The following is a 56,024-nucleotide window of genomic DNA, read 5'->3' on the forward strand; positions in this document are numbered from 1 at the left end:
TCAAAGAAAATCAATGTCCTGCTGGACAACCATCATAGGAGACAGAAATGATCAACCCGATGTCATTGGAAAATCAGGTAGTAATCGTCACCGGCGCCGGACAGGGGATCGGCCGCGGCGTGGCGGAACTGGCGGCCGATCTGGGTGCCAGGGTCGTCGTGAACGATCTCAACGAAGACGGCGTCAAGGAAACCGCCGAGAAAATCGGCGGCAATGCCCGCGCCCTCGTCGGGAACGTGGCCGACCCGGACTTTCCCGAGAAACTGGTGAAGTTCAGCCTTGACGAATTCGGGGACATCAACGGTCTGGTGAACAACGCCGGAATCGTGCGCGCCGCGATGATCCACAAGATGGACCGCGCCACATGGCAGCAGGTCATCGACGTCAATCTCACCGGTGTCTTCGCCTGCCTTCAGGCCGTGGGCACCTACTACAGGGATCAGGCCCAGAAGGACCCGGACAGCTCTGCACGCCGCGCCATCGTCAACGTCTCCTCCGATGCTGGCCGCCGCGGTACCATCGGGCAGATCAACTATGGCGCCGCCAAGTCCGGCGTGCTCGGCTTGACGATGAGCGCCGCGCGCGAATGGGGCCGCTACGGGATCAACGTCAACTCGGTCTGTTTCGGAATGGTCGAAACACCGATGACTGAAACGATCCGATCGGACAAGTTTGCCGACAAATACATGGCACAGATCCCGATGGGCCGTATGAGCACCCCTGAAGAAGTGGCGCAGCCGGTCTGTTTCCTGTTGTCCAACGCGGCATCCTACATCACCGGCCAGCACCTGAGCGTGAACGGCGGCTACCACATCGGGTTCTGAGGTGACAGGCATGGAAAAGGAACCGGGGCCCGACGCCGTCTTTGCCGCCAAGCTGGCCGAGGGCGTCTTCGAGATTCAGAAATGCGGCAGCTGCGGCACGCATGTCTTTCATCCGCGTGTGATCTGCCCAGCCTGCGGCAGCGCAAACCTTGAATGGGTTACGCCCTCGGGCAAGGCTACGGTCTATGCGCGGACAGTTGTGCGCCGAAAGCCCGAACGCGGCGGCGATTATAACGTGGTGCTGGTGGACCTCGAAGAAGGTGTTCGAATGATGTCGCGCGTGGACGGCGTCGCGCATGACGAAATTGCCGCCGGGCTGAAGGTGATCGCGTCGATCGGCGAAGGCGCGGACGGTCAATCCGCTGTCGTGTTCCGGCCCGAAGGAGGTGCAGGTTGAGTTTGCGGGGAAAAGCCGCCATTGTCGGAGCGGCGCTGGCCGGTTGTGGCGAGGCCCATGGCAAGAGCGCGATGGAGATCACCGTCGAAGCCGTACAGGGCGCGCTGGCCGATGCCGGGGTCTCGCTTTGCGACGTCGACGCCATCGCAACATGCCAGCCGCTGGACATGCTGTCGGGGCTGACGCTGGCGCAGGAACTGGGGCTGAACCCCAGGTTCGCCATGAACAACCGCATGGGCGGCTCGTCGTTTCTGTCGCACACGCTCTGGGCCGCGACGCTGCTGGAGTTGCGGCTCGCCGACACGGTGCTGATCGCCTACGGGTCGAACCAGCGCACCGCCTCGGGCAAGCTGATGACAGCGCTCGGCCTGCCAACCTACGAGGCCCCCTACCGGCCGATGTTCCCGCTGTCGTCCTACGCGCTTGCCGCGGACCGTCACATGACTCAGTTCGGCACCACGCGGGAACAACTGGCCGACGTGGCGGTGGCCGCCCGTGCCTGGGCGCAAAAGAACCCCGAAGCGTTCGTTCGCAACCCGCTGACGCGCGAGGATGTCATTGCCTCTCGGCGGGTCTCGGATCCGCTGCGGCTACGCGACTGCTGCCTTGTCACCGACGGTGGCGGCGCGCTGGTGATGCGGCGGGCCGAGACGGCGAAGGATCACCCCAGGCCACCGGTTTATCTGCTGGGGGGCGGCGAAGGCACCACCCACCGCGACATTTCCGAAATGCCGGACCTGACCGTGACCGGGGCCGTGCAATCGGGTGCGGCGGCCATGGAAATGGCCGGCGTGCGCCCGTCGGATATCGACGTGGTGGAGCTTTACGATGCCTTCACCATCAACGTGATCCTGTTCCTTGAGGATCTGGGCTTTTGCAGGAAAGGCGAGGGTGGCGCCTTCGTCGAAAGTGGCGGCATCGCGCCCGGCGGTCATCTGCCGGTCAACACCAACGGCGGCGGACTGTCCTGCGTGCATCCCGGCATGTACGGCATCTTCACGCTGGTCGAAGCGGTGCGGCAGCTGCGCGGCGAAGCCGGAGACCGCCAGATCGACAGCGCAGAGCTGGCCCTGGCCCACGGCAACGGCGGTGTCCTGTCCAGCCAGGTGACGAACATCCTGGGCACCGAAGCCACCCTCTGACCAGGCCATCGGGCAAGACGACAGCGGCCCTCCATACAGAGGGCCGCTTTGCGTTTCTGCCTGAGGTGACTCAGTTCGGGTAGGTATCCATGTCGATCTTGGAGTAGATTTCCTGGCGCAGAAGATCGGCAAAGGGCTTCGGATTGTCGCGGATCGGATGCAGCGGCTTCACCAGACCATGCCATTTCTCGATCAGCTCGCGGTAGGTCGCGATCAGCGGTTCGGGATCTTCGATGCCGCGCTCTTCGCGGGAGATGCGGGCAATCTCTTCAAGGTCAGCGGTGCGAAAATCAACCAGATCCTGAAGGAACTCGGGCGAAGGTTTGTGAACCGTCAGTCCAAGGTCAGCGGCCTCTTTCAGCACATCCAGATCATCGGTTTCGTAATTCACCTCGGTCTGCGCCACGGCGTCGGGGATATTCTTGGTGAATTGTGTCCGTTGCTCACTTGAGAGGGACTTCCAGAACTTCGGGCTGAGGGCAAAGATCGACCCGGAATGATAGGTGCCCAGCGGCAGCTCCGTCAGGTGCTTGGCAACTTCAATCAGGCTATGCCCCTTGAGCGCCCCGACCGGTTGCACCGCGGCGGTGACGACGCCGTGGCTCATCGTATCATACATCTCGCTCGTTGGCACGTTGACAGGCTCGGCCCCAAGGCGGGTTGCCCAGCGATCCCAGACCGAGCCGCCTGTGCGCAGCTTGACGCCCTGCATATCTTCGATGGTCACAATCGGCTGGGTCGTCAGCAACACGTAGGGCGCTGTGCTGATCCCGCTAAGGGCCACCATGCCGTTCTTGGCGAATTCGTCCTGGCACGGCTGGCAGTTAAGCATCACGAACTCGCTGGTCGCGCCGAGCATCGCGTAATGATCCTCGCCCAGAAGCGCCATATCGGCGACGAGCTGCGCATAGGGCATTTCCGAACGGAAATAGGTCAGCGCAAGCAGGCCCACATCGGCCACACCGTCGCGCAGACCGGACAACGTCGGCTTGGCACCGAGCAGCGCGCCACCGGTAAACTGCTTGAAGTCGAAGGCGTCGGGAAATTCGGCTTCTGTCATCTCGACAAAGGCGGCATGGCCGCGCGATGTCGCGTGATTGGGCGAGGTCCAGTTGCTTACCGTCACCCGTTTTTCGGCCAGGGCGGGCGTGGCCGAGAGTACGGCACCCGTCGCCAGTATTGTCAGGATTTTCGTCAGTCTCATGTGGTCTCCTCCTCTTTGTAAAAGTCCCGCTGTCGCGCGGGTTTCATCACGGCAGTTTCAACTTCCAAGCTCCGGCAGGAACATGATCAGTTCGGGGAACGCGACCATGATGATCAGGACCACCACATCGGCGGCCAGGAACCACATGACGCCTTTAAAAATTAGCGAAATCGGAACCGCGTCTCCGACGATTCCCTTTATCACGAAGACGTTGAGCCCCACCGGCGGCGTAATCAGCGCCATCTCGACCAGCTTGGTTGCAAGGACGCCGAACCAGATCAGGCTGATATGGTTAGCCTCAAAAATCGGCAGAAGAACGGGTAGCGTCAGCAGCAGGATGCCCAGCGGATCTAGGATCATGCCCAGCAGGCAAAAGAGCACCGCTGTGCCGAAAGCCAGCATTACATAGCTCACCCCCAGCTCGATCACCAAGTCTGACATCGCTTCGGGGATACCGCTGATTGCCAGAAACCGGGAAAACAGATTGGCACCAACCGCAATGATAAAAATCGCCGCTGTCATTTTTGCAGTGTCCATCAGCGCGATTTTCGAAACTTTCCAGTTCAAAGTGCCGCGCGCCGCCGCAATCACGAAGGACAAGGCCGCCCCGACAGCGCCAGCCTGTGTCGGTGTGAATATCCCGGTGAACAGACCGCCAAAAACACCCAGCACCAGCAAGATTACAGGCCATGTTTCGCTCAGAGCCTCCAGCCGTTCGGACCAGATGGCACTTTCGTCCAGTGGCGGCGCAAGTGCGGGGTTGATCCGCGCACGAATGATGATCACGGCCCAGTACCCCAGCATTGTCAGCACGCCCGGCACGATCGCAGCCAAAAACAGCTTGCTGATCGCGACCTCGGCAAAAACGCCGTAGATGATCAGAAGGATGCTCGGCGGGATGAGTGAGCCCATGGTGCCGGCCGCGGCAACCACGGCGGTACTCAGCCCGGGATCGTAGTCGCGCTTCAGCATTTCCGGCACCGCGATACGCCCCATCGCCGCGGCGCAGGCCAAGCTGGAACCCGCCGCGGCCGAAAACAGCGCTGCGCCGCCCACGCTGGCGACTGCCAGCCCCCCGGGCAGGAACGACAGCCAGACCCGGGCGGCCTTGAAGATCCCGCGCGTGATGTCGGTCTGGTAACAGACGTAGCCCATCAACAGAAACATCGGGATCGAACTCAGCGTCCAGTGCGCGGCGAAGTCATATGGCACGGCGGTTAGCAGGCCGAAGGCCGCGCCGCTGCCCAGCATGGCCCAGAACCCGAAGAAGGACACGATGCCCAAGGCCACCGCGATCGGAATGCGCAGCAAAACCAGCAGGATGACGGAAACGATGCCACAAAGGCCGATCTGAAAAAAGCTCACCGTCGTGCTCCTATTCGGACATGTCGTGATTGGGGCTGGCCATGAACGCATCAGTGAAGGGGCGTTGGATCAGCTTTGCCAGCAAAAGAAGAACCATCAGACCTGCGCCGATTGGCAGAAAGAAGCGGCCGGGCCAGACGATCACCGCCGCCATGCCCATGGATTTCTCCCCGACAAGGTATTTCTCGACAGCGTCTATCCAGGTTTGCCAGGTGAGCAGCCCGTAGAACACCGCAGACAGTGCCAAAGCCAGCATGTCCAAAGCGGTCCTCGCCCCTGTCGGGAGCATATCGTGGATCAGGTCGACCTTGATGTGCTCGTTGGTATATTCGACGAAGGGAAGCGGCAGAAAGACCAACCCGACCATGTAATAGTAGGACACGTAATCCACCGTTCCCGGCAGTGGCTCGGCGATGAACTGGCTCAGGATGACGTCGAGCGTGACATGGGCCATCATCAAGGCCGCCAGAGCCGTCGCGGCGTTGGTGATGATCCGCGACACCCATCCAAGTCGGGCAATTACTGATTCCATCGCTGTTTCTTTCCTGTCATGGTCAGGTCGCTGGCCCTACGGCTATGCCCCTTGAAATACCGGTTGTCTCTTGCTCAGGAAGGCGTCGATGCCTTCGGAGTGGTCTGCGCTCTTGATGATTTGTCCCTGGATGATGGCTTCGGTTTCAAGAAAGCTCTCAAGCGAAGGTTGCAGCGCGGCGCGCATCAGCCGCTTGGCTCCGGCCAGCGCAAAAGTCGGGCCTGCCGCTAGGTCTGCCGCATAGTCCGCCGCGGCGTCATCGAGCGCGTCGTCCGGATGCACCTGGCTCGCCAGCCCCAGACTCAGCGCCTCTTGCGCCGGCACCAGCCGGGCAGAGAAGGCAAGATCTGTCGCCCGCTGTCGCCCAATCAGATTCTGAAGAAAAAACGCCGCGCCGCCATCCGGGGCCAAGCCAATCTTGCGAAAGACCTGACCAAGTTTCGCTGTCTCGGAAAGCAGCAGGACGTCGCAGGCCAGGGCCATGCTCAGCCCGATCCCCACCGCGGGACCGCGCACCGCCGCCACCACCGGCTTTTCACAGTTGTAGATCGACAGGATCATCTGGTGCGCCCGGTGCAGACGCGCACGGTCGCCCCAGACATCGTCCTTGCCCATGGTCGAAATGTCCGCGCCCGCACAAAAGGCACGGCCCTCGGCTCTCAGCAGTACCGCCCGGATCTCGGGGTCGGTGTGGATCTGGCGGAAGCTCTCCATGAGCTCGACCCGCATTTCAAGGGTCAGCGCGTTCAGCTTGTCCGGCCGGTTCAGCGACACGACGGCCAGACCGCATTTGCGTTCAACTGTGATGTCACTTTCCATGACGGTCCCTCCCCTCAGCAATAATCTGTCAGTCGGCAAAGAGCGCCCGTGCGATCCCGTTCTTGTGGATCTGGGTCGTGCCTCCGGTGATCGTCAGCATCCGCACGTCCCGCACCATCCGCTCCAGCGGCAACGAGCCGAAATAACCGTAGCCGCCGAACATCTGCATCGCGTCGTGGGTCACGCGCTGTGCCATCTCGGTGGCCTGGACCTTGGCAATCGATGACAGGGTCGGATCGGGCTGGCCCCGGTCGATCAGCGACAGCGCGGTGTAGCACAGCGACCGGGCAGCCTCGATCTGCACTTTCATGTCCGACATCATCCACTGCAGGCCCTGCATGTCGGACAGCGCCTTGCCGAACTGGCGGCGCGTTTTCATGTAGTCGCAGGCCAGGTCGAACGCACCTTCGGCCACGCCAAGTGCCAGAACCCCCATGCCGACGCGGGTGCCGTTATAGACACCCAGCGGACGGACAAAGCCGCTAGAATTCTCGGCCAGACCCTCGGTCACGATGTTCTCCGCCGGCACTCGCACGTCGTCAAAGTGGATCTCGCATTCGTTGCAGCCGCGCGCCCCCATCTTCTGTTCGAGGATGTGCACCGTCACGCCGGGGCTGTCACGTTCGACCAGAACCGTGCCAATGCCCCGCGCCCCCTTGCTGTCGCAGAACCGCGCATAGACCAGAAGGTAATCGGCCCGGTCGCCGAAGGTGGTAAATATCTTGCCGCCGTTCAGCACAAAGTCATTGCCGTCCCGCCGCAACGAGGTCGTCACTGCCGTGGCGTCCGAGCCTGCCTCGGGCTCGGTCCAGGAAATCGCGCATTCGATCTCGCCCGCCGCGAAGCGCGGCAGGAAGGCGCGCTTCAGCTCTTCGCTGCCGCAGGTGGCGATGATCCGGGGCGAGACGTTCTGATCATGGACAATCAGCGCGGTGTTGAAATCCACCTTCGCCAGTTCCTCGATCACCAGATAGCAATCGACCAGCGAGGCATCCCCCCCCCCATATTCGCCGGGGATGGTCATGCCCAGATAGCCAAGTTCGCTCAGGCGATGGTGGTTTTCATCGGGATAGATGCCCTCCCGGTCCCAGCGCGCGGCCCGATCGCGAAATTCACTCAGCGCTAGCTTGCGCGCCGCGTCCTTCAGCGCGATCTGCTCCTCGGTCAGCATTGAAGGATGCATGCGCTCTACCCTCCCCGCCGTTGGTTGAAGCTGTGGCCATAGACCATGGCGGCAATTGTGTTGCGCAGGATCTCAACGGTGCCACCGCCAAGCGCGAAGCCGCGCGCGTCACGCACCATGCGTTCCAGCGGGTATTCACGCGTATAGCCATTGTGGCCGTGGATCTGCAGCGCCTCGTTCGTGACCCGTTGCGCCATTTCGTTGGAGTAGAGCTTGGCCATGGTTGCATCCATCGGGTCGGGAAAGCCGTTCGGCGCGGGGTTGGTGGCGGCGCGATAGACCATCAGCCGTGCCGCATGGATCTGTGTCGCCATGTCGGCGATCTTCCATTGGAGGCCCTGAAATTCTTTGATCGGGCGGCCAAACTGATGGCGGATCTCCGAATATTCCTTAGCCGCCTCGAAGGCGCCTTGCGCCAGCCCCACGCACATCGCCGCATTGCCCACACGCTCGGGGCCGAAACTGCTCATCAGCAGCGCGAAGGAGCGCGAGCTTTCGGGATCGCCCTCAACCAGCACGTCCTCGGGACCGGCCTTGTAATTTTCAAGGATGATCTCGGCCTCGGTCAGACCCCGACCGCCCATTTTCCGTGATATGTGGCCGATCCGCGCGCCGGGTTTCTTCAAATCGACGACGAAGGCGCCAATCCCCTTTGCCCCGCTAGCCTTGCCGAAACGACAAAAGACCAGCGCGTAATCGGCCACATGCGCGCCGGTGGACCAGCACTTGTTGCCGTTCAGCACCCAGCCGTCGCCATCCTTGGTGGCCGTGGTGCGCAGATCGGTGACCGCGGACCCCGCCTCGGGTTCACTGATGGCGATGGCGATGAATTTCCTGCCCGCCGCCATGTCCGGCAGAAACCGCTCTTTCTGTTCATCGTTGCCCAGAATGCTGATCGCCCGCGACGGACCGTTCAGGTAAAGCTGCGAGACCAGCGCGGTGTTGAAACAGACCCGCGCCATTTCCTCCAGAAAGACGGTGCCCTGCACCACCGGCGCGCCGGAGCCGCCGTATTCCTCGGGGATGAACATGCCCAGATAGCCAAGCTCGGCCAGCTTGTCGCGGTTGGCGGCGGGAAATTCCTCTTTGTCGTCCCAATAGGCGGCCTTTGGGGCGAATTCCCGTTCGGCCAGCTTGCGGGCCTCCGAGCGAAAATCTTCCAGTTCCGGATCGAGCTTGAACATGTCAGTTTTTGTCCTCTGAGCGCGTGGAAAGCCCGGATTGGCGCAATGCGCCCAATACGCGTGCCGTATCGGCACCCGCTGCCGGGGCGGGTATGGGGGGCACGCGGTTATGACGTGCAAATTGCATTGGCAGCCCTGGAACAGGGACCGTGCCCAGATCTGGATGCGGAAGGTCATGGATCATGCCGCGTGCGCGCATGTCTTCGTCCGACACTACTTCAGCGAGCGTGCGCACCGCAGCGCCCGGCACATGTGCGCTGTTCAGGGCCGCGAAAATCTCGGCGCGGGTATGACGTGAGGTCCACGCTGTCACCCAGCCATCGACTCGGGCACGTTGCGCGCAGCGCGCGGGCCCTTCGGCAAGCTCGGCATCTTCGGCCAGATCAGGGCGGCCCATGGCACGGGTCAGGTGCTGCCAGTGGCGATCGTTCAGGCACATAATAGCCACCTGTCCGTCTTGCGCCGGAAACAGGTCGTAGGGTGCGACCTTGAGCACGGCCTGACTGTTGCCGGCCCGGTCAGCGAACCCGTCGGGCGCCAGCAAAAAGCTTGCGATATTCGATGCCAGCGCGTGGTGTGTGACGTCCTGCATTGCGATTTGGACAAAGTCCCCGCGCCCTGTCGTGCCGCGCGCATGCAAGGCTGCCATAATGCCACCAAAAAGGTGGATACCGCCAAGAAAATCGGCGATCGCTGCACCGCATTTCACCGGTGGACCATCTGGAAACCCGGTCACCGACATCAGCCCTGTCAGCGCCTGAATGGGGAAATCCATTGCCGGTGCATCGCGGTAAACGGAATCGGCGGCGTAGCCCTTGCCCGACCCCATGACCAAGCGCGGATTGCGAGCCGAGAGCGTCTCCCACCCGATACCCAGTTTTTCCATCGTACCAGGCCGGGAATTCTCGATCAACACGTCGGCGTTATCCGCCAGCGCCAGCAGCGCGGAGCGCCCTTCCTCCGACTGGAGATCAAGCACCACGCTTTGTTTGCTGGAATTCAGCATCATCGCCGCCGGGTTTTCGCGCCCGCCCGCGATGCCGCGAATGGTGTCACCGCCGGGCGGCTCAACCTTGATGACCTCGGCGCCCATGAGAGCGAACATCAGCCCGCAATAGGGCCCGAGATAAACCTGACCCAGATCCACCACTTTGAGCCCAGTCAGGGGGCCACCCGCTGCCGCCGCGGTCATGTGCCGCTAAAGCACGGTTTGCGCTTTTCCCTGAAGGCAGCCACGGCTTCGCGATGATCCTCGGTCTGCATGATAAAGGCCTCGGCGGTGGCCTCGATCTCAAGATAGGTGGCAAAGTCGCAATCCATGCCGCGGTTCAGCATCGCCTTGCCCAGCCCGAAAGCACGGGTCGGCCCGTCGGCCAGACGCGTGGCAAGTGCAATGGCTTCCGCCTCCAGCGCGTCTTCGTCGTGAATTGCATGGACTATCCCCAGATCGCGCGCCTCCTGCGCGCCGATCACCTGGGCGGTCATGAACATGGCCTTGGCGCGCTGCGTGCCAACCACCCGCGACAGCAGGTAAAGCCCGCCTCCATCGGGCACGATCGCCACCCGCGCATAGGCCTGGCAGAACTGGGCCGAGGGTGCGGCGAGGATCACATCGGCCAGAAGCGCGATATTGAACCCCACACCAAATGCAGGCCCCGCAACCGCCGCAATCACCGGCTTTTCAAGATCATAGAGCATCCGGGTGACGCGGTGTTGTTGCTTCATGCGGTCGCGCATTGCGGTTGGCGACGCGCCTGCAAAGGTGTTGATGTCACCGCCCGCGCAAAATGCGCCACCGGTTCCGGCGATTAGCAGCGCGCGGACACGGTCGTCATCGCGCACTTCCGTGACGATGCGCTCCATCTCCTTGCGCGCGGCCTGGTCGAGCGCATTCTTCTTCGCGGGGAAGTCGAACGTCATCCGACCGACACCCTCTGAGCATTTGTACAGCAGGGTCACCGCTTCCTCCTCCCGGAAATGGATCTCTTGGGAACACGCTAGAGGCGGGTTGTGCCAACAAGCTATAGGTCAGCGCCGGAAAACAGATTTGTGTTAAATAGATGCCGCCCGTTTTTTCCGTTGCGGTCTCAAGGCCGCGGTGTTTCGGTCTGGCCAGAGATGCGCTGACGGCGGCTCCGCGCAACGTCCTGATGAAACAGCAAAGAGACCGAAACCATGTATTCCGAAACTCTTCTCGGCCATCTGCGCCTGCCCGTGATCTGCTCGCCAATGTTCCTGGTATCCGGTCCCGACCTTGTCATCGCCCAGTGCAAAGCCGGCGTGATCGGCAGTTTTCCCGCCTTGAACGCACGCGAAAAAGACGGCGAGCCCCCCCTGCTTGAAGCCTGGCTCAAACGCATCACCGAAGAGCTCGATGCACATAATCAGGCCAATCCCGACCGGCCCGCCGCGCCCTTTGCGGTCAACCAGATCGTGCACCGCTCGAATGATCGGGTCGAACGCGACGTCGAGATATGTGCCCGTTGGAAGGTGCCAGTCTGGATCACTTCGATGGGTGCACGCGAAGACGTGAACCAGGCGGCACATGATTGCGGCGGCATCGTGCTGCATGACGTGATCAACAACAAATACGCCCGGAAAGCGATCGATAAGGGCGCCGACGGCCTGATCGCGGTCTGCGCGGGCGCCGGCGGCCACGCCGGGGCCTTGTCACCCTTTGCGCTGGTTCAGGAAATCCGGGCATGGTTCGACGGTCCGCTGGCGCTGTCGGGTTCTATCGCCACCGGACAGGCTATATTAGCGGCGCAGGTCATGGGCGCCGATTTCGGATATATCGGATCGCCCTTCATCGCTACGACCGAGGCTGTCGCTTCGGAGGAGTACAAGCAGATGATCGTCGACAGCTGTGCGGACGATATCGTCTACACCAATCATTTCAGCGGCGTGAACGCGAATTACCTGAAGCCGTCAGTCCGGGCGGTCGGCCTCGACCCGGACAACCTGACCGGCGTCGGCAACAAGCTCAATCTGTCGACGGGCGACATTCGGCCCAAGGCCTGGCGTGACATCTGGGGCAGTGGTCAGGGGATCGGTGCGGTCGGCGCGGTGACGACGACAGCGGACTATGTTGACCGTCTCGTCCGAGAATACCATGCCGCCAAAGATGCGCTCTGCGCCTGACGAAAAAGGGCGGCAAGTTGCCCAGCCGCCCATCTGATCCTGCCACTATCGCAGATGCCTGAGGAGCGATCTCAGCGGTCTTTTTGGTTGATGATCAGTTCTGCATTCTCGGGCAGTTCCGCAACAATGCTCACCGCGTCGGCACGGATCCTGGCATGCAATTTAAAGGCCTCAGCTGCGGCCGCTTCCGCAGCTGAGGCGTCGGCGCCGTCTTCCAGCACAAGCGAAAGCCGGATCATGTCACGGTCACTTTCGCGTGTCACCACGGCCTGCGCGGCTTTTGCGCCAGGCGTACCGATGACAACTTCTTCAACCACGCGCGGATAAACGAAAATCTCGCGCACTTTGACCGCTGCGCCGACCCTGCCCTGCAGCGCTGAAATCCGGCTGACGGTGCCATCCGCGTTGCTCTCAAGCGCCAAGGCACTGTCGCCGGTGCCGAACCGGATCATCGGCCACGTAGCATCGCGCGCGGTCACGACAACCTCGCCTGGTTCACCATGGGCGACCTGTTCCCCGCTGACCGGATCGCAGATCTGCACCACGCGGTCGGGATGAACCAGATAGCCGTCGCCGCCATCCTCATAGGCGACAAGGCCCAGATCGGCTGTGGCATAGGCGGCCCAGGTCGACACGCCGTAATCGGCCTCGATCCGGCGGCGTTTGGCCATCCAGTCGCCCATTTCCCCGCCCAGAAAGGCGGTTTTCACCTTCCATGCGTCGCGGCCATAGGTTTCGATCACCTTGTCCGCCAGCGTCAGGAAAAACGCAGTCGAAGCACAGATCGAAGTCACGCCGGTTTCGACGATGATTTGTGCCTGAAGCTCGGTGTTGCCGACGCCGCCCGGGATCACAGTGGCGCCTGCGGCCTGTGCCGCTTCGTCGAACAGCAGGCCAGCCGGTACCAGATGATACATCCAGGTGTTCAGGATGATATCTCCCGGCCCCACGCCTGCGGCCTTGAACAGAAGGTCAAGGCCGTGGCCGCCACCGCCCGAAAGGGCTGGTTCGAAAATCGGGCCGGGGGACACGTAGATTCGCCCGATATCCTTTAAATCCGAGGCGAGGAACCCGCCAAAAGGCGGGTTCTCGCGCTGAATTTTCAGAAGCTCTTCCTTCTTCATCACTGGAAGGCGCGAAAGGTCCGCCACCGATGTGACGGCTGCCGGATCGAATCCGGCAGCCGTGAATCGCGATTTCAGACCAGGAGCCTTTTCGGCCGCAGCGGCATAGGCTTGCGCTATATCTCGGTAGATATCATCAGACATTTCCATGCCTCCTCGTCCAATCGGGCGTTAAAGCGGGCAGTCCTTACGGAAGTTCGGCGTGCGCTTCTCGCGGTGCGACAACACACCCTCCTTGACGTCCTCGCTCATGAAGCCAAGCATCTCCAGCGCGGTCGACGCATCAAAGATCGGCCCGGCCTGGCGCAGCCAGTTGTTCAGCGAATACTTGGTCCAGCGAATCGCGCTTTGCGAGCCGTTGGCTAGTTCGACGGCTGTATCCAGCGCGATCTGCTGCAGCTCGTCATCCTCGACGCACATTGATACCAGACCGATACGCTCGGCCTCTTCGCCCGACACCGGCTTGCAGGTCATCAGATAGTATTTCGCCTTGGCCATCGAGGTCAGCAGCGGCCAGATAATCGCCGCGACGTCACCGGCGGCAACACCAAGGCGGGGATGACCATCGACAATCTTGGCCCGTTTTCCGGCGATCGAGATGTCGGCCAGGATGGCAACCACAAGGCCCGCGCCGGCCGCAGGGCCATTGATCGCGGAAATGATCGGCTTGTTGCAGTTGATGATGTTGTAGACGAGATCCTTGGCTTCTTTCCACGTCTTCATGATCTCGTGCGAGTCCCCGATCATCTTTTCAATCAGGCTGAAATCGCCACCGGCGGAAAACGCCTTGCCCGCACCGGTCACGATAACCGAATTGATGTCTGGGTCACGGTCGATATCGATCCACATGTCCGTCATCTGGGTGTGAGTTTCGGCATCGACCGAGTTAAACGTCTCGGGCCGGTCGAACGTGATGCGCAGCACGCGATCCGCCGGGTAGTCAAATTTCAGTTTATCGTATTTTGCATAACGATCCGACATAGTTCTATTTCCTCCGTGGGGTATTGAGTCAGCCAGGCAGTCCCAGGACGGCCTTGGACAGGATGTTTCTTTGGATTTCGTTCGATCCACCGTAGATCGTGGTAGGTCTGGCCTTGTAGAAACTCGCCAGAACATCGACACTTACGTTGCCGACTTGGAGCGGCCCGATGGAGCCGCCATCGGGTCCGGCTGCTTCGATCATCAGCTCGGTGATGCGCTGGAAGCATTCAGTCACCCAAATCTTCAGCATGGAGACATCCGCACCCAGCGTCTCGCCACGTTTGAGCTGATCTGCAAAACGGGCATAAAGCGCGGCATGATCTTCCACATCCAGTGCCGCCTGGGCAAATCGATCGCGAAACACCGGATCATCAAACGCGCCACGGCCCCGTGCAAAGCTTTCCAATTGCCCCAGTGCGTTCTGGGCCAGGCTTGGCGAACCGATGAAGATGCGCTCGAAGCTCAGGAGAGCCTTGGCCATCGTCCAACCCTTGTTCAGCTCGCCCACAAGGTTCTCGCGGGGCGTCCGGGCATCGTCAAAGAAGACCTCACAAAACTCAGTTTCACCCGAGAGGGTCTTGATCGTGCGAACATCGACTCCGGGCTGATCCATCGGAGCAAGCAGGAAACTGATGCCCTGTTGTTTCTTGGGTGCATCCGGATCGGTGCGCACCAGCATGAAAATGTGCGTAGCGTCATGCGCCATCGTGGTCCAGATCTTCTGTCCGTTGATGACAAAGTCGTCCCCGTCAATTTCTGCACGCGTGCGCAGGTTCGCCAGATCGGACCCAGCGCCCGGCTCTGAGTAGCCTTGGCACCAGATGTCATCGCAACTCAGGATACGCGGCAGCCAGTAATCTTTTTGGTCCTGGGTGCCGAACTTGATGATCAGAGGGCCGACCATCTGCACGCCCATATCGCGGCCACGATTGACGCCCCAGCGTTGCTGCTCTTCGTAGAAAATCAGCAGCTTGGCGGCGTTCAGGCCCATGCCACCATATTCTGTGGGCCATGCTGGCGCGACCCAGCCCTTCGCGTGCAGCTTGCGGTGCCAGTGTTCGATCTCGGCGAACTTTGGACGGTGCGGCAGATGGCGCAGCTCTTCGGGGTATTCGGCCTCGAAGAACTGGCGCACCTCCTTGCGGAACTCTGCATCGGTCATTGCGTTCCAGTCGGTCATTGTGCGGCCCCCTCTGCTTCGCGTGCCTCGAACCATATCCGCCTGTGATAGGCATCGTCGCCCAACCAGGCCGACAGCACCAACGCCCGGTTCAGATAGAGCCCGATATCGAATTCGTCGGTATAGCCGACCGCGCCATGAAGCTGGATCGCATCACGAGTGATTTTTTTGGCCGCGGTCACCGCACGTGACTTGGCCCGGCTGGCCAACCGGGCGCGGATCTTCGGATCCGTTTCGCCGTCCATCTGCGCCAGAGCTTCGCCGACGCCTGCCTGCGCGACCTCGCACATCACGTGAAGGTCGACAGCACGGTGCTGGATGACCTGGAATGACCCGATCGGCTTGTCGAACTGCTCCCGCGTCTTGATGTAATCGAGCGTGATCTCGAAGGCGCGCTCGCTCAGGCCGACAAGCTCGGCGGCGGCAAGCGCCGTTGCATCGACGACAGCCTCGGCCAGCGCGTCCTGAACCGCTCTTCCGCTGGCCAGTTCGGCGGCCGGGGTTCCCGAAAACGAAAGCTCGCCCAAGGAACTGCCATCGGCTTGCGCACGCTTGTTGATGACGAACCCGTCCGCGTTTGCCTCGACCAATACCAGAACCTGACCATCGTCTCCCTGGGTCACAACAAGGAACCCTTGCGATCCGGCCGCGCCGGCCACCCAAGCCTTGGCGCCGGTCAGCTTTCCGTCTGCGTATCGGCAGGTCGCATCGGCGGGCGCTCCGCCCGGGCCGCGTTCCTGCCAGGCAACCGCCAGCACAGTTTCGCCGCTGATGAGTTGTGGCACCTTCGGATGATCCGGGCAAAGGCGGCGCAGAAGACCGAGGCTCAGACCGATCGTCAACACGACCGGTTCCGGGGCAATCACGCGACCGACCTCTTCGGCGATGATGCCGGCAGCGGCCAGGCCCATGCCAAGCCCGCCCTGATCTTCGGGCACCGCCACCCCGAAAACGCCGGCCTCGGCGAGTTCCCGGACCATCTCCGCATCGAAACCGCCCCCGGCATCACGAAGTTTTCGGGCTCTGTCACTTCCGCCCGCCCGTTCAAACAACGTGCGCGCGCTCTCGCGCAACAGGCGAAGGTCTTCTTGTTCGCTGGAAAGGATATCAGTCTGTGTCATTTTGTTTTCGCTGGATCATCACGGGGGTGTCGGTCGAAAAAACGACCTCGCCCGCAGGGTTTTTGGCGCTGAGCGTATAGTGCAAAACACCTCTGTCGGGCTTGCTTTTTGACGGCGTGACCGCGTTGACCGTCAGTTCGACATCAAGGGGTTCGTTCGGGCGCACCGGCCGCAGCCAGCGCAGATTGTCAAAGCCCATGCCACCGATATTGGCGACATCGACCATCATTTCAGACATGACCGGCCTAAACACTTCCAGCATCGTCTGAAAGCCCGAGGCGATCAGGCTGCCATGTATGGCGGTTGCATAGTTTTCGTCGGTGTGCAGCCGCTGCGGATCCCATTCCTCGGCAAACGCCTTTATCGAACCCGCGCTCATCGGAGCGCTGCGAAAGCGATAGACCTGGCCCGGCGAGAAGTCTTCCAGATACCTCAAGAGGCACCCTCCTTTGCGAAACCGTCATCGTATCCGCTCGCATCCTTGGATATCCGGATGCGGTTGAATTCTTCCAGCTTCGGATAGGTTTCCTTGAACGCCACCAGGAACTCACCCATCGGCGCGTCGAAATAGAGACCACGGTCGTTCACATATTCCATGTGTCGGTGATTCTGTTCGTCGAACTCATGAAAGAGCGCGTCGTGATAGCCGTCGAAGACCAGGGGTTTGACCCCGAATCTTTCACACAGTTCCATGTTGAATGCAGGTGTCACCTTGTAGGCCTCATTCCCCAACCACAGTTGAACGTAGCCGTGGTAGATAAAGAGATCGGTCCCCATCAACTCCTGCAACTTGGGTGTATTCAGGTGGTTGCGCACATCCGCGAACCCCAGTGCGGCTGGGATACCCACAGCACGCAGACAAGCCGCCAGCAGAATTGCCTTGGGAACGCAAAACGCCGCTTCCGCCCCAGCGATACGGCTGGCACGGTAAGAGTCCTCATCCAGCGCGAAACAATAGGGATCATAGCGAATATCGTCGCGCACCGCTTCGAACAGGCGGACCGCCTTGTCTCGATTGGTTGCGTCCAAAGGAAGATCACGCAAAGCCGATGTCACGAAACCCTGCACTTCCAAGCTATCGCTTTCCACAAAGCGCGATGGCATGACATAACGCTCAGCATCAGTCGGCAGGTCATCGTCAGACTTGTCCATTGGCCCCTCCCTTTTTCTAACAAGTGTTAGATTACCGATTCAAAACCTGCCCGTCAACGGGATTTACTCTGTCATCGGTTGGTCCACGCCATAACGCGCATTGTCTTTGCCCAAGGTGGCTGCAACTCCGACCGAATTTCCCGAAGAACGGAACTCCGGCGCAATTGGCAGCGGCAAAGCGGGCGTGTTCCGGTCAGAGATTTTTACGGTCCGCCCGAACACGTCACGCGCTTTGAAATGCGGGTCGCGCGCCGCCTCGGCGGGCGTTTTCACGACCGAACAGCAGCAATCGGCCGCAGCCAGCAGAGGCTCCCAATGGGTCGAGGGGTGTTTCCTCAGACGACGCGCAACCTCCGCGGCACTGGCATCGGGATCGGACCAGTCATCGCGAAGTGCCACCGGCAAACCAATGACATCGCAGAACGACTGCCAGAACTTTTCTTCCAACGCGCCGACGGCGATCTGACGCCCGTCCGCAGCCGTATAAAGCCTATACCGGGCCAGGCCACCCGTCAGGCGGCTGCTACCGTTTTTAATGTTCTGCCCGGCAATCACACCTTCGGCATGGGCCCAATAGGCAAAGGCGAACGCCCCCTCGGACATTGCGATATCCAGATGCGTCCCCTGCCCGCTTGCCTGCCGCGCAATCAGGGCCAGCAGGATATTCATCACTGCAGGATAGGTTCCGCCTCCGATATCGGCGACCAGTCCGAACGGTGCCGTTGGCTGGTCATCCGGTCCGCGACTGAGCGACAGGATACCCGTATCACCGACGTAGTTGAGGTCGTGGCCGGCTGCGCTGGCCTTTGGTCCGGTCTGGCCATAGCCGGTGATCGAACAATAGATGAGACCGGGATTGATCTCGCGCAGAGCATCATAACCAAGCCCGAGCCGGTCCATCACGCCGGGACGGAACTGCTCTACCAGAACATCGGCCTTCTCGATCAAGGGGCGCAGCCATTCCACTGCACCCCTCGACTTGAGGTCGATGGCAACCGATCGCTTGCCGTGGTTCAACACGGCAAATCCGATGCTCTCTCCGTCGATCTTGGGCTCCGTGTGGCGCGCGTCCTCGCCGACTCCGGGCCGTTCGAACTTGATTACTTCGGCCCCGACCTCGGACAGCATGAGCGTCGCCATCGGACCGGGAAGAAGTGTGCTGAAATCCAGCACCAGGATATCCTTGAGCGGTTGAGCCATCTTCACTACCTCAGGCGAAGCGTGCCGCGCCGTTGTTCAGAACAACCACATCGCGTGCCGGGATCGACGCCCGGAACCGGGCCTCGCCGTCCTCTTCCCAGATTTCGAACCGCACGGTTTCGCCGGGATAGACCGGCGCCGAGAACCGAACATCCAGACCGACAAGCCGGGCCGCATCATAGTCAAGCAACGTCTTGAGAATCGCTCGGGCCGCCAGCCCATAGGTCGCCAGACCATGCAGGATCGGGCGGTCAAACCCGACAGAACGGGCAACATCCGGGTCAGCATGAAGCGGATTGAAATCACCGCTGAGACGATAAATAAGGGCTTGGCGCGGCAGGGTATCGATATCACATACATGATCAGGCGCCCGATCAGGCAGCACTGCGGGTGCCGGACCCGCCTGGTTTTCACCGCCAAACCCCCCATCACCGCGACAGAAAGCCGACATCGCCACGCGTGCCAGTTTTTCACTGCTGTCCGCGTCGATAATATCACGGCTTTGGTAAATGACGGCTCCCTTGCCCTCGCCCTTGTCGGCGATGAAGTCGATCTTGCTGCGGCCGACAATCCGGCCATGTGTCGGCAGCGGCTTGTAGATGTCGAGCCACTGTTCTCCGTGCAGCACTTTTTGCCAGTTTACGCCGGTCTTGGGATCGCGCAGCCAGAAGCCGGGATACCCCAAAATGACCGCCATCGAGGGAACTGCCTTGAGCCCGTCCTCATAGACATAGGCCAGCTCCTTTTTGTCGGTCGGATCCTCGCCGAACCCAAGGCCGAGTGCATACAGGATGGTATCCCGCTCGGTCAGCGTCTGTTCGATTTCCTCAAAGTCCCAGTTCAACAGTGCATCGAAATCCAATGGCATTTACTTTCCTCCCTTAGTTGCCGTCAGAGCGTGTTTTGCGATCCAAGTATGGCCGTGACCTGACTGGACAGCACACCACCATTGCCATGCGCCAGCGCCAGGTCGACATCTTTCAATTGAATGCCCGGCGCGTCGCCACGGATCTGACGCGCAGCCTCAATCACTGTGAAGATTCCGTACATCCCGGGGTGCACGCAGGACAGGCCGCCGCCATTCGTGTTCACCGGCAAGACGCCGCCAGGCGCGATGCGTCCGCCCTCGACAAAGGCCCCTCCCTCGCCCTTCGCGCAGAACCCAAGATCTTCGAGAAACAAAATCGTGTTGATGGTGAAGGCATCATAGAGCTCGACCGCCTGTATGTCCGCAGGGGTCACTCCGGCCGCCGCAAAGGCGCGCGCGCCCGAGTCGCGGGCCGCGGTCACGGTGAAATCCTTCATCTGGGAAATCTGCCGGTGCGAGCTCTCCGCCGCACTGCCCAGCACATAGACAGGCGCCTTCGGGAAATCCCGGGCGCGGTCCGCGCGGACCATTACGATCGCGCCGCCACCGTCGGTGACAAGACAACAGTCGCGCACGGTCAATGGATCGCCCACCATGCGCGCACCCAGCACGTCCTCGCGGGTCAGCGGGCCGCGCTCGAACGCTTCGGGGTTGCGCTGCGCCCAGGCCCGCGCGGCGACGGCCACGTCGGCCAGCTGTTCGCGGGTGGTGCCATATTCATGCATGTGCCGCGCCGCCGCCATCGCATAGGCCGAGATCGGATAGCGCGGATTATACGGCGCCTCGTAGGCCGGCGGACGTGAAGCGGTCACCAGTCTGCCCGACGCGGTGCGCTGGTTGGAGCCATAAACAATCAGCGCGACATCACACAGACCGGCGTCCAGCGCCATGGTCGCGGACGTCAGGTAGTTTACGAAGGACGAACCGCCCGACATCGTGCCATCAATGAAACGGGGCTGGATGCCCAGATACTCCGCCGCCATAAGCGCCGGCATGCTGTCTTCCATCATGGTGCAAAACAGCCCGTCGACGTCGGACAGTTTCAGCCCGGCATCGCCAAGCGCCGCAAGCGCAGATTGCGCCATGACATCATAGGCCGTCAGGCCATGGGCTTCTCCGAAACCGGCATGACCAGTTCCCACGATGGCGGATTTCCCCCGAAGTTCAATGGTCATGGCTTATCTCTCCGACGGCTTGAAAAGCACGGCCGGAGCGCCCTCGGCCTCGCCCACGAAAGCGGTTACAGGCATGTCGATAGCGACCTCACCCGGGGCGATGCCCTCGACCCGGCTCATCATCCGGACACCCTCGTCCAGCTCGACGACACATACGTTGTAGTCACCGCCCCGTTCGGGTTTTCGGCGCACGACCGTTGTGGTGTGGACCCGTCCCTTGCCCCTCGCCTTCATCCAAGAAATCGCGCTGCCATGACAATGGGGACACAAGACTCTCGGGAAAAAGTGATAGGCCCCGCAGTCGTCGCACTTTGGCAGCAGGATCTCTCCCTCTGCCAGCGCGCGTTGGAAAAATTGGTCTGGTCCTATGGCGTCCTGCACCAGCGTTCTCCTTCAAGCGATCCAGTCTTCGTCCAACCGTATTGATTATGTTTCTAACAATTGTTAGATTTAGTCAACCATTCAAGATCATTTGCGAGAAACTCATGCCAGGTTCAGACTTAGCCCCCCTTTCCGGCAAACTCGTCGTTGCGTTGGAACAGGCAGTCGCCGCGCCTTTTTGCTCCTCGCGGCTGGCCGATGCCGGCGCGCGCGTGATCAAGATCGAACGCAAGGGAGCCGGCGATTTCGCCCGCGCCTACGATACCGCCGCCAACGGCGAAAGCGCCTATTTCACATGGCTTAACCGAGGAAAGGAATCGGTGGCGCTGGACATTAAAGCCGACGAGGACCGGGAAATCCTGCTCAGGATTCTGGAAAACGCGGATGTGTTTATTCAGAACCTCCTGCCGGGCGCGCTGGCCAAGCTCGGGCTCGATTCCACAAGTCTGCGAAAGAGGTTCCCGCGCCTGGTGACCTGCGACATCACCGGATATGGCGAAGACGGCCCGATGCGCAACGCCAAGGCCTACGACCTTCTTGTGCAATGCGAAAGCGGTCTGGCATCAGTGACCGGTACACCCGACGGACCAGGACGGGTGGGCGTGTCGGTCTGCGATATCGCCACCGGTATGACAGCCCATGCTGGAATCTGCGAAGCACTTGTCGGGCGTGATCGCACCGGCAAGGGCAGCGGCGTTTCCGTAGCAATGTTCGATGTGATGGCCGACTGGATGTCGGTACCGCTGCTGTATCACGATTACCTTGGCAAGCCTACACCGCGTGTCGGGCTGAACCACACGGTCATCTGTCCCTACGGGGCCTATCAGTGCAAAGACGGCCAGCTTGTCGTCATTACCGTGCAACACAACGGCGAATGGCAACGGTTCTGTGAACACATACTGGGCGACGCGGCGCTGGCAACCGACCCCCGTTTTCACGACAACACGTCACGAATTGAAAACAAACCCGCGCTCGAAGAGCTCATCAAGGCCGTGTTCGCCTCGCATGATCGCACCGAGATGCTGAAGCGCCTTGACGCTGCGGGCATTGCCTCCGGCGCGGTGAACGACGTGGCGTCCCTGTCCGATCACCCGCAGCTTGACCGATCCGTGATAGGCACACCCTCGGGCGAGATCAACGTCCCGACACCCCCGATCCGGCGCAGCCTCGGCGAAACGGCACTGGGCCCCTGCCCGGCCTTCGATGCGGAAGGTGAAGCCATACGCGCCGAATTCGGGCCCCTTTCATGAAAACGGTGGACAACTAAAACGGTGGACAACCAAATGACCGCTGAGAACAAACCGGCGATCCTTCAAGGCGTGAAGATCGTCGATCTGACTTCTGTAGTTTTCGGACCTTTGGCGACGCAGATGCTGGGCGATCTGGGGGCCGATGTGATCAAGGTGGAAGGCCCCGAGGGCGATCTTCTTCGCCAGGTCCAGCCATCGCGCAACAAGCTGATGGGGGCCGCTTTTCTGGGGACCAACCGTAACAAGCGCAGTGTCGTACTCGACCTCAAAACACAAACCGGTCGCGATCAGTTGCGCAAACTGCTCATCGATGCCGATGTGATGATTTCGAGCATCCGGCCTGCGGCGCTTGCCAGATTGGGTTTGGATCCCGAATCCCTACGCCAGAAAAACCCGAACCTGATCACGGTATCCGCCACCGGTTTCGGGCAGGACGGGCCCTATGCCGCCAAGCCTGCATTCGACGATTCCGTCCAGTCGGTGTCGGGATTGGCCAGCTTGGCTACCTTGCGCGACCCCGAGGCACCGCCCGCTTATGCCCCGACAATTCTCGCCGATAAGCTTGGCGGGGTCACTGCTGCCTATGCCGTGATGGGTGCTCTGTTCCACCGCGAGCGCACTGGAGAAGCCCAGCATGTCGAGGTTCCGATGTTTGAAACGCTGGCCGCCTTCCTGTTGATCGAACATATGGATGGTGCCACCTTTGAAGAGGCTCCGCAGGATTTCGGCTATGCCCGCATGCTGGTTCCGCACAGGCGTCCGGTTCAGACGGTAGATGGCTATATCACCATTCTGCCCTACACCAACGTGCAATGGGCGCGGTTCTTTCAGGCGGTCGGGCGCGACGACATGATCGACCATGTCTGGGTCACTGACATGGATGCCCGAAGCCGCAACATCGGCGCGGTATACGATATGGTGGCGCAGATTGCGCTGACCCGGACCACGGATGACTGGCTTGCCCTGATGGAGCAGGCAGACATACCCGCCATGCCGGTGCGCAACCTGTCAGATTTGCCGAACGATCCCCATCTTGCCGCGACCGGCTTCTTCCAACGGATTGATCACCCATCCGAAGGACCGATCTGGACGACACGCCCGCCGATACGATTCTCGGCAACACCGGCGCGGCATGATCATCGCCCGGCCCCGCGACTTGGGGAACACAGCGACGAGATTCTGGTGCCGGGTAGGGAATAGCCCCACCCGGCACCGGACGGATCAAACATCCAGCGAACGCGCGATCAGTTCCTTCATGATCTCGTTGGTGCCGCCATAGATCATCTGGACCCGGCTGTCGGCATAAAGACGCGCGATGGGGTATTCCATCATGAAACCGTAACCGCCGTGCAGTTGCAGGCATTCATGCATGACCTCGTTCTGCGTCTGGCTGCCCCACCACTTCGCCATCGAAGCCGTGGCCGCATCAAGTTCGCCCGCTTCAAGACGCGCGAGCCCGTCATTTACGAAGGAACGTAGCAATTCGGCCTTGGTTTTGCATTCCGCCAGTTTGAAGCGTGTATTCTGGAAGTCCATGATCCGGCTTCCAAATGCCTTGCGGTCCTGAACATATTTCACCGTTTCATCGATCGCAAAATCAATAAAACCGAGGGCGGTAATGCCGATCATCAGCCGCTCCCAAGGCAGCTGCTTCATCAGCTGGTAGAACCCCTGCCCCTCTTCCGGACCAAGCAGGTTCGCCGTAGGCACGCGCACATCCTCGAAGAACAGCTCAGCAGTATCCGAACCTTTCATACCCAGTTTCTTCAGGTTCCGTCCCCGGCGAAAGCCCTCGGCGCCCTCGGTTTCCAGAACGATCAACGAAACGCCCTTAGCGCCGGCGTTGCGGTCGGTCTTTGCCACGATAACAACGAGATCCGCCGTGTGCCCGTTTGTGATAAAGATCTTCGAACCGTTGATCTTGTAGTGGTTGCCATCCTTTTCCGCATAGGTTTGTACGTTCTGGAGGTCAGAGCCCGTTCCAGGCTCGGTCATGGCAATCGCCGCAACGCTGTCGCCGATGACCAGTTTCGGCAACCACTTTTTCTTCTGTTCCTCACTGCCATATGCGTTGAGATAATGGATTACGATGGACTGGATCCCATAGCCCCAACCCGTATCACCGGTGCGCCCCTGCTCGTAGACGGTAATCGCGTCGAACCCGATGCCGCCACCGAACCCACCATATTCTTCGGCAATCGAGCCACCCATGACACCCTGCTGACCGACTGTTTTCCAGAAGTCGCGGTCAACAATTCCCTGCTCCGCCCATTTTTCAATCTTCGGAGCCATCTCTGCATCGAAAAGCCTGCGTGTACTATCGGCGAACATCTTGTGTTCATCCACTGCCCAACTCGGGGAGTTCTTGATCAGAGACATGTTTTATTCCTATCGAGTCATGCTTGCATTGAAAAAATCTAACAAGTGTTTTTTTCTCACAATGAACCCGAGCCGTTCTGACGGGGCGTCACACGGCTTCGGACCGTGCGCATCCGGATTTATCCAATCAACGCGCCGCCCATTCGGCTCGTATAAAAAGGCCCGACAAAACAGGCGGGCCTTTTTATACTTTTTTGCAATGGCTTACAGCTTGTCGGTCAGTTCGGGCACGGCCTCGAACAGGTCGGCGACCAGACCGTAATCGGCAACCTGGAAGATCGGGGCCTCTTCGTCCTTGTTGATCGCGACGATGATCTTGCTGTCCTTCATGCCCGCAAGGTGCTGAATCGCACCCGAGATGCCGACGGCGATATACAGGTCAGGCGCGACCACCTTGCCGGTCTGGCCGACCTGCCAGTCGTTCGGTGCAAAGCCCGAGTCGACGGCGGCGCGGGATGCGCCAACGGCGGCGCCCAGCTTGTCGGCCAGTTTCTCGATCAGCGCAAAATCGTCTTCCGAGCCGACGCCACGGCCGCCCGAAACCACGATACCGGCCGAGGTCAGTTCGGGACGGTCGCTTTCGGCGACCTTGTCTTCGACCCATTCCGACAGGCCCGAAACGGATGCGCCGCCCACGGTTTCCACGGCGGCCGAGCCACCGGTGCCGGCCGCGTCGAAGCTGGCGGTGCGGAAGGACACGACCTTTTTTGCGTCGCCCGATTTCACCGTCTGGATCGCGTTACCTGCATAGATCGGGCGCTCGAACGTGTCGGCATCGACCACGCCGGAGACATCGGTCAGCATCATCACGTCCAGCAGCGCGGCCACGCGGGGCAGCACGTTCTTGGCGTCGGTGGTGGCGGGTGCCACGATGTGATCGTAGTCGCCTGCCAGCGACACGATCAGGTCGGCGGTCGATTCCGCCAGGCGATGACCCAGCGCGGGGTCTTCGGCGACCAGCACCTTGGCCGCGCCGTCGATTGTCGCGGCTTCTTTCGCGGCGTCGGCGGCAGACGCGCCGGCGCACAGAACCGTCACGTCGCCCAGGGCCTTGGACGCGGTGACCGCCTTTGCGGTCGCGTCCATCGATAGTTCACCATTGTTGACTTCGGCAAGAAGAAGAACAGCCATCACACCGCCCCCTTTTCCTTGAGTTTCGCAACCAGCTCGTCGACCGAGCCAACCATTTCACCGGCGGCGCGTTCGGGCGGCTCGGACGTCTTGACCACGGTCAGGCGCGGGGTGACGTCGACGCCATAGTCGGCGGCCGTCTTTTCATCCAGCGGCTTTTTCTTGGCCTTCATGATGTTGGGCAGCGACGCATAGCGCGGTTCGTTCAGGCGCAGGTCGACGGAAACGACGGTCGGCATCTTGACCTTGATGGTCTGCAGGCCGCCATCGACCTCGCGGGTGACGACGGCGCTGTCGCCATCGATGCCCACTTCCGAGGCAAAGGTCGCCTGGCTCCAACCGAGGATCGCCGACAGCATCTGGCCGGTGGCATTCATGTCGTTGTCGATCGCCTGCTTGCCGCAGAGAACCAGACCGGGCTGTTCCTCTTCCACGACCTTGGCAAGGATCTTGGCCACTGCCAGCGGCTCGATATCCTGGTGCACGTCATCCGCTGCGACGACCAGGATGGCGCGGTCGGCGCCCATGGCCAGTGCGGTGCGCAGGGTTTCCTGCGCCTGTTTGACGCCGATGGATACCGCGACGACCTCTTCGGCCTTGCCGGCCTCTTTTAGGCGGATCGCCTCTTCGACGGCGATTTCGTCGAACGGGTTCATCGACATCTTAACGTTGGCGAGATCGACACCGCTGCCATCCGCCTTGACGCTGACCTTCACGTTGTAGTCGATCACCCGTTTCACAGGCACGAGTACCTTCATTGGCGTGGTCTCCTTGAGTTTTGCGATAAGGTTTCAACCGAGCTAACGGTCTTTGAATTCTGGAGTTCTTTTTTCCGAAAACGCTTTCATCGCTTCGGGAAAGTCATGCGCGCACAGCAAAACGCTTTGGGCATCGCGCTCGATATCCAGCGCCTCGAGATAGCTGCACTCGGCTGCGGCGCGCATCACACGCTTGGCGGTCTGAACGCCAAACATCGGGTGCGTTGCAATCTCGCGGGCAATTTCCAACGCCCGTACTTCGACCTGGTTGGCCGGCACACATTCTTCGACAACGCGCAGGTCCCTAGCGGTGCGCCCGTCGATTTCACGGCCCGTGAGCACAAGCATCCGGGCCACGCCCGCACCGGCGCGCTGCTGAAGCAGCCAGCTTGATCCCGTGTCGGGACAACCGCCGACGCGTGCAAATACTTCGCACAGCCGGGCATCTTCGGCGGCAACGACAATGTCCGCCGACAAGGCCAGGCTGAGGCCCGCGCCAAAAGCCACGCCGCATACCGCAGAAATCAGAGGTTTGCGAAACAGATAGGCCGCGCGTCCGCCATCGTGAACCAGGTCCACCATTTCCGACGTCGCCCGCGCGCCTTTGGCGATCTCGGACTGAAACCCGACAAGATCGCCGCCGCTGCTGAAATGATCGCCGCCGGTCATGACAACGGCACGGATCGTAGCGTCCCGTTCGGCTTCGCGCAGGAGCGCCACCAGTTCTTCGACGAACCCGATGCTGTAAGGGTTGCGTTTTGTCGGCTGAAGAAAACGCAGGATTCCGACAGGGCCTTCCCTGTCCAGGCGAATAAGCTCAGTCATTCAAGTCTCCATCAGGTCCCGGTCCAGACGGGTGCTCGCTTTTCAGCAAAGGCCTTTGGGCCTTCAATCGCGTCGTTGCTGGCGTAAACCACCTCGTGCAGGCGCTTGCCCTCTTTCAGGCCACCCGCACAGCCCAGGTCCATGGTCGCGCGAACGCCGCCTTTGGCCGCAATCACCGAAAGCGGGGCCGCGCTGGCAATGCGTTTGGCAAGGTCGAAGGCCCGTGCGCGGACAGCATCGGGAGTGTCTTCGATATAGTTGGTGAACCCGTATTCGTGCAGGCGCTCGATCGGCATCAAATCGCCGGTCAGAACAATTTCCATAAGGATGGGCTGCGGCAGCATGGACAATGCTGGCGATGCCCAAGGCGATCCACGACCGATCTTTACTTCGGTAATGCCGACCTTGGTTCCCTTGAGACCGACCCTCAGATCGCAATTCAGCGTCAGCATCATTCCGCCCGCCATCAGCGACCCCGTCATCGCCGCGATGATCGGTTTTTTGCAGGCGCGCATGGTCTCGTGAAACGGGTCGCGCATCTTGGTCAGAATATCGACGCCCTCGTCGCGTGCGATTTGTGTGGCTTCCTTCAGATCCAATCCGGCGCTGAAAACGCCGCAATCGGCCGACGTCAGAATGGCCACGCGAACGCTGTCGTCCGCCTCGATCTTCTCCCAGGCGTCGGTCAGCCCGTTCGTCGCCGCCACAGAAAGCGCGTTCTTGCGTTCTGGCCGGTTGATACAGACGGTCGCAATGCCATCTTCAATCTTCACGTTAATGGGACTCATGATACCTGCTTCGTTTCTCTGAACAACTTGGGTGCGTAAAGCTTCCCCGCGATATGTTTACCGCGGGGAAGCTGTGTCCTACTCGACTTTGAAAGTCGCGGAGCTGTGCTTGATGACATCCCACACAACGTCGAGATAGTCGGCGCTCCAGTCGGTCTGCGGAACCCAGGTTTCGCCATTCCACTGCTCGACCCGAGTCTTGCCACCACCACCATGATCTTTGTCGGTCACTGTAACCGGGGCCATGGTGCCGTTTCCATCGAAGTTCTCGATCGATTCATAGGCATTCTTCATGCTTTCCGGTGTGATCGGCCAACCGTTTTCGGCAATCGCGATACGCGCGGCTTCAAAACCGACCGAATAAATCGCCATACCCATGTTATAGTACACGTCTCGCACCAGATTCTCGGGTCCGCTGCCCTTGCCATTGGCATAGTAGGTTTCCAGCATCGTCTTGACGATCGGAACTTCCTGGCCACCGGCCACGTTGGTTCCGCGCAAAATGCCTTTTGCCTCTTGTGCGCCAATGTTGGCGATATCGACCTCGTTGAGCCAGTTGACCGACAGGTAACGGTCGATCGGGAACCGGTTGCGGCGCATTTCCTTCGAGGCAACCACATGCCCGCCAGCCAGAAGCCAGCTGATCACGTAATCTGGCTTATCACGGCGGATATTGCTCCAGGCACCGGCCTGATCCGAACCGGGAAGCGGCACGGGATAAAGCTCCAGTTCGAACCCTTCCTTCTCGGAAAGCGTTTTCAGGATCTCGATTGGTTCCTGACCGAAGGGATAATCCAGATAGATGAACCCGATCTTCGCCTTGCTCAGGTCACCGCCCATCTGGCCCTTGATGAAGGCAACGTTATTTGCCGCCTGCTGCCAGTACGTCGGACCGACCGGGAAAACCCATTCGAACACTTCCCCGTCAACTGCATCGCCACGGCCAACGAAGGACTGCATCAGAACGTTGCCGTCCTTCATGGCACGCGGCAGAACCGCGTTCGTGACCGGCGTGGACAGAAAATTGAATAGGAACACACCTTCGCGCTTGAGCTGCTCATAGCATTCCACACCGCGCTGCGGTTCGTTGCCGTGATCGCGAACGATGATTTCTACCGGATGCCCTTCGATACCGCCATTTTCGTTGGTGTACATCGCCAGATCCTGGGCGGCCTGAGCCACCTGCGGCGAAATGAAAGTGTAGGATTTGCTAAGGTCGAAGCAGAGTCCGAAGCGGATCGGCTCCTTGTCCTGCGCTGCGGCCACAGTCGCGCTTGCTGCCAGCGCAGTAGCAAGGACTACTGCCTTAATGTGCTGTTTGACTTTCATGTTTTCTCTCTCCCGTTGGTTTGGTTTGGGGCGGTGATACCGTTTCGTAAACGCCGCTGCCGCCCCGCGTAGCGTCGCCCTTCCTGCTACCAGTCTTTCACTGCTCGTATTCTGAGGAACTTTCTTTCACCACTTCCCACACGACGTCCGTGTACTCAGAGATCCAGTCGGTTTGCGGCACCCAAGTCTCCCCGTCCCACATCTCGATCCGGGTCTTGCCACCGCCGCCATGATCTTCGACCGTCACCGTAATGGGGGCCATCAGCCCGTTCGCGTCGAATCCCTCAAGCGACTCCAGTCCCGCTTTGTAGGACTTTGCGGTAATCGGAAGGCCTTCGAGTTCTGCCGCCTTGCGCGCGGCTTCGAACATGATTGAATACATGGCCAGACCGGTGTTGTAGAAAACGTCCTGGGTCTTCTCAATCGGGCCCGAACCCTCGCCCTTGTCGTAGAGCTCGGTCATGATCTCCTGATACAGCGCGACGTCCTGACCGCCCACAACATTGGTACCGCGCTTGATACCCTTGGCGGCCTCGTCGCCAATATTGGCGATATCGACTTCGTTCAGCCAGTTGACGGAAATGTATTTGTCCATCGGGATGCGATTGCGCTGCATTTCCTTCGACGCAACCACATGCGCACCGCCAAGCATCCAGACAATCACATGATCTGGGTTGTCCCGGCGCACCTTGGACCACACACCGGCCTGGTCACTGCCAGGCAGTGGCACAGGGTAAAGCTCAAGCTTGAAACCCTCTTTTTCGGACAAGGTTTTGAGAATCTCGATCGGCTCCTGTCCGAAAGGATAATCGAAATACACAAACCCCACCTTCACGTCCGACAAGTCGCCATCATGCAATTGCTTTATGTAGGCAACATCATTGGCCGCCTGTCCCCAATAGGTCGGTCCGATCGGATAGACCCATTCGAAAACGGTGCCGTCGACGGCATCGCCTCGGCCGACAAGCGACTGCATCAGGATACGCCCGTCTTCCATGGCCCGCGGCAGGATAGCCAGAGAGACCGGAGTGGACAGGGTATCGAAAACAAAGACGCCCTCGCGGCTGAGTTTCGAGTAGCACTCGATTCCGCGCTGCGGTTCGTTCCCGTGGTCACGCACGATGACTTCGACCGGTTCCCCACCGATGCCGCCCTTCATGTTGATGAGCTTGGCAAGGTCCATCGCGGCCTGCGAAACCTGCGGCGTGGCAAAGGTATAGGCCTTGCTGAGATCGTAGCAGATGCCGATCTTGAATGGCTCGGCCAGCGCCTGGGTGCCGAACAGCGCCCCGCCAACCATTGAAAATACTGCCAGCGCTTTGGTAAGTTTCTTCATTTTTTCCTCCCTGAACAGTTTTCGAATAGTACGTTAGCTCAGCCAACGTTTGCGTCGGCTGTAGTGCTTGACGTTGTGAAAATCGGTCTCTCCGCCGCCTAGATAGAACTCCTGAATGTCGGAGTTGGATTTGAGCGCCTCGGCCGTGCCGTGCATAACGACGCGGCCGTTTTCGATAAGATACCCTTGCGAAACGATCTCCAGAGCTGCCAGGGCGTTCTGTTCCACCAGCAGGACGGACAGGCCCTCATCCTTATTGATCTTTTGCAGGATGCCGAAGATTTCCTCGACCAGGAACGGAGCAAGCCCGAGACTTGGTTCATCAAGCATCAAAAGCTTCGGCTGGGTCACGAGGGCCCGCCCAATGGCAAGCATCTGTTGCTCACCACCCGACAAATAGCCTGCTTGCGAATTTTTGCGTTCGGCAAGCCGTGGAAAATAGGCGTAAATCTTGTCCTTTTCCGCATTCAGCGTTGATCGGGACATTCCGCGCGGCGCGGCGGCGGTCAGGTTCTCGTCGGGGGTCAGGTGTTCGAAGACCCGTCGCCCTTCGATGACATGACATATGCCCATCTCGACGCGTTTTTGCGCGAGCGCTTCGGTAATGTCCGCTCCCTGGAACGTTATCTCACCTCGGCTGATGCGTCCGCGCTCAGCCTTCAAAAGACCGCTGATCGCTTTCAACGTGGTGCTTTTTCCCGCTCCGTTCGATCCCAAGAGTGCGATCATCTCGCCCTTTGGGACTTGGACCGAAACACCTTTGATCGCCAGTATTACATTGTCGTACAGTACTTCGACGCTGTTCATGGATAGAATGTTTTGGGCTTCAACTTTTTCTTGCATCGGCATTCCCCTATTTCTTGAACTGATCGAAGGGCCAGACCATCAGATAGTCCCTGATGTTGCCGTAGAGTTTTCCCAAACCGAGTGGTTCGATCAGAAGGATAGTGACGATCAGTGCGCCATAGACTGCGTTCGGGATGTGAGCGAGTGTTTCAACATCGATCTGTACGCCAATCCATTCACTCAGCGTGGCGACGAGACCATTCACCAGGCCGGGAACAATAAGGATCAGGGCAACCCCAAAATAGGATCCGATGATGCTGCCAAGACCGCCAACGATCACCATCGCAAGAACCTGAATCGAAACGGCAACCGAGAATTGCTCGGGTGCGGCGAGAAAGAAAAAGGTGGCAACAAGCATCGCACCGCTGACGCCCGCGATGAACGACGAAGTCGCGAATGCGAGAATTTTGTAGTAGAAACTGTTCACACCCAGGATCGCGGCGGCGAAATCTTTTTCACGGACAGCGACCAAGGCGCGACCGAGTCCAGTACGCTTGAGATTAAGCATGAAGATCGTCACCAAGACACACCAGCCGAAGGCGACATAGTAGAAGCCAGTATCAGTGGTAATCTCTTGCCCGAGCAGCGCCAATGTCGGTGACTGGAGCGACGCGTGTGAGCCCCCCGAGATCGCCGGAGAGTGGGTCAGAACCCAGTCCATCACGAATTGCATCGCAAGAGTGGTAAGGGCGAGATACAGTCCCTTGACCCGCAAAGCGGCAAAAGCAAACAGGCTGCCGATCACGGATGACGTCAACCCGCCGATGATCAGGGCGAATTCCCACGGCACCCCGAAACGCGCGGCATGGATCGCCGAATAGGCGCCGACAGCCATGACCGCGGCATAGCCCAGGTGAAGCTGCCCCGCCCAACCTGTCACCAGGTTCAGCCCCAAAGCGGCGGCCGTCCAGATCAGCCAGGGAAGCAAGTAGCTGTTCAGGTAAAGCGACGGAATGATGAACGGCGCGGCAAGACCGATCAGAAAGATGAATGCTGTCAGATTTCTGTCGGCAGGCACCTTGAAGATACGGCTGTCCGAAACGTAGTCGGCGTGATGGACGCCGGAAAGTCTGTAAAACATCCCTTACACCCTTTCGATGTCGTGACGACCGAATAGTCCGTGCGGACGGATCATGACCGTGAGAATGAGCACGGCGGCGACGATAAGCTCACGGCTTCCGCCTCCGACAAGCGGATCGAGGAAATCAGCGCCGACGTTTTCGACGACGCCCAGGATGATGCCTGCGATTACGGCGCCAAGGATACTGTCGAGACCACCGAGAACGGCAACCGTCAGACCTTTGAGAAGCAACAGCGACAGCGCCTGATCGACACCCTGAATCTCGCCCCATATAACGCCCGCGGCGACGGCAACAACGGATGCCAGCGCCCAAGACAAGCCAACGCCGCGTTCAACCGAGATGCCGACCGACCACGAAGCCATGTAATCATCCGCGATCGCCCGCAACTTGATCCCGGTCCGGGTTCGGAAAAACAGCATGAAGGCGACAAACAAGGCGAGCGCAACACCGGCACCAACCAGATGGATGCGGCTGATGAAGATGTCGCCCAAAAACAGTGGATCATAGCTGACGCCCAACTCCATCGAACGTGACGTCCCGCCCCAAATCGCAAGCGTTGTACCCCGCAGGAAAATGTCGAGGCCGAGTGTCAGCATCAAGATCATGACGACCGGCCGACCTGCGAGACGGCGCAGAGCAACACGCTCAATGCCGAACCCAAGGCCGAACATGACAACCGCAGCCAGAGGGATGGCCAGCCACAAGGGTAAACCCACATCGCGCGCCAGCGCCAAGACCACATAGGCCCCGACCATGGTCAACCCGCCCTGCGCCAGATTGGGCACCGAAGATGCCTTGTAAATCAGCACAAGGCCGATGGCGAATAGCGAATACAGCAGACCCGTCAAGGCTCCGTTGATCGCAAGCTCTGATAGAAAGACCCAGTCCATTTATACCTCCCTGATGGGAAGGCTTCTTTCGACCTTCCCTACTTCCCCGGTCTCGTAAGTCACCTGCGCGCTTACATGGACCTCTTTTGAACCGTCGTAGAGCGCCGCGATCACGTCGGCATAGCGTTCCTGAACGACCTTCCTCCGCAGTTTTCGTGTCCGTGTGATTTCACCATCGTCCGGGTCGAATTCTTTCGGCAGACTGACAAAGCGTTGCAGGCGCAATGGCTCGGTGACGGCCTTGTTGACCCGTTGGAACGCCTCGCGAAGCAACGTCGCGACCTCTTCACGCTGAGAAAGATCGGCATATGACACGTAAGGTACGCCGTTCACTTCGGCCCAGTGCCCCACGGCCTCGAAATCCACGCAGACCATCGCCGTCAGTTCCTTCAGCCCGGCGCCAATCACGGCCGCATCCTTGATATACGGGCTGAATTTCAACCGGTTCTCGATGTAGTTTGGAACGTAACGTTCACCGTCGGCGGTGTGCATGACCTCGGAGACACGGCCCAGAACAACCAGGTGTCCGTCGTCTTCCAGATAGCCGGCATCGCCGGTATGCAGCCACCCGCCCTCAAGCGCTTCGGCGGTCGCTTCGGGTTTGTTGAAATACCCTTCGAACACGCTGTCCGAGCGCACCAGGATCTCACCGTCTTCGGCAATGCTGACCTCGACGCCAGGCGCCGGTTTGCCAACCGTATGAAGACGGACCTCGCCCGGAGCCTGAATCGCGTTGATCGCGCTGTTCTCGGTCTGGCCGTAGAGCTGACGCAACTTGATCCCCAGGGCGCGGTAGAACACAAAGGTGTCTTCCCCGATCGCTTCACCGCCGGTGAACGCATTCTTTAGGCGGCTCATCCCGAACTGGTCCTTGATCGGTCCGAAAACCATCACCTCGCCCAGAAGCCGGCCCAATGGCTCAAGTACACCGCCGCTTTTGCCATTCAGCTTGTTCATTTCAGCTGCGATGGCCCGATCCATGAAGAAATGGTACAACCATTTCTTGACCGGGGTCGAATTCTCGATACCGACCTGGATCGTCGTCAGCATCTGGTCCCAGCTTCTTGGCGCCGCCAGATAGAATGTCGGAGCGATTTCGCGCATGTCGCGCACAACCGTTTCCTGACGTTCCGGCACGTTCACGGTGAACCGCCAAAGCAGGGCCGCCGCGACGGTAATGGCAAAATCGCCCACCCAGGCCATCGGCAGATAGGCCAGGATTTCCTCGTTTTCGTCGAATGCGCCCGCTGCATGCCCGTTCTTAGCGGCAGCAAGAACATTTTTCTGACTTAGAACGATACCTTTCGGCTCGCCCGTGGTCCCTGACGAATGCATGAAGATGGCCGGATCTTCGGGTTTTGCACGACCGTAAAGCTCTTCGCGCAGGCCGGGGGCTTCATTCAGATCGTGCTGACCGACTTCGATCAGGTGATCCCAGGACATCAGCCCTTCGACCTCATAGAAACCAAGGCCCCGCGCTTCGTCATAAATGATGTGGTCGATCCCCTCGGCGCCCGCGTCCTTCAGCTCCAGGATCTTGTCAACCTGTTCCTGATCTTCGGCGATGGCCGCGACGATTTCGACTTCGCCAAGAAAGTGCCGGAGTTCTTCGAGCGTCGCGCCGGGATAGGCAGGCATTGCATAGGCACCCAGCAACGAAATAGCCAGCATTCCGCCATACAGCCGCGCCCGGTTGTCGCCCAGGATAAGCACCGCCTTGCCCGGTGTTACGCCGATTTTCTCAAGCCCGGCCGCGCAGGCCAGCACCTCTTCGGCGTATTCCGCCCATGTGGTTTCCTTCCAGATCCCACGCTCTTTTTCGCGAAGCGCGATTTCCGAACCGTGTTTCGAGGCGTTCCGCGCCAGAATTGCGCCGATCGTGTCGCTGCCCGAAGACTGTTTCTTCGTCAAATCAGTCATGCGACCCTCCGATATATGCCTCGATGACCCGCGGGTCCTTCACAACCTCCTTGGGGATGCCACTGGCGATCATTTCACCATAATTCAGGGCCAGCATCCGATCACAAATGCCGGTGATGACATCCATATGATGTTCGATCAGCAGAACGCTGACGCCGCGTTCGGCACGGGCATCCAGAATGAAACGGGAAATATACCCTTTCTCTTCCTGGTTCATGCCGGCCATCGGTTCATCGAGAATCAGCATCTGTGGCTCGGCCACCAATGCCCGCGCCAGCTCGACCCGCTTTTTCAACCCGATCGGAAGACCATCGACCAACTCATGCCGAATGCTCTCGAGCTGTAGAAACTCGATCACCTCCTCGACGATTTTACGGTTCTCGATTTCTTCACGCTGTGCTGCCAACCAATATAGCGCCGTACGCAAAACGCCTGGGCTCATGTGGATGTGCCGCCCGAGCAGGATGTTGTCCAGAACGCTCATCCCGTTGAACAGAGCAAGATTTTGGAACGTTCTTGCAACGCCGAGCTTGGCAACCTTGTGAGGCGCCGTACCCGTAATGTCGTTTCCTGCCAGCCGGACCCTGCCCTCGTTTGGCGGGTAAAATCCGGTAATTGCGTTTGTTAGCGTTGTCTTGCCGCTGCCATTCGGACCGACAAGTCCAAAGATTTCCCCTTGTCGAATAACGAGGTCAACACCGGTGACAGCGACGATGCCGCCGAACCGTCGCTCGACCCCGCTGCACTCCAGTATCGCCCCATCATCGGCTCCGATTGCTGTTTTAATCTTTGTCGTCATCTAGATCTCATTGTCCCCCTAAGGTTCACGGCCAACATCAGGTAATCCGGAAGTAGTCCGGCCGCCCCGTTGGCCATGGATCCCCCCACAATTGCTGCCCACCGTCGATGTTCAGAACTTCACCGGTTACGAATTTCCCTGAATTGGCCGCCATATAGACAACCCCTTCAGCGACATCCCATTCGTCCCCGGCGTGCCGCATCGGGTTGGAGTCCTGAAATGTCGCAGAACCCTCCGGAGGGTAGTTCCCGAAACCGTTGCTTTCGCAGCAACCCGGCGCGACGCAGTTCACTCGGATATCGTGCGGGGCCCACTCCACCGCAACCGACTTGGACAGGTAAACTACCCCTGCCCGGGCCGCACAGGTATGCGCGATGCCGGGCATGCCGCGCCAGATATCGGCCACGATGTTGACGATGGAGCCTGGTTGCTTGTTGGCAACCCAGTGGCGCGCCGCGGATTGCATCATCCACCAGGTGCCGTTGAGGTTGGTGTCTATGACCGCATTCCAGCCCTTTGGACTGAACTCCAACGCAGCTTGCGGAAACTGACCCCCAGCATTGTTCACCAAAACGTCAATCGCCCCGAACTCCTGGTTCGTCTTGGCGACAAAATCCTCGACCTGCTCAGGCTCCCGGATGGTCATAGGCACAGCGAAAACTTCGCCCCCGAAACTTTCAAGGAACTCCTTGGCCAAAGCCAGTTTCTCTTCGTTGCGTCCATTGATCGCCAGATTGGCCCCGAGCCTTGCGAACAGGGTCGCAATTGCCAGCCCCAATCCGCCTCCAGCGCCGGTCACCACAACGATTTTGCCGGTGAATAAACCGCTTGCGTAAACGGTTGCACGTTTTGATAGGTCCTCCCTCGAAGACCCAAACTGCGTCTTATTCATGACGCCTCCTCCCATTCCCCATTAGGGGCAGTTGCCAGTAATCTAACGGGTGTTAGAAAAATGGTCAAGACACCTTTTCCCACCAGCCCCGCCCGTCATCTCCGATCAGTAAGACTTTGGAAGCCCAAGGGCTTTTTCTGCTATGAACGACAAAAGCATCTGCGGTGTCACCGGTACGATGCGGAACAGCAGAGCCTCCCGTACCAGTCGCTCCACGTGATATTCCTTGGCGTATCCGAATCCGCCAAATGTAATTTGCGCGGCTTCGGTCGCCTCGACCGCGGCGTCGGCGGCCAAAAGCTTGGCAGCGTTCGCCTCGACGCCGCAGGATTCTCCCGCATCGTAGAGGGCTGCAGCGTGCATCACCATGAGATTGGCAGATTCCACCCGCGCCCAGGCTTTGGCGAGCGGATGCTGAACACCCTGATTTTGGCCGATTGGGCGGTCAAAAATCACACGTTCGTTTGCATAATGCGCCGCGCGCGCCAGTGCGTTGCGCGCAATACCGATACATTCGCCGGCCACCAGGACGCGTTCGGGATTCAACCCGTGCAAAATTTGTCTAAAGCCTTTGCCTTCCTCCCCGATCAGGTCCTCAGCCGGAATCGGCAACCCATCGATGAAAACTTCATTCGAATCGACAGCTTTTCGACCCATCTTTTCGATCTCTCGCACGTCAACGAAATTTCGGTCGAGATCTGTATAGAACAGGCTCAGCCCTTCGGTCGGGCTGCTCACATCTTCAAGCCGCGTTGTCCTGGCCAGAAGCAGCATCTTGTGGGCCACCTGCGCGGTAGAAATCCAGACTTTTTGTCCGTGCACGACATATCTGTCCCCCTGCCGCACCGCCATGGTCTTCAGCTTTGTGGTATCCAGCCCCGTCGTCGGTTCGGTCACGGCGAAACACGCCTTTTCGTCACCCGCGATCAGAGGGCCAAGCATACGCGCGCGCTGCTCATCGGTCCCGAACTTCACCACCGGGTTGAGCCCGAAAATGTTCATGTGGATGGCCGAGGCTCCGCTCGCGCCGGCCCCCGACTCGGCGATTGCCTGCATCATTATGGTCGCCTCGGTGATCCCCAGACCCGCGCCGCCGACAGCTTCTGGCATGGCGATACCTAGCCAGCCGCCATCGGCCATTGCCCTGTGCAGTTCATGGGGAAAACCACCGTTGCGATCCCGATCCAGCCAATAGTCGTCGTCGAACCTTCCGCAAATCCGCAGAATCTGGTCGCGAATCTCTTGTTGGTCGGCGGTCAATCGAAATGTCATAGCGCGCGCCCTCCTTCCAATCTTACGAGCCCAGCCTCACATAGGGCCGTGATCCGCTCATCGTTAAAACCAAGATCACGCAGAATGCTTTGGCTGTCTGCGCCAGGCGGTCGTCCCAGCCAACGAAGCTGACCGGGCGTCGCGCTGAGATGAGGGACCGGGCCAATGACCTGAGTCTGTTCGCCAGCGACCGACACGATATCCCCGCGATGGCTTATCTGCTCGTTCGTCGTGATTTCCTCGACACTCAACACACGCGAGGCAACGGCATCATGGCGGGCGAATACCGCCTCCACTTCCTTAGCTGTGTGCTGCATGACAAAATCATTGATCGCATCGAAGACCACCGCCATGTGCTGCGACATCTCGCCAAGTGTCGCAAACCGCGGATCATCGGCAAGGGCGTCCCCGCCGACTGCCCGCAACAGTCGTTGCGCGGTTTCCGCGCTTCCTGCGGAAACGGTCAGCCACACCCCATCGGACGTTCGGAACATCCCCCCCGGAGCAAAGTCCATCGGCTGGCGCAGCCCATTGCGCCGCGGCGAGAGCTTCGCGCCCGTCAATGCGGGAACAGGATAGTCCATCAACCGAAGCAACGCCTCGAACACCGCAAGATCGACGACCTGACCGCGTGCAATGCCCTTTTCGCGAGCAAATAGCGCGATCATGACTCCCAAAGCGCCCATCAGCCCTGTCGTGCTGTCGGCTGCCGGAAACCCGGGGTGCATCGGCGGCCCGTCGGGAAAACCGGTCAGATGTGCTAAACCACTCATGGCCTCCGCAGCACGTCCAAACGCTGGCACGTCGCGCATCGGACCGTCCTGTCCGTAACCTGAAACCCGCAAGACAACCAAGTCCGGGTTCCAATCGTGCAGGACGTCTGGCCCAACACCAGCACGTTCTAGCACACCCGGACGGAAATTTTCGATCAGCACGTCGGCATCTTCAACCAACCTGCGCAGGATGTCCCGGCCCTCGTCGGACTTCCAGTCCAGGCCTAGTGTTTTCTTGTTGCGGCCCAAAGTCTTCCACCAGACGCCCACCCCATCCTCTGCCTTGGGTCCAAGGTCGCGCATCATATCCGTCCGGTTGGGGGCTTCGATCTTGATGACATCTGCACCAAAATCCGAGAGTAAAGCTGCCGCAAGTGGTCCGGCAATTACGTGACCAAGTTCTATAATCTTCAGTTGATCAAGGGGTCTAGACATCTGCACTTTCGACTCTGCTAATTTTCTAATGGTTGTTCGATTGCTAGCAAAGGCGAAGTCTGACCTCAAGATTCAAAGGTAATCACCTCCCCGAAAACGTAGCCGCCCGGTTGTTACCATGGATCAGTTCATTGGCGTCCAGTTCCATGGAAGCGGTTCGTTGAGCGGGTTGGTCATGTGATTGTGGATGCGGTCGAGGATTTCGGCCAGCCAGGCTTGCGGATCGTGGCCGTTCATCTTGGCTGTCTCGACAAGGGACATCGCCCGGGACAGCGTTTCGCCACCGCTGTCGGAGTGTGCGAAAAGCCAGTTCTTTCGCCCGATGCTGATCAGGTGATGGGATCCCCGAAAACTGGACCGGTTTGGCTTAGAGTTTTCCGCACGAATGAAGCGACACCCATCTTTGGACCAGCGGCGGGCAGAGTTTTCCGGCTATTGACCTGCTACCCGATGCTGGACCACCCGGGCGGGCGCTTCCGGTCATTCCGCGGTCAGTGAGGGCCATCTGCCACCGACCGATCCATGAGCTCTATCGGTGGCTTGTTGCCGATCGAGCTGTGTGGGCGAACTTCGTTGTAGTCTCTGCGCCAAGCCTCGCATTTTCGGGCCGCGTCGTCGAGGGTCATGAACCAGTGGGCACTCAAGCACTCCGCCCGGAACTTGCCGTTCAGGCTCTCGATGAAGGCATTGTCCGTCGGCTTCCCGGGACGCGAGAAGTCCAGGGTGACGTCCCGCTGGTAGGCCCAGAGATCAAGGTCGCGGGAGACGAACTCGCTGCCTTGGTCGACCCGGATCGTCCTCGGCAGGCCGATTTCGGCGCCGACCCGTTCGAGCACCTCAATCACGTCCGGGGCGCGGAAGCTGAACCGGGGCACGATTGCCGGGGCGTAGCGGCTGAAGGTGTCGACGATCGTCAGAACCCGGATCTTCGTGCCCGTCGCGAGTTGGTCGTGAACAAAGTCCATGGCCCAGGTCTCGTTGCTGCGAACTGCCGGGCAGCGGTCCTCGCGCAGGTTCGCCTTGACCCGTCGCTTCGGCGTCTTGTTCCTGAGCTGCAAGCCTAACGCCTTGTAAAGGCGATAAACCCTCTTCTGGTTTATGGCCCAGCCTTCGCGCCGCAGCAGGACATGGATGCGCCGGTAGCCGTAGCGTATCCGTGTCGCTGCGATCTCCTTGATCCGTTCCATCAGTGCGGCCTGCGAGCGGCGCCTGCCTTTGTAGTGGTAGCTCGATCGCTCGGCCCGCAGCACCTGGCAAGTCCGCCGGATGCTGACCTTCCAGGTCGCCCGAACCTCATCGACGAGCTGGCGCCGCCGCGCAGGCCCTACAGTTTTTTTGCCAGCACGTCCTGCAGCATCGCCTTGTCCAGGCTCAGGTCCGCCACCAGCTTCTTCAGCTTGCCATTCTCGTCCTCAAGCTGCCGCAGCCGGCGCATCTCCGACGGCATCAGCCCGGCATACTTCTTCCGCCAAGCATAGAACGTCGCCTCACTGATCCCGGCCTTCCGGCACACCTCGCCGATCACCGTGCCCTCTTCCGCCTGCTTCAGGACGAACGCGATCTGCGCCTCGCTGAACTTCGATCTCTTCATGTCAGCTCTCCGATTCCCGGCCCGATCCTAAACTGGAAAATCCCAGCTCGATCCGGTCCAGGAAGCGGGAAGCAGGTCACTATGATCGGGGTGACGGGCTGGTTGCGCCTCCCGATTTCGTCAGCAGGATCGGCGGTTTGTTCCCGATCGCGCTGTGTGGCCGTTCGTCATTGTAGTATCTCCGCCAAGCCTCCACTTTTTCGCAGGCATCCGCAAGGTTCATGAACCAATGTGTGTTCAGGCACTCCTGCCGGAACCGTCCGTTAAAGGCCTCGATGAAAGCGTTATCGGTCGGCTTACCGGGCCGTGAGAAGTCGAGGATCACGCCGCGCTGATAGGCTCAGAGGTCCATGTCGCGGGAGATGAACTCGCTACCCTGGTCGACCCGGATCGTCTTCGGATAGCCGATCCGGCGGCACACCCGATCCAGGGTGGCGACCACGTCTTCCCCGCGATAACTGAACCGAACATCCAGCACCGGCGAATAACGCGAGAACGTGTCCACGACCGTCAGGACGCGCAGCTTCTTGCCCATGGCAAGCTGGTCATGCGCATCTACCGCCTGCAGACTGAAGACGGGGAACGCGCTATCGGCCGTCTGGTCAGTCAGGAGCAGCTTCTCAATGTCTATGCGCGCTTGGGTCTCGATTGTCAGATCGAGATGACGCCGCAGGAGGTGTTCGGCGCGGTCATGGACGCGAAGACGACCCTGAGCCTCCTTGGCGGCTACCAGCTGCGCCGCTCGCTGGTCATGGGTCAGCCGAGGCTGGAATTGAACAGCGCGTCGGGCACGGCCCTGCCTGCACTGAAGGCGATGGGCTGTTTCACCGAGGTGATCCAGTGGAAGACGCGGGTGTTCATCCCGGTGGATGGCACCGAGGTGCTGGTGCGGGTTCTCGCGGAGTATCCTGTTGGCGGCAGTGCAGCGGATGCCGCAGCATGAGCGCGGGGCGCAGTATCGCGGACCTCTCGGCCGATCTGGCAGACCGGGCCGAGAGCTTCTGCCGCCAGTATTTCCCCGAGGGGCGCAAGCAGGGCAATTATTGGCAGGTTGGTGACACTTCGGGCGCAAAGGGGCAGAGCCTTGCCATCCGGCTCCAGGCCCAGGGTGGGCGCAAGGCCGGGTCCTGGACCGATTACGCGACGGGTGAATATGGCGACTTGATCGACCTGCTGCATGAACGGCTTGGGTCGATCACGCTCAAAGAGACGCTGTGGGAGGCCCGGTCTTTCCTTGGCGAGGCCCCCTGCCCGGCCGTGCCGCGAGACACCCAAACCCGTGAGCAACCAGATGCCGCCTCGAGCAAACGCATCGCGCGGACGCGCAAACTCTTTGCCGCTGGCAAGCCGGTCCTGGGCACCCTGGCCGCCACCTATCTGCAGGGGCGTGGCATCACACGGCTGGGTTCGGCCCTGCGCTATCACCCACGGGTCTTCCTGCGGCACGGCACGGACGACGCCGATCCGCCGCAAAGGGCTCCTGCCCTGCTCGCGAAGATCACCGATATTCGCGGCCAGATCACTGGATGCGCGCGGTTCTATCTAGACCCGTCCACCGGCGGTCTGGCCGGGATCGAGAGCCCGAAGCGGATCCTCGGGCAGCTTCACGGCCATGCCATCCGCTTCTGGTCCGGCACGGGCCGCTCTGATCTCATCGTCGGCGAAGGTCTCGAGAACACCCTTTCGGTGGGCACCGCTCTCCCCGAGTTCGATCTCGCCTCCTGTCTCACCGCCACCCATCTCGGGCTGTTCATCCCGCCGCCGGGGATCAAGCGTATCTGGATCGCGCGGGACAATGACGAAGCCGGACGTAACGCATGAAAGAGATTTCGTAACCAACTGGAATCTCGGGGAATTACCTGTGGTGATCTCGTGCCAAACATGGGCGATTTCAACGACGATTTGCAGGCACTTGGCAAGGATACGCTGCGCCGGTCGCTGATAGAGGCCATGAAAGCACAAGGTCTGGAGATCGAGGACGGGTGACCGCCACCATCCTCTTGGATGTCCAACAGGGCAAAGGTTCCGCGGGTTCGATCTGATCCCGTTTGGATATTGGGAGCGATGGACCGGCGGGTCGGGGCTGAGTGCCCCTCGCCCGGGCAGCAATGCGCCGCTACCCGGAAAATTCCCCTGAGCCTTCGGCTCATTCCTCGCGGGACCAATTTTCCGGCCCGCGGCGCATTCTCCGCTTCGCTCCGATCCTGACGGATGCGGCCCGGTCGCCGCCGGTCCTGGTATCGCCCCATCCAAATCGGGTCAGATCAAACAGAGGAACCAGACAATGCCCCATCAGACAGACGTCCAAGAGGAAACCGGCGTGACCTCCGCCATCCTCGACCACCTCGCACTTCACGGCGCAACGCCAGGGCCCGGCGAGACCGATCACCGCCCCCTGCCCCAGCCTGACGAGGTCGAGCTCGCCATGGCGGCGCTCTTTGACACCACCACCGGCCTCATCACCGGCAGCCAGTTGGAAGACAATCTCGAAGAGATGCTCTGGTCCCTGACCTCAATCTTCCATCGCCGGCTCACCCATATCCAGAAGCTGCTCGACGACAACGAATTCGAGGTCCGGGAAAGTCTGGCCATCCAGGACGGCTCAGAGGTCGCCTCGGTCGAACTAGAGCGCCTCCAAATGATCGGGCTCAAACTCTGGGACCATCGCGACGCTTTCGAGCAGATGCGCGATCTGGCCGTGGACCACTTTTCGGCCGCCACGGGTTCACCCTGGCTGCCCCGCACCGGATCCAAGGTCTCGCATCGCGGCCTGACTTCCGCCGTGGTGGACAGCCGGGCCTACCTCTCGGCCAAGCGACGCAAGGAGACAGAGGTACACTGCCCCGAAGGCACGCGGATCGCCTTCTCGGGCGGGGGCTATCACGCCTACGATCTGATCTGGTCCGTGCTCGACGCCACGCACGCCAAATTCCCCGACATGGTGCTGCTGCACGGCGGCACGCCGAAAGGTGCCGAGATGATCGCGGCCCGCTGGGCAGATACTCGGGGCGTCACCCAGGTAGTCTTCAAGCCCGACTGGGAGAGCCACGGCAAGGCGGCTCCCTTCAAGCGCAATGACAAGATGCTCGAGACCATGCCGCAGGGTCTGATCGCAACGCCCGGTTCGGGCATCACCGAGAACATCGTCGACAAGGCCCGCAAGCTCGGGATCCGCATCAAGAGGATCGGGGCTTAGGCCCCGGTTCTACCATGACATCAGTCAGAGCACACTGTGCGGTTCGCTCTATGAGTGCGCAGAGCTGCGCACTTCTGCGGGATTTGGTCTGTCAGACCGCCGTGAGTGTTAACACCATTTCTAACTGGCGGCTGTGGCGAGACCCTCTGAAGCCTCCTGACGCTCACGTCGTCCGGTCGTCAGCGGGATATTCGCCGAAAGGCAGCCCATGTCGGCCAGGAAACTGACCAATCCGACGATCGTCTTGAACTCGCGCAATTTGAAGACGCTACGGCTCGTGACAAGCATCTTCGCATCCTGGCCATCCTACGTCACCGCGTGCACGGCCCAGGCGCCATGCCAACTGTTGTGGCGCTTCCCGGCAGTCTGGTTGCAGATCACCTCGATGAGGTAGCCATCTGAGTGCAGATCGCGCAGGCCATCCTCGGTGACCACATTCGGTGTTGCGCCGTCCAACAGCTTATCCTCTTCACTTATGCCGACACGTATCGGGATTGGAGCGGGCCCGAGCTTCTACCCGATCTTCCGAGTCGCATGCGTCGTTTGCTCAGTTTCGCAATCCCATACGGGACATCTTCGAAGTTCGCAACGCGGCCGGGATTGAAGCCGTCGGGAACAGATGCGCGTGTCTTCGCCCTGGCATTTCATCTTCTCCTGCCTGTCAGAGCACTCTCTGCTTGAGGCCCCTAGTGACCCGACCGAGGAGCTGAATACGGGCCGGTGTCGCGTTGCGATAGGTCGTGGTGTGTATCGAAAGATCTGGCGAGCCTGTGCAAAGGACGCATCGGCGTTCCTGGCTGTCGGCAGTTCACCCAGTTTCCTTCGCGGCCGCCGCACTTCTCCCTTTGTCTGAGTTGCATGACATGCTGGTCGCAGCTGTCGTCCCGTCCAAAAGGTTGTCACCGATCTTTTTCCCCTGTCCCTGCGGGCCATTCCTCGCGAGGCAAAAAGACCGGCGCCTGCCCCTCTCCGCTGCGCTCCGCCTTCGGTGTGGCCGGGCCTTGCCCGCTGCAAGGTGACCATCATTGCAACGCAAACAAGGAGAAGAGCGATGACCACGAACTGCATCAAATTCACCAGCGCCGACATCGAAACCGCCAAGGGCGTCGGCTCCATCTTGACCCTGACCTTCGACCTCGACATCACGGTCGAACCCGTCGCAAGCGTGAACCCGATGGCCCCCACGCACCGCGGCCTCGGCCGCTCCCCGCGCGGCAAGCTGGTCGAGTGCGGCGGGATCTGGAGGAAGCAGAACAAGGAGACCGGCGCCGACTACTATACGCTGACCATCCGCGACCACGGCTTCAACGCCAACCTCGGCAAGGCCGCGAACCAGAACGATCTGTCCCTGCAGGCCGTCATCCCTTGGGGGCCGAAAGACGCTGCGTGACGTAAAGAATCGGCTGGGACAACCCAGCCGATTTCCTCTGTTTCCCTTCGCGCTGAAACGCATTCCCCACATTTTGGAGCCAGTGGTTGGTCCGCTTGGTGGAAGCAACCGATCACTGAATTGGCGCAAGGTGATGATGATGCAATCCGCTTCGGAGGAGACGGGTTCGTAGTTCCCCTAGCGCCATGAGGCTTCCAGCATCTTGCATTTTGACAGCCGTGCAGCGGTGAAAAAAGAAACAAAAACAGATAGTTGAATGTAACTGGCGCGAAGTTAAAGTTGACTACACATCCGAGCGAGTGACAGTTTCCCCAAGATATTGGGTAGCTACATTCCTCGATCGCTATACTTTGTCGAGGCATCTAGGCACGCTGGTAGATTGGGTAAGATCTAACCGCCGGGCGAAAATCGTTGTTAAGACTCAGTTTTCCGTGTAGATGACACTTTAATGAGCGAAATCGCTGAAAAAGCGATATTTAGAGGACAGGCGGATGCGAGAACGGTCTTTTGCGGCTGATACGAAGGATCAACCCTTCGACGAGATCATCCTACAGCAAGGAGAGTTGATTTCCGACCGCCTCAATATGTTGCGGCAGGAACAGTATCCTCCGGACGCCCAAAAAGGTCTACGTCAGTTTTCATTGGCCGAGGTTGCTTACTATCTCGGCGTGACGCAGTCGACCATCAAGAAGCTTCATCTCGAAGGCAAAGGTCCTGAACCTGAAACATCATCGTCCGGGAGGCGCAGCTACTCGGCCGAGCAGATGCTGGAACTGAGAGCTTATCTCGACAAGCATGGCCGCCCCGGAAAACGCCGTTATGTCCCCTATCGGCAGCCTGGTGAAGAACTGCACGTCGTGTCCGTCGTGAACTTCAAAGGAGGAAGTGGAAAGACCACTACCGCCGCCCACCTCGCGCAGCACTTGGCGTTGAAAGGGCATCGAGTTCTTGCGATCGACTTGGACCCTCAGGCCTCGCTCACAGCTTTGCATGGCATTCAGCCTGAACTCGACGACGTGCCTTCGCTCTACGAGACACTTCGCTATGATGACGAGCGTAAGCCGATCTCAGAGGTGATCCGGCCAACGAACTTTCCCAACCTTGATATCGTGCCGGCAAGTCTCGAGCTTCAAGAGTACGAATACGATACCCCGGTTGCTTTGACGAGCAGCGATCCCCACGAGGGCCGTACCTTCTTCACTCGCATATCGAAGGCGCTTAGCGAGGTTGATGACCGCTATGACGTGGTTGTGATCGATTGCCCTCCTCAACTGGGCTACCTCACGCTCACTGCTCTCACGGCTTCTTCCTCGGTCATTGTGACAGTCCATCCTCAGATGCTGGACGTCATGTCGATGAGCCAGTTTCTCCTGATGCTGGGCGGAATCATGAAGACGATCCGTGACGCTGGAGCGAACATGCGCCTGAAGTGGTTCCGTTACCTGGTAACGCGATTTGAACCAACGGACGGTCCCCAAAAGCAGATGGTTGGGTTCCTCCAGGCGATGTTCCCAAATCAGATGCTGTCGGCTCCTGTGCTGAAGTCTACGGCGATCTCCGACGCTGGGATTACGAAGCAGACGCTTTACGAAGTTGAACGGTCTCAATTCGTGCGGACTACTTATGACCGCGCAGTGACATCTTTGAATGACGTGAACGATGAAATCGCCGAACTGATCCACAAGGCTTGGGGGCGTGAATGACTAAGGTTTTGACAGCCGTGCAGAGAGCTAGTTTTGACAGCCGTGCAACTGTCGAAATGCGCGCGGCGCTTTGGTTGGATTTGGACGAAAAGGAGATGGCTTGATGGCTCGCAAAGACCTCCTGAAGAGCGTTATGGCGGGCTCGCCGGAGCAGCCCAAGGATTCCGGTCGCTCTGGATACGCAATGCGCGGTGCTTCGAAATCGATGAAGGTTTCGATTGATAGCCTTGCGGAAAACTCGAAGCGTCTCCTTGAAGGTGAAACCATTGTCGAGATCGATCCGCAATTGATCGATGTGTCATTCGTTTCGGATCGGCTTAGTGATGACGATGTTGCTTTCGACGAACTGAAAGCATCGATCGCAGCGGGTCGCCAGGACACGCCGGTACTGCTTAGACCGCATCCGGAAGCGGATGGCCGCTATATGATCGTCTTCGGGCATCGCCGTGTGCGCGTTGCATCGGCGCTCGGCCGTAAGGTTCGCGCAGTTGTAAAACCAATGGACGATGTGGCCCACATTCTTGCTCAAGGGCAGGAAAACACTGCGCGCGCAGACCTCTCTTTTATTGAGAAGGCCCTTTTTGCGAAGAGCCTCTTGGATATGGGACAAGCAAAGGACGTGATCCAGTCCGCACTTACCATCGATGGGACGTTGCTTTCACGGATGCTGTCAGTGGCGCAGAACGTCCCTAGGTACGTCATCGAACAGATTGGGCCGGCCAAGCAGATTGGGCGTGATCGCTGGGAAGACTTCAAAAAGTTGGCTTCGGAACCATCGAATGACAAGATCCTCGAGGGAGCTCTGGAGTTCGACGGGTTTCAGAACCTCGACAGTGATGCTCGCTTTGAGTTCCTGCATAGCAAGCTGGCAGAAGCGGGTAGGGTGCCGAAGCGCCGAAAAACGCGTGCCGCGCCCAAGAAACGAACCTGGACTGCCGGCAAAGGCCGCATCAAGGGAGTCATCGGTCGTTCCGGAAAGGCATTCAGCATTTCGCTTACGGCACAAGATTCAACCGAGTTCGGAGACTTTCTCTCGGGTCGGCTTGATCAGCTGTACAGCGAATTCCTCGCGACGAAAGAGGAGCAGTCAGAACAATGATCTAGGCAAAAGAAAAGCCCCCAAGCAGCGTGGCCTGAGAGCTAATCTGAAAAGTTTGGTCGCTTAGAAGATATCTCTCCCGCGAATCACTGTCAACAAGAACGCCACTTCGGCGAACGGCTTTCTTTTGCCTCCACATAACTGGAGGTGAGAAACAGGCATGAAGCATACAGGTTGGCGCAAGCCGACACCGGGTCTTGGCATTGCAGAGCAGCTTGCCCAAGCCGGTGAACAGGTAGCTGTACCCAAAACGCGGGCCTTCGTGGCCGTGAAGCGGGTCGGAGCCTACATTGGCCTCAAGGCGGGGGACATGATGCTCCTCGACACGCTCGGGGCGTTTACCCAGGCCCAGGACTGGGAGGAGGGTCAGCGCCCGATCGTCTGGGCATCGAACGCCTATCTGATAGAGCAGACGGGCTTCTCGCTTTCCGCGCTGAAACGCCATGCGCGGCGCCTGGCCGAGATCGGCGTGATCTCCTTCCAGGACAGCCCGAACGGCAAGCGTTGGGGCCGTAGGGACGCTGAGGGGCGCATCGTGGAGGCCTATGGCTTCGATCTGTCGCCGCTCGCAGCTCGCGTCGAGGAGTTCGAGGAACTGCATAGCGATTTGCAGGCCGAACGCGAGCTCTGCCAGCGCTTGAAGCGCCAGATCACCGTGGCACGCCGGATGATCCGCGCGCGGATCGAGACCGCCGTCAGCAGCGCGCTGCGCGGTCCTTGGACGCAATTCACAGGCCTCTTCGAGGAGCTTCTTGATCGGCTTCCGCGCCGTCATGAAGCCTCTGAGCAACTTGCGCGGTTGCTGACCTGGTTCAAGGAACTTCAGGAGCGCGTCGAAGCGGCCTATCTCAAGGCAACCGAGGTCGTTCAACCTGTGGAAAACGCGCCCGAAGCCAAGGAACAAGTTCCCGAGAAGACTCAAGAAATGAACCCCAGGGAGGTCATTTCTGACCCTCATATACTAATTACAAACCAACTTGATCCTGTAACTCGTAATTCCTCAGAAAATGAGGAAGTCGCGGCCGTGGTGCCCAATGCTCAGCCCGAAGATCAGGTTGACAGGGAGCTGGAAGAGTGGGTGGCTGAAGTCCGCAAGAAGCGCGCGGCACTGGATCTGCCCACAGTGATGCAGGCCTGTCCCGAATTCGCGTCCTGGGCGCGTAATATGGGCGGCTTCCTGAAGGATTGGGGCGATCTGCACCGGGTTGCCGGGCAGCTCAGGCCGATGATCGGGGTGTCCGAGCATGCGTGGAACGTGGCGCAAGACCGGCTGGGCAAACAGGTGGCGACAGCGGCGCTGGCGCTTGTCTTCGAGAAGCATTGCGCGGGCGAAGTTTCCTCGCCGGGCGGATATCTGCGCGGCATGGTCGAGAAGGCCGGGGCAGGGGAGCTGCATCTCGAGCGCAGCTTCTATGGCAGGCTCAGTGGGCAGGCGGCGTGATGGGGCAGGGGATCAGAGTCCGGCGGCCTTGGTTAGGTTCACGCGGAACCGGTCGCGCCGGCGCTGGTAGCGGCGGGTCATCTCGGCCGAGGCATGACCAAGCTGTTTTTGAACGTAGCGCTCGTCGACTTCGGCGGAGCTGGCGAGACCGGCGCGCAGCGAATGGCCGGAGAACAGCGCCAGGCGTTCCTTTTCGGGCAGCTCGGATCGGATGCCGGCGTCCAGGACCGTCCGCTTGATCAGGCGCGCAACATGCTTGTCATTCAGTCGCGTTTCAGTGGCGCGGTTGCCATCGCGCGAGGTGCCGACGAAGACCGGACCGAAGTCGATCTTCGCGAAGTGCAGCCATTGCTCCAGCGCGTGCACGGGGCAGGTCTGATCCTTGGAGCCGCGGCCGATCTCGACTTCGCGCCAACCGGTTTTGGCGTTGAGGGTCAGGAGGGCGCCTTTCTCGAAGATCTCGATCCAGCCGCCAGAATCCGGCGTGTCGTCCTTGTGGACGTCAAGGCTAACGATTTCCGAGCGGCGCAAGCCTCCTGCATATCCCACCAGCAGGATCGCCCGATCCCGCAGCCCGCGCAGATCATATGGCAGGGTGGCGACCATCGCGAGGATGTCCTCGGCCAGGATGGCCTCCTTCTGAACTGGTGGTCGCGCGTGCTTTCGCTTGATCCCGGCCAACACCGTGGCGATATGTCGGTTCTTGCGATCGAGGGAAAAGCCGCGCTGTGCGTAGTTCCAGGCGAGACCTGACAGACGGCGGTCGATGGTTGAGACGGACAGGGCAGGGGAGGGACGTGAGCCGGTCGCGAGATCCGCAAGGTAGAGGCCGATCATCTCCGGCGACGGAGGCAGCGGCTCGGTGCCCTTCAACCGGCACCAGCGCGCGAAGTGCGCCCAATCCTTCGCATAGGCCTTCAGCGTGTTGTCCGACGCTGCCGCGCGTGCATAGTCGCGAGCCGTATCGACCAGCTGATCGAGCGTGCCTGAGCCCGCGACAAAGGAAGGCAGGCTCAAGACCTCGCCGTCAGGATGATCTCTCTCGTTGTCCTCGTTGGACGAAGGCCCGATTGGCACGTCTGAGGTCGATTTCTCGGTGCTTTCTGACATGCCTCTGAGCATATCCTTTTGTGTCCGATAATGCAAACTTATTGGGCATAGCAAGGGGCTGCGAAGTGGGGCGGTTCCTACACTATATTGTAGGCAAAAGCGCCGTGAGAGATTAGTGTTGTGGCATGACATATCAGCCAACGGCCATCTCGAACGACCTAGATACCCTACCGCAGTTGCCGGGCTGGGTCACCACCGGCCGTGCGGAAACCCCTGAAACTGTGGCCTTTCGGTTCGGGGCGGTGCTCACGGTGCTCGATCAACTGATTGGCGATCCGAGGCATGGTGTGCCGCTGAAACTGCTCGCCAACCGGCTGGCGCTGAGTGCCGCAGTGGCAACCTCGAAACTGGAGGGTCGGCTGGCAAAGGAAGCAGATATCCGCGACGCCTACCACCTGACACCGCCGGGCGAAGCGCGGGGTCCGGATGGCGATCTGCTGGCGTTTTGGCGCGAGGCTGTGCGTATGAGGACAAGCGGTGCGGGCGAGATCGCTGACTTGGTTGGCTCGGACTTCGCTGGCGAGGTGGGTGTCTGGCTTGACGTGGGATTGGAACACGCACGGACCTATGGCCCTTTGTCGGGTTGCGTCGCCGTCCTGCGCGCCGTGCTCGAGGTCGACGACCGGGCGGAGCGGGTCGCCTGTCTGCTCTCGGACATCGCCCTGGCACAGGCGCTGAACTGGAAGCAGGTGCTGCCGGTGACTACGCAGCGGTTGACAAAGGCGGCTCTGCGCGACCTGACCGCAGAAGGGCAGGGGGCCGATCTGGCAGTCGAGGGGCGGATCCTCGAGTCCGTCGAAGAGTCGATCCGATTGGCGCGAGAACTGGCCCGTCGTGCCGACGCTCTTCGTTCCGTGGCGCCGAAACTGCGAGCCAAAGGATCGGACGCGGCCGTCGATCTGTTCCTGACCGAGGATGCCGTGGCTCCGGCGTCGATGCTGTCGCCGCGTATTCGTGGAACGTCGATCCCCATGACTGACCGCGCTGCGCGGCGGTTTTGCGACCGGCTTGTTGAGTTGGGCGTGGCACGGGAACTGACCGGGAGGTCGACCTTCCGGCTCTACGGGATCGCATCATGACGGTCGGGACAAGAAAACGGAAACCGGCGGAGGAGGGCGGCGGCTTCTTCGATCGGGAGCTTGACGATCTGCCACAGGCACTGCGCTGGCGCGAATGGATGGGGCGGATCGAGGCGGTGCTCTTCGCCTCCGCCTCGCCGGTCGGCCGTGAGGATCTGGCGCGCGTGGTAGGGCAGGGGGCCTCGATCGAGATGCTGATCGAGGACATCCAGGCCGAGTTGACCGACCGCCCCTACGAGTTGGCTCAGGTGGCCGGTGGCTGGATGTTCCGCACCAAGACGCAGTTTGCAGATGCCATCAAGGCCGCCGCTGATCTAGGGGACCAGTCCCTGGCTTTTACCGAGATGGAAATGGGGGTGCTCTGCGCGATCGCCTATCACCAACCGATCGACCGGGCGGGCCTCGCCGACATCTTCGGCAAAGAGGTCAGCCGCGACCTGCTGGCCCGGCTGCGGTACAAGGACCTGATTGCCAGTGGGCCGCGGTCGCCGCGATCCGGCGCGCCGCATACCTTCGTGACGACGGAGACATTCCTGGTGACGTTCGATCTCCAGAGCTTGCGCGATTTGCCGGATTTGGAACTGCACGGGGACCAACCATCATGACGTCGCTTCGCATTTTCGGCCGAGCAATTGGGTGCTCGTCCTACACGAACATGCGCGGGTCATTTGACCAGCGTTTTCCTCCGGAAGACGAGGTGCGATGTGTCGACCAACACTGAGATTGAAGCCCTCAAAAACAGCATCGTCACAAGCATGTTTGTTGATCCAGGCGACGAAAACTACGTCATGGCGCGCATCGCCTATCACGGTGGCCTCTATCAGGATTTCTTTTGGAACGCGGCCCAAGCTACAGAAAAGTACCTCAAGGCGTCGCTGCTGTTAAACGGCGAAACGCTCATCAAAAACAATGGGCACAACAAGTTTGGTCACAATTTGGAGCGCCTGTTCAGAAAGGTGGAAAGCTACGCGGGCGAGTTCTTTCCTGACACGCTGACCAGACCTGTGGAGCTTGGCGATCTTCACTGGCGATCGGAAACCCCGCAGGCGTTCGTCGCGCGGTTGAACGCCGCTGGCGATCCGAGCTCGAGATACAACGTGCACGGGTACACGAAACGCTGGGAGGATCTGTGTCATCTGGATCAATTCCTATGGGCAGCGCGTCGGGTGGCATTCAGGCTGGATCATGTCATCGTTCCTGAGAGGATGAGGTCAAATCCAGACATACCTCAGACGATAGCGGATCAGCTGCGGCGAACCTTGACGTTCTCGCCCCGCAGCGTAACGTCGCGGCTGGCCAAGCTCACGGGTCCGCGAAGTCGTGTCGAACTGCGCGATGCCTTCTTCAAGGGGAATTTTCTTTTTGCCCCGGCGGATTACGATCACGGTACTATTTTTCACGGCTCATCCGCTTCAAATCCGGTTCTCTACAGACGTATTTTAGCTTATGTGCCCGAAGAGGGAGATGTCGCCCCTAACGCTACAATTGCTGAACTCGCTGATTGGGCTGCCTCAAACATCTTCTTGGGAGAGGCCATCGCCGATCAGCTTCGAGACGCCGCAGAGCGCCTGCGTCCGTAAACCCTACCAGTGAAGTTGCCGCCTTTTCGAAGTATGCGGGAAATTGGCGCTGTCGGTGCACAACAGGCCGGGTCTGCTGATCCGATGGCGTCAATTTCGGTCCCAGTCGTCATCCGAACCATAGCGCTCCACGATGCTGTCACTTTGATCCTCATACCAGGGCTCCAGTGTGCCCACTTCCTTTCCTTCCTCGACGAACGTTTCAACTGTGAGTAATCCCGTCCCCAGCTCATTAAGCTCAACACGCAGTGTGTGGCCCTCGACTTCGCCACTGCCATCTTCGATCTCATGCTCATACTCGTAATCGAGCCAGGGGAAGTACTCGGCCATAAGCTCATTCAGTTCGCCCTGCGGGAGCCATGTATCAACGGTGTATTCCGGTTCAGCATCCGGGTCGCCAAAGGTGACCTTAGTTTCACGAAAATTGAGGGTCTTGTTCACCCACTCGTCGATGATCAGGAAGATATCCTCTTTGATCGACCGAGCGGCGATCTCTCGAATGAGAGGTAGGTCCAGCGCCAGTCTGAAACGCCTGACTGTTAAAAGCGTCTTCAACAGGCCCATAGAAGCTGCATCTTCGGCAAGCTGCTGTGCGTTCGACCCGTCTAGCAGTGATTGCGAAACAAGTTTTGCCAGCTTTAGGTTGCCCGCGGACAGATCGTACAAGACTTTGAGAATGGGAGCATCGATCCGAGCCTCTACGCCAAAGCACCTCAACGCTTCTTCGAACTTCCCTTCATTGCACTTTTCCAGCTCGATACGTTCCGGCCGAACTCGCTCTACCCACCGATCAAAGTCTTTGCCGAGATAATCCATCTGGGTAGGGTCCGTTGTCTTGACGACGATCATTTTCAGCTTGGCTAGGAACGCGTCTTCCTCCCAATCCCTAGCTTCGCCTAATTTCTTTAAGAGTGCGAATGATGCGTCGTCCCACCAGTGGATGTTGTCAGCGACTAAGACAACGGTTCTGCCACGCGACATGCGACGAATCCTACCAAGCCACTTCCACTCTTCCTCGGAGAAGTCAGCTGAGTTAGACGGCGTTAGAGCTTTTGAGGCGTTCACCGCCCAATCAAAGACTGTGGCCCCAAGGGTACCGAAACCAGATAGAAAACTGCCCGCTCCCGCAACAACTCGACCACCTTGGACAACGACTTTTTCAAGGCCCGACCGATTTCTCGTCAGGCTTTCAAATGGAGCGAAATCCTCAGAGCGCCTGACAGCATCTCCAACTGCAAATAGGGGAGTCGCGCCTGCAACATCGCTAGCAATGTCGGAGGCAAGCCATGTTTTGCCCGACCCCGAGGGACCATCAAGGACCAGACAACGGGTATTGGACTTAGTCAGAGAACCAACGCCTTCGCGTCGAAACTTGTCGTGGCCCAAAATACTTTCAAGGTTGCCACTAGGCGCCATAATTCTCCGTTATCGTTACTTCACGATGCGCCAAGGGCGACCGCAAGGCGGTCAGCATTGACCGATAACATCTGCCACGAATCGTTCGCGTCAGCCTGCCATCTTGATGATGGCATCAACGAGAGGAGCTTCGTCGCCGACGAAACTTGCTATCATGGCGTCGATGAATTCGTTCTCATCGATGTTGCACTCGATCATCTCAAGCCCGGCGATCTGCATGAGGATATCGAGGAAAGTGAGTTGGCATCGCCCGTTGCCCTCGCGAAATGGATGGACGGCGTTAATGTCGGCGATGTAGTGGGCCGCGCGCGCGGCGAAGTCTTGCAAACTGTTCGTGTCGGCCAGGTGATTCTCTTCGGCGAGCTCACGAAAAATGCGGTTCATCTCGGCGTCGATATACTCTGGATAGCAAAACCAGTTCCCTCCTTTGGCGGTTCGAATTTGTCTTGCCTGTCCCGCCCACTCGTAGACGTCTTGAAAGAAGTGGTGATGGATCGCTCGATAATGCTCATAGTCGAGGGCACCTTCAGGCAATGCTTCCTCGGAACGGGTCAAGAACATGAGTTGCTCGAACTGATCAAGCTCGTCCTGATCGGTCAGGTCAGCCTTGTTCCGAAGAATGCTGGTGCCGGGGTAACAGAGGGGGTCCTCCGTGGCGTCGTACCGGCTCATTTACCTTTTTTTGTGACGAAGGAACCGGTAATCGCTGAGCGAAGGGCATCGCCTTTGAGCCCGCGATCG

56 protein-coding genes and 2 pseudogenes (1 of these 58 running past the window's edge) are annotated in these 56,024 nt (G+C 59.7%); 16 read left to right on the forward strand and 42 right to left on the reverse strand.

All coding sequences use genetic code 11. From position 1 onward, the window contains the following. The first annotated feature begins 47 nt into the window (after positions 1-47). From ATO3_RS23855 to ATO3_RS23865, 3 genes are read left to right on the forward strand one after another with little or no spacing between them, the layout of a single operon-like run. Positions 48-824: an SDR family NAD(P)-dependent oxidoreductase gene (locus ATO3_RS23855; protein ID WP_088652400.1), complete on the forward strand. Its 777-nt coding sequence runs from the start codon at positions 48-50 to the stop codon at positions 822-824. 10 nt (positions 825-834) lie between these two features. Then, a complete protein-coding gene (locus tag ATO3_RS23860; RefSeq protein WP_233152297.1) occupies positions 835-1,221 on the forward strand; it encodes a Zn-ribbon domain-containing OB-fold protein in 387 nt (128 codons plus the stop codon). Further along, positions 1,218-2,363, forward strand: coding sequence for a thiolase (locus ATO3_RS23865; protein ID WP_088652402.1), 1,146 nt, complete (start codon positions 1,218-1,220; stop codon positions 2,361-2,363). The genes ATO3_RS23860 and ATO3_RS23865 overlap by 4 nt, the downstream gene beginning before the upstream one ends. A 70-nt stretch (positions 2,364-2,433) precedes the next feature. Here ATO3_RS23865 and ATO3_RS23870 read toward each other — a convergent pair whose 3' ends face one another. The 8 genes from ATO3_RS23870 to ATO3_RS23905 are packed head-to-tail and all read right to left on the reverse strand — an operon-like array spanning position 2,434 to position 10,609. After that, positions 2,434-3,567 (reverse strand): C4-dicarboxylate TRAP transporter substrate-binding protein, encoded by a 1,134-nt coding sequence (locus ATO3_RS23870; RefSeq protein WP_088652403.1) that lies wholly within the window; start codon positions 3,565-3,567, stop codon positions 2,434-2,436. 57 nt (positions 3,568-3,624) lie between these two features. Beyond that, positions 3,625-4,932 (reverse strand): TRAP transporter large permease, encoded by a 1,308-nt coding sequence (locus ATO3_RS23875; RefSeq protein ID WP_088652404.1) that lies wholly within the window; start codon positions 4,930-4,932, stop codon positions 3,625-3,627. Between the two features lie 10 nt (positions 4,933-4,942). After that, positions 4,943-5,464 carry a TRAP transporter small permease subunit gene (locus tag ATO3_RS23880; RefSeq protein WP_088652405.1) on the reverse strand — a complete coding sequence of 174 codons (522 nt, stop codon included), beginning with the start codon at positions 5,462-5,464 and terminating at the stop codon, positions 4,943-4,945. Positions 5,465-5,506: 42 nt separating this feature from the next. Beyond that, on the reverse strand, positions 5,507-6,283 hold the full coding sequence (locus tag ATO3_RS23885; RefSeq protein WP_088652406.1) for an enoyl-CoA hydratase/isomerase family protein: 777 nt from the start codon (positions 6,281-6,283) through the stop codon (positions 5,507-5,509). Between the two features lie 28 nt (positions 6,284-6,311). Then, entirely contained in the window at positions 6,312-7,466 is a 1,155-nt protein-coding gene (locus ATO3_RS23890; protein WP_088652407.1) for an acyl-CoA dehydrogenase family protein, read from the reverse strand. A gap of 5 nt (positions 7,467-7,471) precedes the next feature. Continuing rightward, positions 7,472-8,650: an acyl-CoA dehydrogenase family protein gene (locus ATO3_RS23895; protein ID WP_088652408.1), complete on the reverse strand. Its 1,179-nt coding sequence runs from the start codon at positions 8,648-8,650 to the stop codon at positions 7,472-7,474. A gap of 1 nt (position 8,651) precedes the next feature. Then, positions 8,652-9,842 carry a CaiB/BaiF CoA transferase family protein gene (locus ATO3_RS23900; RefSeq protein WP_088652409.1) on the reverse strand — a complete coding sequence of 397 codons (1,191 nt, stop codon included), beginning with the start codon at positions 9,840-9,842 and terminating at the stop codon, positions 8,652-8,654. Beyond that, positions 9,839-10,609 carry an enoyl-CoA hydratase/isomerase family protein gene (locus ATO3_RS23905; protein ID WP_233152298.1) on the reverse strand — a complete coding sequence of 257 codons (771 nt, stop codon included), beginning with the start codon at positions 10,607-10,609 and terminating at the stop codon, positions 9,839-9,841. The genes ATO3_RS23900 and ATO3_RS23905 overlap by 4 nt, the downstream gene beginning before the upstream one ends. Before the next feature lie 216 nt (positions 10,610-10,825). Here ATO3_RS23905 and ATO3_RS23910 point away from each other — a divergent pair, with 216 nt between their 5' ends. After that, positions 10,826-11,791 (forward strand): NAD(P)H-dependent flavin oxidoreductase, encoded by a 966-nt coding sequence (locus ATO3_RS23910; protein WP_088652411.1) that lies wholly within the window; start codon positions 10,826-10,828, stop codon positions 11,789-11,791. Between the two features lie 71 nt (positions 11,792-11,862). On the opposite strand, the gene ATO3_RS23915 is transcribed toward ATO3_RS23910, so the two are convergent. The 10 genes from ATO3_RS23915 to ATO3_RS29495 form a co-directional block, all read right to left on the reverse strand. Then, positions 11,863-13,059 carry a phenylacetate--CoA ligase family protein gene (locus ATO3_RS23915; protein WP_233152299.1) on the reverse strand — a complete coding sequence of 399 codons (1,197 nt, stop codon included), beginning with the start codon at positions 13,057-13,059 and terminating at the stop codon, positions 11,863-11,865. A 27-nt stretch (positions 13,060-13,086) separates the two neighbouring features. Beyond that, a complete protein-coding gene (locus ATO3_RS23920; RefSeq protein WP_088652413.1) occupies positions 13,087-13,896 on the reverse strand; it encodes an enoyl-CoA hydratase/isomerase family protein in 810 nt (269 codons plus the stop codon). Positions 13,897-13,924: 28 nt separating this feature from the next. Continuing rightward, positions 13,925-15,076 carry an acyl-CoA dehydrogenase family protein gene (locus ATO3_RS23925; protein WP_088652414.1) on the reverse strand — a complete coding sequence of 384 codons (1,152 nt, stop codon included), beginning with the start codon at positions 15,074-15,076 and terminating at the stop codon, positions 13,925-13,927. Then, positions 15,073-16,197, reverse strand: a complete 1,125-nt coding sequence (locus tag ATO3_RS23930; RefSeq protein ID WP_088652415.1) for an acyl-CoA dehydrogenase family protein — start codon at positions 16,195-16,197, stop codon at positions 15,073-15,075. The genes ATO3_RS23925 and ATO3_RS23930 overlap by 4 nt, the downstream gene beginning before the upstream one ends. Beyond that, positions 16,184-16,633 carry a MaoC family dehydratase gene (locus ATO3_RS23935; RefSeq protein WP_088652416.1) on the reverse strand — a complete coding sequence of 150 codons (450 nt, stop codon included), beginning with the start codon at positions 16,631-16,633 and terminating at the stop codon, positions 16,184-16,186. The genes ATO3_RS23930 and ATO3_RS23935 overlap by 14 nt, the downstream gene beginning before the upstream one ends. Beyond that, positions 16,630-17,349 carry a transglutaminase-like domain-containing protein gene (locus ATO3_RS23940; protein WP_088652417.1) on the reverse strand — a complete coding sequence of 240 codons (720 nt, stop codon included), beginning with the start codon at positions 17,347-17,349 and terminating at the stop codon, positions 16,630-16,632. Before ATO3_RS23940 ends, ATO3_RS23935 begins: the two co-directional genes overlap by 4 nt. A 63-nt stretch (positions 17,350-17,412) precedes the next feature. Then, positions 17,413-18,549, reverse strand: a complete 1,137-nt coding sequence (locus tag ATO3_RS23945; RefSeq protein ID WP_088652418.1) for a CaiB/BaiF CoA transferase family protein — start codon at positions 18,547-18,549, stop codon at positions 17,413-17,415. A 10-nt stretch (positions 18,550-18,559) separates the two neighbouring features. Then, positions 18,560-19,417, reverse strand: coding sequence for a MaoC/PaaZ C-terminal domain-containing protein (locus tag ATO3_RS23950; protein WP_198963345.1), 858 nt, complete (start codon positions 19,415-19,417; stop codon positions 18,560-18,562). A 23-nt stretch (positions 19,418-19,440) separates the two neighbouring features. Continuing rightward, positions 19,441-20,592 (reverse strand): thiolase, encoded by a 1,152-nt coding sequence (locus ATO3_RS23955; RefSeq protein ID WP_088652420.1) that lies wholly within the window; start codon positions 20,590-20,592, stop codon positions 19,441-19,443. A 3-nt stretch (positions 20,593-20,595) separates the two neighbouring features. Beyond that, positions 20,596-20,973 (reverse strand): Zn-ribbon domain-containing OB-fold protein, encoded by a 378-nt coding sequence (locus tag ATO3_RS29495; RefSeq protein ID WP_088652421.1) that lies wholly within the window; start codon positions 20,971-20,973, stop codon positions 20,596-20,598. Between the two features lie 104 nt (positions 20,974-21,077). On the opposite strand from ATO3_RS29495, the gene ATO3_RS23965 reads away from it, so the two are divergent. Next, positions 21,078-22,223 (forward strand): CaiB/BaiF CoA transferase family protein, encoded by a 1,146-nt coding sequence (locus ATO3_RS23965; protein ID WP_088652422.1) that lies wholly within the window; start codon positions 21,078-21,080, stop codon positions 22,221-22,223. A 33-nt stretch (positions 22,224-22,256) separates the two neighbouring features. Continuing rightward, positions 22,257-23,423, forward strand: a complete 1,167-nt coding sequence (locus ATO3_RS23970) for a CaiB/BaiF CoA transferase family protein (RefSeq protein WP_088652423.1) — start codon at positions 22,257-22,259, stop codon at positions 23,421-23,423. 21 nt (positions 23,424-23,444) lie between these two features. Here the strand turns inward: ATO3_RS23970 and ATO3_RS23975 are convergent, their stop codons facing one another. The 18 genes and pseudogenes from ATO3_RS23975 to ATO3_RS24060 all read right to left on the reverse strand — a co-directional run. Continuing rightward, a complete protein-coding gene (locus ATO3_RS23975) occupies positions 23,445-24,602 on the reverse strand; it encodes an acyl-CoA dehydrogenase family protein (RefSeq protein ID WP_088652424.1) in 1,158 nt (385 codons plus the stop codon). 204 nt (positions 24,603-24,806) lie between these two features. Beyond that, positions 24,807-25,733, reverse strand: coding sequence for an electron transfer flavoprotein subunit alpha/FixB family protein (locus tag ATO3_RS23980; RefSeq protein WP_088652425.1), 927 nt, complete (start codon positions 25,731-25,733; stop codon positions 24,807-24,809). Beyond that, positions 25,733-26,491: an electron transfer flavoprotein subunit beta/FixA family protein gene (locus ATO3_RS23985; RefSeq protein WP_088652426.1), complete on the reverse strand. Its 759-nt coding sequence runs from the start codon at positions 26,489-26,491 to the stop codon at positions 25,733-25,735. The genes ATO3_RS23980 and ATO3_RS23985 overlap by 1 nt, the downstream gene beginning before the upstream one ends. Before the next feature lie 42 nt (positions 26,492-26,533). Further along, complete coding sequence (locus ATO3_RS23990) at positions 26,534-27,316, reverse strand: enoyl-CoA hydratase/isomerase family protein (protein ID WP_028095212.1); 783 nt, start codon at positions 27,314-27,316, stop codon at positions 26,534-26,536. Between the two features lie 11 nt (positions 27,317-27,327). Continuing rightward, positions 27,328-28,089: an enoyl-CoA hydratase/isomerase family protein gene (locus ATO3_RS23995; protein ID WP_233152301.1), complete on the reverse strand. Its 762-nt coding sequence runs from the start codon at positions 28,087-28,089 to the stop codon at positions 27,328-27,330. 93 nt (positions 28,090-28,182) lie between these two features. Further along, the gene (locus tag ATO3_RS24000; RefSeq protein ID WP_088652428.1) at positions 28,183-29,433 is read right to left on the reverse strand and encodes an ABC transporter substrate-binding protein; all 1,251 of its coding nucleotides are present in this window, start codon (positions 29,431-29,433) and stop codon (positions 28,183-28,185) included. 97 nt (positions 29,434-29,530) lie between these two features. Next, a complete protein-coding gene (locus tag ATO3_RS24005; protein WP_332888721.1) occupies positions 29,531-30,769 on the reverse strand; it encodes an ABC transporter substrate-binding protein in 1,239 nt (412 codons plus the stop codon). Between the two features lie 33 nt (positions 30,770-30,802). Next, positions 30,803-31,612 carry an ABC transporter ATP-binding protein gene (locus tag ATO3_RS24010; RefSeq protein ID WP_088652452.1) on the reverse strand — a complete coding sequence of 270 codons (810 nt, stop codon included), beginning with the start codon at positions 31,610-31,612 and terminating at the stop codon, positions 30,803-30,805. Positions 31,613-31,622: 10 nt separating this feature from the next. Then, the gene (locus ATO3_RS24015; protein ID WP_088652430.1) at positions 31,623-32,696 is read right to left on the reverse strand and encodes a branched-chain amino acid ABC transporter permease; all 1,074 of its coding nucleotides are present in this window, start codon (positions 32,694-32,696) and stop codon (positions 31,623-31,625) included. 3 nt (positions 32,697-32,699) lie between these two features. After that, entirely contained in the window at positions 32,700-33,587 is an 888-nt protein-coding gene (locus ATO3_RS24020) for a branched-chain amino acid ABC transporter permease (protein ID WP_067919594.1), read from the reverse strand. After that, positions 33,588-35,507 carry an AMP-dependent synthetase/ligase gene (locus tag ATO3_RS24025; RefSeq protein WP_088652431.1) on the reverse strand — a complete coding sequence of 640 codons (1,920 nt, stop codon included), beginning with the start codon at positions 35,505-35,507 and terminating at the stop codon, positions 33,588-33,590. Continuing rightward, entirely contained in the window at positions 35,500-36,306 is an 807-nt protein-coding gene (locus ATO3_RS24030; protein WP_088652432.1) for an ABC transporter ATP-binding protein, read from the reverse strand. The genes ATO3_RS24025 and ATO3_RS24030 overlap by 8 nt, the downstream gene beginning before the upstream one ends. Before the next feature lie 37 nt (positions 36,307-36,343). After that, positions 36,344-37,198, reverse strand: coding sequence for an SDR family oxidoreductase (locus ATO3_RS24035; RefSeq protein ID WP_028095203.1), 855 nt, complete (start codon positions 37,196-37,198; stop codon positions 36,344-36,346). Between the two features lie 105 nt (positions 37,199-37,303). Then, positions 37,304-38,470 (reverse strand): acyl-CoA dehydrogenase family protein, encoded by a 1,167-nt coding sequence (locus tag ATO3_RS24040; protein WP_028095202.1) that lies wholly within the window; start codon positions 38,468-38,470, stop codon positions 37,304-37,306. Continuing rightward, a complete protein-coding gene (locus ATO3_RS24045; RefSeq protein ID WP_035367056.1) occupies positions 38,467-39,678 on the reverse strand; it encodes a CaiB/BaiF CoA transferase family protein in 1,212 nt (403 codons plus the stop codon). Before ATO3_RS24045 ends, ATO3_RS24040 begins: the two co-directional genes overlap by 4 nt. A 123-nt stretch (positions 39,679-39,801) precedes the next feature. Continuing rightward, positions 39,802-40,008, reverse strand: a pseudogene (locus ATO3_RS24050) (transposase domain-containing protein); the annotation flags it as partial. 161 nt (positions 40,009-40,169) lie between these two features. Next, positions 40,170-41,269 (reverse strand): IS3 family transposase gene (locus ATO3_RS24055; protein ID WP_088652433.1). Its coding sequence is split into 2 segments (ribosomal slippage): positions 40,170-41,017 and positions 41,017-41,269, totalling 1,101 coding nucleotides; the frame shifts between segments, so codons are not numbered across the junction. A gap of 79 nt (positions 41,270-41,348) precedes the next feature. Beyond that, a pseudogene (locus ATO3_RS24060) lies at positions 41,349-41,819 on the reverse strand (integrase core domain-containing protein); the annotation flags it as partial. Here ATO3_RS24060 and ATO3_RS24065 point away from each other — a divergent pair. From ATO3_RS24065 to ATO3_RS24075, 3 genes are all read left to right on the forward strand, one after another. After that, complete coding sequence (locus tag ATO3_RS24065) at positions 41,817-42,212, forward strand: hypothetical protein (RefSeq protein ID WP_028095338.1); 396 nt, start codon at positions 41,817-41,819, stop codon at positions 42,210-42,212. The pseudogene ATO3_RS24060 and the gene ATO3_RS24065 overlap by 3 nt on opposite strands. Further along, positions 42,209-43,090, forward strand: a complete 882-nt coding sequence (locus ATO3_RS24070; RefSeq protein ID WP_229861749.1) for a DUF7146 domain-containing protein — start codon at positions 42,209-42,211, stop codon at positions 43,088-43,090. Before ATO3_RS24065 ends, ATO3_RS24070 begins: the two co-directional genes overlap by 4 nt. A gap of 463 nt (positions 43,091-43,553) precedes the next feature. Next, entirely contained in the window at positions 43,554-44,465 is a 912-nt protein-coding gene (locus ATO3_RS24075) for a DUF2493 domain-containing protein (protein ID WP_088652434.1), read from the forward strand. A gap of 120 nt (positions 44,466-44,585) precedes the next feature. Here ATO3_RS24075 and ATO3_RS29315 read toward each other — a convergent pair whose 3' ends face one another. Further along, entirely contained in the window at positions 44,586-44,753 is a 168-nt protein-coding gene (locus tag ATO3_RS29315) for a hypothetical protein (RefSeq protein ID WP_229861748.1), read from the reverse strand. Positions 44,754-44,771: 18 nt separating this feature from the next. Then, positions 44,772-44,921, reverse strand: coding sequence for a hypothetical protein (locus ATO3_RS29320; protein WP_229861747.1), 150 nt, complete (start codon positions 44,919-44,921; stop codon positions 44,772-44,774). 595 nt (positions 44,922-45,516) lie between these two features. Between ATO3_RS29320 and ATO3_RS24090 the strand changes: the two genes are divergently transcribed. The 4 genes from ATO3_RS24090 to repC all read left to right on the forward strand — a co-directional run bounded on the left by ATO3_RS24090 (position 45,517) and on the right by repC (position 50,098). Continuing rightward, positions 45,517-45,855, forward strand: a complete 339-nt coding sequence (locus ATO3_RS24090; protein ID WP_088652435.1) for a DUF736 family protein — start codon at positions 45,517-45,519, stop codon at positions 45,853-45,855. Between the two features lie 491 nt (positions 45,856-46,346). Next, positions 46,347-47,558 carry a plasmid partitioning protein RepA gene (gene repA / locus ATO3_RS24095; protein ID WP_009574268.1) on the forward strand — a complete coding sequence of 404 codons (1,212 nt, stop codon included), beginning with the start codon at positions 46,347-46,349 and terminating at the stop codon, positions 47,556-47,558. 103 nt (positions 47,559-47,661) lie between these two features. After that, positions 47,662-48,657, forward strand: a complete 996-nt coding sequence (gene repB / locus ATO3_RS24100; RefSeq protein ID WP_028095335.1) for a plasmid partitioning protein RepB — start codon at positions 47,662-47,664, stop codon at positions 48,655-48,657. Positions 48,658-48,817: 160 nt separating this feature from the next. Then, positions 48,818-50,098 (forward strand): plasmid replication protein RepC, encoded by a 1,281-nt coding sequence (gene repC / locus ATO3_RS24105; protein WP_028095334.1) that lies wholly within the window; start codon positions 48,818-48,820, stop codon positions 50,096-50,098. 12 nt (positions 50,099-50,110) lie between these two features. Here the strand turns inward: repC and ATO3_RS24110 are convergent, their stop codons facing one another. Beyond that, positions 50,111-51,208, reverse strand: a complete 1,098-nt coding sequence (locus ATO3_RS24110) for a tyrosine-type recombinase/integrase (protein ID WP_035367105.1) — start codon at positions 51,206-51,208, stop codon at positions 50,111-50,113. A gap of 125 nt (positions 51,209-51,333) precedes the next feature. Here ATO3_RS24110 and ATO3_RS24115 point away from each other — a divergent pair, with 125 nt between their 5' ends. The 3 genes from ATO3_RS24115 to ATO3_RS24125 all read left to right on the forward strand — a co-directional run bounded on the left by ATO3_RS24115 (position 51,334) and on the right by ATO3_RS24125 (position 53,867). Further along, on the forward strand, positions 51,334-52,287 hold the full coding sequence (locus ATO3_RS24115) for a DUF1403 family protein (protein WP_088652436.1): 954 nt from the start codon (positions 51,334-51,336) through the stop codon (positions 52,285-52,287). Beyond that, a complete protein-coding gene (gene scpB / locus ATO3_RS24120; protein ID WP_088652437.1) occupies positions 52,284-52,892 on the forward strand; it encodes an SMC-Scp complex subunit ScpB in 609 nt (202 codons plus the stop codon). The genes ATO3_RS24115 and scpB overlap by 4 nt, the downstream gene beginning before the upstream one ends. A gap of 99 nt (positions 52,893-52,991) precedes the next feature. Continuing rightward, positions 52,992-53,867, forward strand: coding sequence for a HEPN domain-containing protein (locus ATO3_RS24125; protein ID WP_143747358.1), 876 nt, complete (start codon positions 52,992-52,994; stop codon positions 53,865-53,867). A gap of 90 nt (positions 53,868-53,957) precedes the next feature. On the opposite strand, the gene ATO3_RS24130 is transcribed toward ATO3_RS24125, so the two are convergent. From ATO3_RS24130 to ATO3_RS24140, 3 genes are all read right to left on the reverse strand, one after another. Continuing rightward, the gene (locus ATO3_RS24130) at positions 53,958-55,253 is read right to left on the reverse strand and encodes an ATP-binding protein (protein WP_158218049.1); all 1,296 of its coding nucleotides are present in this window, start codon (positions 55,251-55,253) and stop codon (positions 53,958-53,960) included. A 120-nt stretch (positions 55,254-55,373) separates the two neighbouring features. Beyond that, positions 55,374-55,955: a Fic/DOC family protein gene (locus ATO3_RS24135; protein WP_088652440.1), complete on the reverse strand. Its 582-nt coding sequence runs from the start codon at positions 55,953-55,955 to the stop codon at positions 55,374-55,376. Then, on the reverse strand, positions 55,952-56,024 hold the final stretch of the coding sequence (locus tag ATO3_RS24140) for a hypothetical protein (RefSeq protein ID WP_088652441.1). Its footprint extends 146 nt past the window's final position; 73 of the gene's 219 nt are visible here — the last part of the coding sequence; the start codon falls outside the window, past its right edge; the stop codon is at positions 55,952-55,954. Before ATO3_RS24140 ends, ATO3_RS24135 begins: the two co-directional genes overlap by 4 nt.

It is taken from the genome of Marinibacterium profundimaris (genome assembly GCF_002210095.1).
Taxonomy (GTDB): domain Bacteria; phylum Pseudomonadota; class Alphaproteobacteria; order Rhodobacterales; family Rhodobacteraceae; genus Marinibacterium; species Marinibacterium profundimaris.

What these genes read in the sequence shown, in the direction of transcription:
- repC (WP_028095334.1), top strand. Translation starts at nt 48,818, where the DNA reads ATGAAGCATACAGGTTGGCGCAAGCCGACACCGGGTCTTGGCATTGCA.
- ATO3_RS24110 (WP_035367105.1), bottom strand. Translation starts at nt 51,208, where the DNA reads ATGTCAGAAAGCACCGAGAAATCGACCTCAGACGTGCCAATCGGGCCT.
- ATO3_RS24000 (WP_088652428.1), bottom strand. Translation starts at nt 29,433, where the DNA reads ATGAAAGTCAAACAGCACATTAAGGCAGTAGTCCTTGCTACTGCGCTG.
- ATO3_RS24115 (WP_088652436.1), top strand. Translation starts at nt 51,334, where the DNA reads ATGACATATCAGCCAACGGCCATCTCGAACGACCTAGATACCCTACCG.
- ATO3_RS23855 (WP_088652400.1), top strand. Translation starts at nt 48, where the DNA reads ATGATCAACCCGATGTCATTGGAAAATCAGGTAGTAATCGTCACCGGC.
- ATO3_RS23930 (WP_088652415.1), bottom strand. Translation starts at nt 16,197, where the DNA reads ATGACACAGACTGATATCCTTTCCAGCGAACAAGAAGACCTTCGCCTG.
- ATO3_RS23895 (WP_088652408.1), bottom strand. Translation starts at nt 8,650, where the DNA reads ATGTTCAAGCTCGATCCGGAACTGGAAGATTTTCGCTCGGAGGCCCGC.
- ATO3_RS23910 (WP_088652411.1), top strand. Translation starts at nt 10,826, where the DNA reads ATGTATTCCGAAACTCTTCTCGGCCATCTGCGCCTGCCCGTGATCTGC.
- ATO3_RS23890 (WP_088652407.1), bottom strand. Translation starts at nt 7,466, where the DNA reads ATGCATCCTTCAATGCTGACCGAGGAGCAGATCGCGCTGAAGGACGCG.
- ATO3_RS24030 (WP_088652432.1), bottom strand. Translation starts at nt 36,306, where the DNA reads ATGACGACAAAGATTAAAACAGCAATCGGAGCCGATGATGGGGCGATA.
- ATO3_RS23870 (WP_088652403.1), bottom strand. Translation starts at nt 3,567, where the DNA reads ATGAGACTGACGAAAATCCTGACAATACTGGCGACGGGTGCCGTACTC.
- ATO3_RS23970 (WP_088652423.1), top strand. Translation starts at nt 22,257, where the DNA reads ATGACCGCTGAGAACAAACCGGCGATCCTTCAAGGCGTGAAGATCGTC.
- repB (WP_028095335.1), top strand. Translation starts at nt 47,662, where the DNA reads ATGGCTCGCAAAGACCTCCTGAAGAGCGTTATGGCGGGCTCGCCGGAG.
- ATO3_RS24135 (WP_088652440.1), bottom strand. Translation starts at nt 55,955, where the DNA reads ATGAGCCGGTACGACGCCACGGAGGACCCCCTCTGTTACCCCGGCACC.
- ATO3_RS23860 (WP_233152297.1), top strand. Translation starts at nt 835, where the DNA reads ATGGAAAAGGAACCGGGGCCCGACGCCGTCTTTGCCGCCAAGCTGGCC.
- ATO3_RS24025 (WP_088652431.1), bottom strand. Translation starts at nt 35,507, where the DNA reads ATGACTGATTTGACGAAGAAACAGTCTTCGGGCAGCGACACGATCGGC.
- ATO3_RS24070 (WP_229861749.1), top strand. Translation starts at nt 42,209, where the DNA reads ATGAGCGCGGGGCGCAGTATCGCGGACCTCTCGGCCGATCTGGCAGAC.
- ATO3_RS23950 (WP_198963345.1), bottom strand. Translation starts at nt 19,417, where the DNA reads ATGCCATTGGATTTCGATGCACTGTTGAACTGGGACTTTGAGGAAATC.
- scpB (WP_088652437.1), top strand. Translation starts at nt 52,284, where the DNA reads ATGACGGTCGGGACAAGAAAACGGAAACCGGCGGAGGAGGGCGGCGGC.
- repA (WP_009574268.1), top strand. Translation starts at nt 46,347, where the DNA reads ATGCGAGAACGGTCTTTTGCGGCTGATACGAAGGATCAACCCTTCGAC.
- ATO3_RS24015 (WP_088652430.1), bottom strand. Translation starts at nt 32,696, where the DNA reads ATGTTTTACAGACTTTCCGGCGTCCATCACGCCGACTACGTTTCGGAC.
- ATO3_RS23990 (WP_028095212.1), bottom strand. Translation starts at nt 27,316, where the DNA reads ATGACTGAGCTTATTCGCCTGGACAGGGAAGGCCCTGTCGGAATCCTG.
- ATO3_RS24035 (WP_028095203.1), bottom strand. Translation starts at nt 37,198, where the DNA reads ATGAATAAGACGCAGTTTGGGTCTTCGAGGGAGGACCTATCAAAACGT.
- ATO3_RS23955 (WP_088652420.1), bottom strand. Translation starts at nt 20,592, where the DNA reads ATGACCATTGAACTTCGGGGGAAATCCGCCATCGTGGGAACTGGTCAT.
- ATO3_RS29315 (WP_229861748.1), bottom strand. Translation starts at nt 44,753, where the DNA reads ATGCTTGTCACGAGCCGTAGCGTCTTCAAATTGCGCGAGTTCAAGACG.
- ATO3_RS23985 (WP_088652426.1), bottom strand. Translation starts at nt 26,491, where the DNA reads ATGAAGGTACTCGTGCCTGTGAAACGGGTGATCGACTACAACGTGAAG.
- ATO3_RS23980 (WP_088652425.1), bottom strand. Translation starts at nt 25,733, where the DNA reads ATGGCTGTTCTTCTTCTTGCCGAAGTCAACAATGGTGAACTATCGATG.
- ATO3_RS24065 (WP_028095338.1), top strand. Translation starts at nt 41,817, where the DNA reads ATGCGCATCTACCGCCTGCAGACTGAAGACGGGGAACGCGCTATCGGC.
- ATO3_RS24045 (WP_035367056.1), bottom strand. Translation starts at nt 39,678, where the DNA reads ATGTCTAGACCCCTTGATCAACTGAAGATTATAGAACTTGGTCACGTA.
- ATO3_RS23945 (WP_088652418.1), bottom strand. Translation starts at nt 18,549, where the DNA reads ATGGCTCAACCGCTCAAGGATATCCTGGTGCTGGATTTCAGCACACTT.
- ATO3_RS23920 (WP_088652413.1), bottom strand. Translation starts at nt 13,896, where the DNA reads ATGTCGGATCGTTATGCAAAATACGATAAACTGAAATTTGACTACCCG.
- ATO3_RS23940 (WP_088652417.1), bottom strand. Translation starts at nt 17,349, where the DNA reads ATGGACAAGTCTGACGATGACCTGCCGACTGATGCTGAGCGTTATGTC.
- ATO3_RS24075 (WP_088652434.1), top strand. Translation starts at nt 43,554, where the DNA reads ATGCCCCATCAGACAGACGTCCAAGAGGAAACCGGCGTGACCTCCGCC.
- ATO3_RS24090 (WP_088652435.1), top strand. Translation starts at nt 45,517, where the DNA reads ATGACCACGAACTGCATCAAATTCACCAGCGCCGACATCGAAACCGCC.
- ATO3_RS23885 (WP_088652406.1), bottom strand. Translation starts at nt 6,283, where the DNA reads ATGGAAAGTGACATCACAGTTGAACGCAAATGCGGTCTGGCCGTCGTG.
- ATO3_RS24010 (WP_088652452.1), bottom strand. Translation starts at nt 31,612, where the DNA reads ATGCAAGAAAAAGTTGAAGCCCAAAACATTCTATCCATGAACAGCGTC.
- ATO3_RS23925 (WP_088652414.1), bottom strand. Translation starts at nt 15,076, where the DNA reads ATGACCGACTGGAACGCAATGACCGATGCAGAGTTCCGCAAGGAGGTG.
- ATO3_RS24020 (WP_067919594.1), bottom strand. Translation starts at nt 33,587, where the DNA reads ATGGACTGGGTCTTTCTATCAGAGCTTGCGATCAACGGAGCCTTGACG.
- ATO3_RS23975 (WP_088652424.1), bottom strand. Translation starts at nt 24,602, where the DNA reads ATGTCTCTGATCAAGAACTCCCCGAGTTGGGCAGTGGATGAACACAAG.
- ATO3_RS24040 (WP_028095202.1), bottom strand. Translation starts at nt 38,470, where the DNA reads ATGACATTTCGATTGACCGCCGACCAACAAGAGATTCGCGACCAGATT.
- ATO3_RS24005 (WP_332888721.1), bottom strand. Translation starts at nt 30,769, where the DNA reads ATGAAGAAACTTACCAAAGCGCTGGCAGTATTTTCAATGGTTGGCGGG.
- ATO3_RS23880 (WP_088652405.1), bottom strand. Translation starts at nt 5,464, where the DNA reads ATGGAATCAGTAATTGCCCGACTTGGATGGGTGTCGCGGATCATCACC.
- ATO3_RS23965 (WP_088652422.1), top strand. Translation starts at nt 21,078, where the DNA reads ATGCCAGGTTCAGACTTAGCCCCCCTTTCCGGCAAACTCGTCGTTGCG.
- ATO3_RS23900 (WP_088652409.1), bottom strand. Translation starts at nt 9,842, where the DNA reads ATGACCGCGGCGGCAGCGGGTGGCCCCCTGACTGGGCTCAAAGTGGTG.
- ATO3_RS23915 (WP_233152299.1), bottom strand. Translation starts at nt 13,059, where the DNA reads ATGTCTGATGATATCTACCGAGATATAGCGCAAGCCTATGCCGCTGCG.